49 protein-coding genes and 3 pseudogenes (1 of these 52 running past the window's edge) are annotated in these 57,671 nt (G+C 64.4%); 33 read left to right on the top strand and 19 right to left on the bottom strand.

Annotated elements, in window-relative coordinates:
- Positions 1-722 carry the 3' portion of a UTP--glucose-1-phosphate uridylyltransferase GalU gene (gene galU / locus E4487_RS18355; protein WP_175254054.1) on the top strand. 151 nt of this gene lie to the left of the window's left edge, so only the last 722 of its 873 coding nucleotides appear in the window; its start codon lies off the left edge, out of view; it ends in the stop codon at positions 720-722.
- Positions 723-780: 58 nt separating this feature from the next.
- Here galU and E4487_RS18350 read toward each other — a convergent pair whose 3' ends face one another.
- Together E4487_RS18350 and E4487_RS18345 are read right to left on the bottom strand one after the other, a co-directional pair.
- Positions 781-948, bottom strand: coding sequence for a hypothetical protein (locus E4487_RS18350; protein WP_156049331.1), 168 nt, complete (start codon positions 946-948; stop codon positions 781-783).
- 316 nt (positions 949-1,264) lie between these two features.
- Positions 1,265-2,296, bottom strand: a complete 1,032-nt coding sequence (locus E4487_RS18345; RefSeq protein ID WP_134675862.1) for a Rieske 2Fe-2S domain-containing protein — start codon at positions 2,294-2,296, stop codon at positions 1,265-1,267.
- A gap of 144 nt (positions 2,297-2,440) precedes the next feature.
- On the opposite strand from E4487_RS18345, the gene E4487_RS18340 reads away from it, so the two are divergent.
- The 6 genes from E4487_RS18340 to E4487_RS18315 all read left to right on the top strand — a co-directional run bounded on the left by E4487_RS18340 (position 2,441) and on the right by E4487_RS18315 (position 8,733).
- Entirely contained in the window at positions 2,441-3,256 is an 816-nt protein-coding gene (locus tag E4487_RS18340) for an SDR family NAD(P)-dependent oxidoreductase (protein WP_037056646.1), read from the top strand.
- 84 nt (positions 3,257-3,340) lie between these two features.
- Entirely contained in the window at positions 3,341-3,976 is a 636-nt protein-coding gene (locus E4487_RS18335; RefSeq protein ID WP_175254053.1) for a hypothetical protein, read from the top strand.
- Between the two features lie 486 nt (positions 3,977-4,462).
- Entirely contained in the window at positions 4,463-5,890 is a 1,428-nt protein-coding gene (locus E4487_RS18330; RefSeq protein WP_175254052.1) for a sensor histidine kinase, read from the top strand.
- Positions 5,887-6,513 (top strand): response regulator transcription factor, encoded by a 627-nt coding sequence (locus tag E4487_RS18325; RefSeq protein ID WP_175254051.1) that lies wholly within the window; start codon positions 5,887-5,889, stop codon positions 6,511-6,513. The genes E4487_RS18330 and E4487_RS18325 overlap by 4 nt, the downstream gene beginning before the upstream one ends.
- Positions 6,514-6,606: 93 nt before the next feature.
- A complete protein-coding gene (locus E4487_RS18320; protein WP_175254050.1) occupies positions 6,607-7,095 on the top strand; it encodes a heme-binding protein in 489 nt (162 codons plus the stop codon).
- A gap of 384 nt (positions 7,096-7,479) precedes the next feature.
- Positions 7,480-8,733 carry an OprD family porin gene (locus E4487_RS18315; RefSeq protein WP_175254049.1) on the top strand — a complete coding sequence of 418 codons (1,254 nt, stop codon included), beginning with the start codon at positions 7,480-7,482 and terminating at the stop codon, positions 8,731-8,733.
- 34 nt (positions 8,734-8,767) lie between these two features.
- Here E4487_RS18315 and E4487_RS18310 read toward each other — a convergent pair whose 3' ends face one another.
- On the bottom strand, positions 8,768-10,270 hold the full coding sequence (locus E4487_RS18310; RefSeq protein ID WP_175254048.1) for a PLP-dependent aminotransferase family protein: 1,503 nt from the start codon (positions 10,268-10,270) through the stop codon (positions 8,768-8,770).
- Positions 10,271-10,392: 122 nt separating this feature from the next.
- Between E4487_RS18310 and E4487_RS18305 the strand changes: the two genes are divergently transcribed.
- Both E4487_RS18305 and E4487_RS24585 read left to right on the top strand, forming a co-directional pair.
- Entirely contained in the window at positions 10,393-11,598 is a 1,206-nt protein-coding gene (locus E4487_RS18305; protein WP_175254047.1) for an NAD(P)/FAD-dependent oxidoreductase, read from the top strand.
- A 278-nt stretch (positions 11,599-11,876) separates the two neighbouring features.
- Positions 11,877-12,110 carry a DUF2798 domain-containing protein gene (locus tag E4487_RS24585; protein WP_175254046.1) on the top strand — a complete coding sequence of 78 codons (234 nt, stop codon included), beginning with the start codon at positions 11,877-11,879 and terminating at the stop codon, positions 12,108-12,110.
- 6 nt (positions 12,111-12,116) lie between these two features.
- On the opposite strand, the gene E4487_RS18295 is transcribed toward E4487_RS24585, so the two are convergent.
- From E4487_RS18295 to E4487_RS18285, 3 genes are all read right to left on the bottom strand, one after another.
- Positions 12,117-12,617 (bottom strand): hypothetical protein, encoded by a 501-nt coding sequence (locus E4487_RS18295; protein WP_175254045.1) that lies wholly within the window; start codon positions 12,615-12,617, stop codon positions 12,117-12,119.
- Between the two features lie 163 nt (positions 12,618-12,780).
- Positions 12,781-13,674, bottom strand: a complete 894-nt coding sequence (locus E4487_RS18290) for a chemotaxis protein CheV (protein ID WP_175254044.1) — start codon at positions 13,672-13,674, stop codon at positions 12,781-12,783.
- A gap of 60 nt (positions 13,675-13,734) precedes the next feature.
- Positions 13,735-14,757, bottom strand: coding sequence for a zinc-dependent alcohol dehydrogenase family protein (locus E4487_RS18285; RefSeq protein ID WP_037047479.1), 1,023 nt, complete (start codon positions 14,755-14,757; stop codon positions 13,735-13,737).
- Positions 14,758-14,976: 219 nt separating this feature from the next.
- Between E4487_RS18285 and E4487_RS18280 the strand changes: the two genes are divergently transcribed.
- The 4 genes from E4487_RS18280 (at position 14,977) to E4487_RS18265 (ending at position 21,899) form a co-directional block, all read left to right on the top strand.
- Positions 14,977-15,891: a LysR substrate-binding domain-containing protein gene (locus tag E4487_RS18280; RefSeq protein WP_037047481.1), complete on the top strand. Its 915-nt coding sequence runs from the start codon at positions 14,977-14,979 to the stop codon at positions 15,889-15,891.
- A gap of 175 nt (positions 15,892-16,066) precedes the next feature.
- Positions 16,067-17,305: a multidrug efflux RND transporter periplasmic adaptor subunit MexE gene (gene mexE / locus E4487_RS18275; protein ID WP_037047482.1), complete on the top strand. Its 1,239-nt coding sequence runs from the start codon at positions 16,067-16,069 to the stop codon at positions 17,303-17,305.
- Positions 17,306-17,334: 29 nt separating this feature from the next.
- The gene (locus tag E4487_RS18270) at positions 17,335-20,514 is read left to right on the top strand and encodes an efflux RND transporter permease subunit (protein WP_037047484.1); all 3,180 of its coding nucleotides are present in this window, start codon (positions 17,335-17,337) and stop codon (positions 20,512-20,514) included.
- On the top strand, positions 20,511-21,899 hold the full coding sequence (locus tag E4487_RS18265; RefSeq protein WP_175254043.1) for an efflux transporter outer membrane subunit: 1,389 nt from the start codon (positions 20,511-20,513) through the stop codon (positions 21,897-21,899). The genes E4487_RS18270 and E4487_RS18265 overlap by 4 nt, the downstream gene beginning before the upstream one ends.
- A 71-nt stretch (positions 21,900-21,970) precedes the next feature.
- Here the strand turns inward: E4487_RS18265 and E4487_RS18260 are convergent, their stop codons facing one another.
- Together E4487_RS18260 and E4487_RS18255 are read right to left on the bottom strand one after the other, a co-directional pair.
- On the bottom strand, positions 21,971-23,812 hold the full coding sequence (locus E4487_RS18260; protein ID WP_175254042.1) for a diguanylate cyclase: 1,842 nt from the start codon (positions 23,810-23,812) through the stop codon (positions 21,971-21,973).
- A 90-nt stretch (positions 23,813-23,902) separates the two neighbouring features.
- Positions 23,903-24,253, bottom strand: coding sequence for a DUF2834 domain-containing protein (locus E4487_RS18255; protein ID WP_175254041.1), 351 nt, complete (start codon positions 24,251-24,253; stop codon positions 23,903-23,905).
- Positions 24,254-24,366: 113 nt separating this feature from the next.
- Here E4487_RS18255 and E4487_RS18250 point away from each other — a divergent pair, with 113 nt between their 5' ends.
- Entirely contained in the window at positions 24,367-25,182 is an 816-nt protein-coding gene (locus tag E4487_RS18250) for a helix-turn-helix domain-containing protein (protein ID WP_175254040.1), read from the top strand.
- Between the two features lie 26 nt (positions 25,183-25,208).
- The gene (locus E4487_RS18245) at positions 25,209-25,562 is read left to right on the top strand and encodes an MmcQ/YjbR family DNA-binding protein (RefSeq protein WP_134675831.1); all 354 of its coding nucleotides are present in this window, start codon (positions 25,209-25,211) and stop codon (positions 25,560-25,562) included.
- Here the strand turns inward: E4487_RS18245 and E4487_RS18240 are convergent.
- Both E4487_RS18240 and E4487_RS18235 read right to left on the bottom strand, forming a co-directional pair.
- Complete coding sequence (locus E4487_RS18240; protein WP_175254039.1) at positions 25,548-26,255, bottom strand: DUF1294 domain-containing protein; 708 nt, start codon at positions 26,253-26,255, stop codon at positions 25,548-25,550. The genes E4487_RS18245 and E4487_RS18240 overlap by 15 nt on opposite strands.
- Positions 26,252-27,082, bottom strand: a complete 831-nt coding sequence (locus E4487_RS18235) for an undecaprenyl-diphosphate phosphatase (RefSeq protein WP_134675829.1) — start codon at positions 27,080-27,082, stop codon at positions 26,252-26,254. Before E4487_RS18235 ends, E4487_RS18240 begins: the two co-directional genes overlap by 4 nt.
- A gap of 251 nt (positions 27,083-27,333) precedes the next feature.
- Between E4487_RS18235 and E4487_RS24945 the strand changes: the two are divergent.
- The 5 genes and pseudogenes from E4487_RS24945 to E4487_RS18215 form a co-directional block, all read left to right on the top strand.
- Positions 27,334-28,065 (top strand): annotated as a pseudogene (locus tag E4487_RS24945) (cache domain-containing protein); the annotation flags it as partial.
- A 135-nt stretch (positions 28,066-28,200) separates the two neighbouring features.
- A pseudogene (locus tag E4487_RS24940) lies at positions 28,201-28,968 on the top strand (methyl-accepting chemotaxis protein); the annotation flags it as partial.
- Between the two features lie 7 nt (positions 28,969-28,975).
- On the top strand, positions 28,976-29,590 hold the full coding sequence (locus tag E4487_RS18225; RefSeq protein WP_037047499.1) for a hypothetical protein: 615 nt from the start codon (positions 28,976-28,978) through the stop codon (positions 29,588-29,590).
- Positions 29,591-29,642: 52 nt separating this feature from the next.
- On the top strand, positions 29,643-30,212 hold the full coding sequence (gene pnuC / locus E4487_RS18220; protein WP_175254038.1) for a nicotinamide riboside transporter PnuC: 570 nt from the start codon (positions 29,643-29,645) through the stop codon (positions 30,210-30,212).
- Entirely contained in the window at positions 30,209-30,760 is a 552-nt protein-coding gene (locus E4487_RS18215; RefSeq protein ID WP_175254037.1) for an AAA family ATPase, read from the top strand. The genes pnuC and E4487_RS18215 overlap by 4 nt, the downstream gene beginning before the upstream one ends.
- On the opposite strand, the gene E4487_RS18210 is transcribed toward E4487_RS18215, so the two are convergent.
- Both E4487_RS18210 and E4487_RS18205 read right to left on the bottom strand, forming a co-directional pair.
- On the bottom strand, positions 30,728-31,195 hold the full coding sequence (locus E4487_RS18210; RefSeq protein ID WP_037047509.1) for a DUF3429 domain-containing protein: 468 nt from the start codon (positions 31,193-31,195) through the stop codon (positions 30,728-30,730). The genes E4487_RS18215 and E4487_RS18210 overlap by 33 nt on opposite strands.
- Positions 31,196-31,263: 68 nt before the next feature.
- Complete coding sequence (locus tag E4487_RS18205) at positions 31,264-32,394, bottom strand: sigma-54 dependent transcriptional regulator (RefSeq protein ID WP_257229455.1); 1,131 nt, start codon at positions 32,392-32,394, stop codon at positions 31,264-31,266.
- 329 nt (positions 32,395-32,723) lie between these two features.
- Between E4487_RS18205 and E4487_RS18200 the strand changes: the two genes are divergently transcribed.
- From E4487_RS18200 to E4487_RS18185, 4 genes are all read left to right on the top strand, one after another.
- Entirely contained in the window at positions 32,724-34,598 is a 1,875-nt protein-coding gene (locus tag E4487_RS18200; RefSeq protein WP_150609684.1) for a di-heme-cytochrome C peroxidase, read from the top strand.
- 36 nt (positions 34,599-34,634) lie between these two features.
- Positions 34,635-35,840 (top strand): catalase family protein, encoded by a 1,206-nt coding sequence (locus E4487_RS18195; RefSeq protein WP_175254035.1) that lies wholly within the window; start codon positions 34,635-34,637, stop codon positions 35,838-35,840.
- Positions 35,841-36,020: 180 nt separating this feature from the next.
- Complete coding sequence (locus tag E4487_RS18190) at positions 36,021-36,287, top strand: hypothetical protein (protein WP_037047516.1); 267 nt, start codon at positions 36,021-36,023, stop codon at positions 36,285-36,287.
- Between the two features lie 109 nt (positions 36,288-36,396).
- Positions 36,397-36,624: a DUF1272 domain-containing protein gene (locus tag E4487_RS18185; protein WP_175254034.1), complete on the top strand. Its 228-nt coding sequence runs from the start codon at positions 36,397-36,399 to the stop codon at positions 36,622-36,624.
- A gap of 51 nt (positions 36,625-36,675) precedes the next feature.
- Here E4487_RS18185 and nfuA read toward each other — a convergent pair whose 3' ends face one another.
- Positions 36,676-37,260, bottom strand: a complete 585-nt coding sequence (gene nfuA / locus E4487_RS18180) for a Fe-S biogenesis protein NfuA (protein ID WP_037047521.1) — start codon at positions 37,258-37,260, stop codon at positions 36,676-36,678.
- 134 nt (positions 37,261-37,394) lie between these two features.
- Complete coding sequence (locus tag E4487_RS18175; protein ID WP_175254033.1) at positions 37,395-39,674, bottom strand: fatty acid cis/trans isomerase; 2,280 nt, start codon at positions 39,672-39,674, stop codon at positions 37,395-37,397.
- A 152-nt stretch (positions 39,675-39,826) separates the two neighbouring features.
- Between E4487_RS18175 and metH the strand changes: the two genes are divergently transcribed.
- Positions 39,827-43,537 (top strand): methionine synthase, encoded by a 3,711-nt coding sequence (gene metH / locus E4487_RS18170; protein ID WP_047591039.1) that lies wholly within the window; start codon positions 39,827-39,829, stop codon positions 43,535-43,537.
- A gap of 84 nt (positions 43,538-43,621) precedes the next feature.
- Here the strand turns inward: metH and E4487_RS18165 are convergent, their stop codons facing one another.
- Positions 43,622-43,921, bottom strand: a complete 300-nt coding sequence (locus E4487_RS18165; RefSeq protein ID WP_152488738.1) for a DUF1883 domain-containing protein — start codon at positions 43,919-43,921, stop codon at positions 43,622-43,624.
- Between the two features lie 139 nt (positions 43,922-44,060).
- On the opposite strand from E4487_RS18165, the gene E4487_RS18160 reads away from it, so the two are divergent.
- A complete protein-coding gene (locus E4487_RS18160) occupies positions 44,061-45,086 on the top strand; it encodes a DUF5924 family protein (protein WP_047591044.1) in 1,026 nt (341 codons plus the stop codon).
- 6 nt (positions 45,087-45,092) lie between these two features.
- On the opposite strand, the gene E4487_RS18155 is transcribed toward E4487_RS18160, so the two are convergent.
- Positions 45,093-46,112 carry an AraC family transcriptional regulator gene (locus E4487_RS18155; protein ID WP_175254032.1) on the bottom strand — a complete coding sequence of 340 codons (1,020 nt, stop codon included), beginning with the start codon at positions 46,110-46,112 and terminating at the stop codon, positions 45,093-45,095.
- 117 nt (positions 46,113-46,229) lie between these two features.
- Between E4487_RS18155 and E4487_RS18150 the strand changes: the two genes are divergently transcribed.
- From E4487_RS18150 to E4487_RS24930, 4 genes and pseudogenes are all read left to right on the top strand, one after another.
- Positions 46,230-47,969, top strand: coding sequence for an amidohydrolase family protein (locus tag E4487_RS18150; protein WP_175254031.1), 1,740 nt, complete (start codon positions 46,230-46,232; stop codon positions 47,967-47,969).
- Between the two features lie 45 nt (positions 47,970-48,014).
- Positions 48,015-49,055, top strand: coding sequence for an RNA methyltransferase (locus E4487_RS18145; RefSeq protein WP_175254030.1), 1,041 nt, complete (start codon positions 48,015-48,017; stop codon positions 49,053-49,055).
- A gap of 146 nt (positions 49,056-49,201) precedes the next feature.
- Positions 49,202-50,227, top strand: a pseudogene (locus E4487_RS24935) (cache domain-containing protein); the annotation flags it as partial.
- Between the two features lie 30 nt (positions 50,228-50,257).
- Positions 50,258-51,085, top strand: coding sequence for a methyl-accepting chemotaxis protein (locus E4487_RS24930; protein WP_373921543.1), 828 nt, complete (start codon positions 50,258-50,260; stop codon positions 51,083-51,085).
- A 98-nt stretch (positions 51,086-51,183) separates the two neighbouring features.
- Here E4487_RS24930 and E4487_RS18135 read toward each other — a convergent pair whose 3' ends face one another.
- The 3 genes from E4487_RS18135 to E4487_RS18125 are packed head-to-tail and all read right to left on the bottom strand — an operon-like array spanning position 51,184 to position 54,101.
- Positions 51,184-52,260 (bottom strand): polyamine ABC transporter substrate-binding protein, encoded by a 1,077-nt coding sequence (locus E4487_RS18135; RefSeq protein ID WP_175254028.1) that lies wholly within the window; start codon positions 52,258-52,260, stop codon positions 51,184-51,186.
- A gap of 51 nt (positions 52,261-52,311) precedes the next feature.
- Positions 52,312-52,653, bottom strand: coding sequence for a cupin domain-containing protein (locus E4487_RS18130; protein ID WP_152488743.1), 342 nt, complete (start codon positions 52,651-52,653; stop codon positions 52,312-52,314).
- A 41-nt stretch (positions 52,654-52,694) separates the two neighbouring features.
- On the bottom strand, positions 52,695-54,101 hold the full coding sequence (locus tag E4487_RS18125) for an FAD-binding oxidoreductase (RefSeq protein ID WP_175254027.1): 1,407 nt from the start codon (positions 54,099-54,101) through the stop codon (positions 52,695-52,697).
- Between the two features lie 238 nt (positions 54,102-54,339).
- Between E4487_RS18125 and E4487_RS18120 the strand changes: the two genes are divergently transcribed.
- The 3 genes from E4487_RS18120 to E4487_RS18110 all read left to right on the top strand — a co-directional run.
- Positions 54,340-56,439, top strand: a complete 2,100-nt coding sequence (locus tag E4487_RS18120) for a type VI secretion system tip protein VgrG (RefSeq protein WP_175254026.1) — start codon at positions 54,340-54,342, stop codon at positions 56,437-56,439.
- Positions 56,436-57,278 (top strand): DUF4123 domain-containing protein, encoded by an 843-nt coding sequence (locus E4487_RS18115; RefSeq protein WP_134677931.1) that lies wholly within the window; start codon positions 56,436-56,438, stop codon positions 57,276-57,278. The genes E4487_RS18120 and E4487_RS18115 overlap by 4 nt, the downstream gene beginning before the upstream one ends.
- A partial coding sequence (locus E4487_RS18110) for a DUF3304 domain-containing protein (RefSeq protein ID WP_175254025.1) occupies positions 57,275-57,671 on the top strand: 397 nt, incomplete at its 3' end. The genes E4487_RS18115 and E4487_RS18110, both read left to right, overlap by 4 nt.

Genomic DNA, 57,671 nt, shown 5'->3' with positions numbered 1-57,671 from the left:
TCGCCATCGTCACGGGGCGTGGCAAGCGCGCGCTGGAAGATCACTTCGACATCAGCTACGAGCTGGAACACGAAATCTCCAACACCGGCAAGGAGAAGTCCTTGAGCGGTGTTCGCCAGCTGATCGATGAATGCACCTTTTCCTACACCCGCCAGGTGGAGATGAAAGGCCTGGGGCATGCCATCCTCACTGGCCGTCCGCTGATCGGTGACGAAGCGTTCGCCGTGGTCCTGGCCGACGACCTGTGCCTGAACCTGGAAGGCGACGGCGTACTGAGCCAGATGGTCAAGCTCTACGAACAGTTCCGATGCTCGATCGTGGCCATCCAGGAAGTACCGATGGAGGAGGTGTCGCGCTACGGTGTGATCGCCGGCGAGGCGCTGCGTGACGATATCTTCCGCATCGAGCGCATGGTGGAGAAGCCTCGGCCGGAAGACGCGCCGTCGAACCTGGCGATTATTGGCCGTTACATCCTGACGCCGGACATCTTCTCGCTGATCGAGCAGACCGAGCCCGGCAAGAGCGGCGAGATCCAGATCACCGACGCCTTGATGAAGCAGGCGCAACAAGGCTGCGTGCTGGCATACAAGTTCAAGGGCCAGCGTTTCGACTGCGGTTCGGCCGAGGGCTACGTGCAGGCGACCAATTTCTGTTTCGAGAACCGCCACAGGACGCACCCGGTGAGTGCGGCGAACGCACGCCTGAAGGCGGTATCGGCCTGAGCGAGCGGTTGCGTCTCCATCGGGCGAAAGCGCGTCGTGCTGCTCGACGCGCTGCCGCTCATGGGATCAGGCGCCCGATACTCGGCGGTGGCAGGTAGCATCCGCCCTGGGGCGCAGGACAGACGAGCAGGGTCATCTGGGGCTGGGGACGCGACATGATCAATGTGCCGGCCAGGCCGACAATCACGGTAACGGCGAGCAGCGTGCAGCAGGTGGAGGTCTTCATGGCGCACCTCAGGCTGGGCGCTTCACCTGCGGGGCAGGCCAGCGCGGTTGTTGTTGTGCCTTCACCTTAGGGCGCCTCGGAAAGAGCGTCCTCGTCCGAGTGAACTAGATCGTCTCCGTGCCTGTGCGCGCAGGCACTTGCCGCTTGCAGCGCGCGAATGCAGCGGTGCGGCGCGGAACAAGGTTGCTGTTCGAGTACGAGGAGAGGGAGGGGCCAGAAGATCCCGCCGGGGGGAGTTGGCGAGACCCTGGCCGTCACGTGCAGCCGAGCAGTCGGAGCTTCCTCGAGCAATCCACCGCGCCAACGGGCGCCGTCTTCAGCCTTTCACCACATATTCATGGCGTTCGGCGTTCTCGCGCGGGACTTCGGCGGCATCGACATAGAACTGCTCGTACCACTTGCGTAGCTGGTAGACCGGGCCGTCGCCGTCACACAGCAGCGGATTGTCGACTCGGGTCTTGCTCTGCCAGATCGCCACATCTTCGTAGAAGGCGGCGCGCGCCTGCTCGACGTAGGCCATGGCCATGGCGCGGTTCTGCTCCTCGCTGAGGCCGGGGATTTTCTTCACCAGCACACCGTAGCGCAGGGTGAAACTGTGCTGGTTTATCGGCACATGGCAGTTGAGCAGGATCGAATGGATGGCCTGCCCGGCCATCGAACCGGTCATGTCAGTGATCTGGTAGGCAGGGCCATAGTAGGTGGCCACCGTGACCAGCTCGGCATCGCCGGACAGGCGCGCGCTGGTGCCGCGCATGCTCTGCTCGGCGACATGCCCCTCGAAGGTGTTGCTGAAGTAGTGCAGTGGCGCGCCATGCACGCTGCCGAAGTGCGCCATGTCTGCCACGTTGTCCACCAGCTCGCGGCAATTGGTCGCGATGGTCATTTCGGCGATGGCCCAGCTGGCCCAGGCTTCGTCGTAGCAGGCATCGATACGTGGGATGGCTTGCTCGGCACGTGGTGGATTGCCCTCCGGGTCGTGCCAGACGAACAGCAGGTGATTCTGCTCCAGAACGGGCCAGGCCTTGATCCTGGCCCGTGGTGGGATGCGCTTGGCGTACGGGATGTCGTCGCACACGCCATCGGCGCCCCAGCGCCATTCGTGGAAGGGGCAACGTAGCGAGTTACCCTCGACGCAACCTTCGCTGAGATCCGCCCCCATGTGCGGGCAATACCCGTCGAGAATATGCAGCTGGCCGTCCTCGCCCTGGAATGCGACCAGGCGGGTACCAAAGGCATCGATACGATGCGCCCGACCGTCGCGGTAGTCGTTGGCCAGGCCCAGGCAGTGCCAGCCACGGGCGTAACGCTCGGGGAGCTGTTTCACTTCGATTCGGTGCAGTGCGGGCATCTTGTGTTCTCCGTTGGCGCGCATGGGTAGGTTGCGCCCTGGATTCTGCGGCCTGAATTGCGCCAGGCATCGTCTGAATGGACGATGCCTGCGGTCGTTGCCCCGGCTCTACTGACACCACGAGAACGAGGAGTGGAGGTCCAGATGAGCGACACTGACGCTCGCGTAGCCGTCATCACCGGGGCTGCCAGCGGCATCGGCCGCGGGCTGGCCGAATACGCAGCCAGCCGAGGCCTGAGGCTGGTCCTGGGCGATATAGATGCGGCCTGTCTGGCCACCGTAGCCGAGATGCTGAGTGAGCGCGGGGCTGAAGTTGCCTGGCAACTGACAGACGTCAGCCAGCCGCAGCATCTGGAGACGCTGCGCGATCTCGCCGTACAGCGCTTCGGCGGCGTCGACCTGCTGTTCAACAATGCCGGGATCATGCAGACCGGGCTGTGCTGGGAGGTCGATGCGGCCAAGTGGCAGCGCATGCTCGACATCAATCTGAATGGTGTGCTCAACGGCATTCGCAGTTTCATGCCGCTGCTGCTGCAGCAGAAGCGCCCGGCCCATGTGATCAATACCGCGTCCCTGGCGGGCCTGATCAACAGCCCGCTGCTGGGGCCTTACAACGTCACCAAGCAGGCGGTGGTCGCGATCTCCGAGACCCTGCATTACGAGCTGGCCATGCTCGATGCGCCGATCGTCGTCTCGGTGCTCTGCCCGGGGCCGGTAGCCAGTTCGATCATGGAATCCAACAGCCGTATCGGTGATGCGGATGCACAACTCGACACGCTGCTGGGCAGCCGTATCCGCGAAGGCATGAGCCCCCTGGAACTGGCGCAACAGGTATTCGCTGCCATCGACGAGCAGCGCTTCTGGATTTTCCCGCACAAGTTCTTCAAGCCAGCCCTGCAGCGACGCCTGCAAAGCATGCTCGACGAGACCAACCCGGTCTTGCAGTTGGCACAGGAGTAGGGCCATGCCTCTCGACAGTCAGATCGCTGCCGTCCTTGCCCAGTTCAGCAGCTTGCCGCAACCCGACTTCAGTACAGCGACACCGTGCAGACCCAGGTTGCGCTCTTTGGCCTGGATGTCGGCGTCACCCTGCACGACTGGCTGCAACTACAGCAGCGCCAGGTGCAGATGAGCGACAGCAAGCAGGACAAGATCGCCGCCGAAGCTGCCCGGCTGGAGTATCGCAAGCTGCAGGAAAAGCTCAGGCAAACCCCGGCGACGGACTTCCAAACCGTTGACGCCGAACTGCAAGCCGCTCTTGCCGCCCTTGAGCGTCTGGATCACTGGAGCGATGAATGGCTGGCCGAGTTGGCGCCCAGCTTCGGTTCATTACGCCATACATTGATCGAGCTACGTGCTCAGCTCGAGGAATTCATCCCGCCAGCCGAGTCTCCTTCATCCAATCCTGAGAGCGATGCCGCCATGGACGAGCCGACTACCGAACCGACTGTCCCAGCGCCGCCTGTCGCGGGTGTACCCAGCAGTCGTGAGCAGGCCTATCGGCAACTGGCACAGATTGCCGATTATCTGGCCAAGACCGAACCGCACAGCCCGGTGCCTTATGTCATCCGCAGGGCAGTGGAGTGGGGCAACCAGCCGCTCGGTGAGCTACTGGATGAGTTGATCAGCGCCGATGCCGAGTCCCGGCGCCTATGGAAGCTGCTCGGCGTTCTCAAGTGACCTTCGAGCACAGCATGGCCAGCGCTCTGGGCGCGCAGATTGATCTGCATGTCGGGTCGGGTATGCGCGTCCTCGTCGGTGCAATGACGAGTGCAGTCTCAGCTGGCGAAAGTTTTGAGTCGTGACGTATCGAGGCGAGTTGGTCTGTAGCGTCGACTGTCCATGCGCTTATCCATCCGGTGCAAAGCAGCGCCGAAAGACTCGGATAGATTTGGAAGACGGTTGGGCGTCGACGAGCAACGATTAGGCTGGTTGGAGTTTTCCAGCTGGACGACGTGGCAAGCCGGGAAGTGGTCATCGATACACGTAATTTAACATAATATACATTATGCGAAGTATTGGTTGGGACGAAGCCACTCAGGGGCGTAGACAAAACGCTCTGCGTACGCATGCAACCAACACATGAAAACAGATACCGCTACCGGCCTGAAACCTCCGCAGCACTACGGATGGTGGACGGCCAATGCGACAGGCATGATGAGGTCCATGAAATCATCGTCCAGATTCAGCGTTCCCGTGCTCTGGCTGATCCTGTTCTGCCCCGGTGCAGCCTGGATTGGCTGGCAGGACGGCGTTGCCAACTACGAACGCTTCTTCCAGGACACCAGCATCGCCCAGCGCATGCTCAGTCAGAAGACCGTGCAGCATGAGGCCGTCCTGGCAACGCTGGCGGCGTTGGCGAATCCGCCTGCGCCCGAACGCCTGTTGCCCAGTCTGCAACCAAGCATGCCGCAGCTGCAGGGTCTCGGGCTGTTTCGCAACGGCACCTGGATGGCAACTCAGGCAGCGCCTGCTGACCTGGCGATGATGCTCGAACGAGCGCGCCAACTGCAGCGGCCTGTCACCTTGCCTCAGGAGCAGTCGCGCTACTGGCTGGTCGCGCCGTCAGGCTGGAGCCTGTTGCTGGATGCACGACAATTGCTCTCCGCCGATGAATTCCCGCCATCACTGGGCGTGTTGACCCTGGATCTGGGCAACGGACCGCTCACGCTGCTGGCCCGTCAGCCCAAGGACCTTTCCGTGGGCTGGACGTTCGACCTGCGCAAACCGCTGGGAGCCGTCAGCCAGCCCTTTGCCTTGCGCAGCTGGCGGACCCTGACGCCAGCTGACTGGCCCTGGCCGGCATGGCTGACATGGGCGTTCGCCAGCGCTCTGCTGGCCGCTGCCGGCACGGCCTGGCAGCGCACGCGCGCCGAGGCTCGGCGACAGCAGGAGCAAGCCCGCCTGGCGCAGATGGCCCGTCTGGGCTCGCTGGGTGAAATGGCCGCAGGCATCGCCCATGAGCTGAACCAGCCACTGACGGCGATTCTCGCCCAGGTGCGTGCAGCCGAGCGCCTGCTCGACGACGAGGACGAGCGCCCTGCCGTGCGCCAGGCGCTGCTTGCCAGCGCTGCCCAGGCACGCCGTGCGGCGGACATCATCAGCCGATTGCGCGATCTGGTGCAGTCCAGCTCGCCGTCGACTCGTGCAGCGGTGGATGCCGAGCAGCTGATGGCCTCGCTACTGTTTCTACGCGCCGAGGAGCTGGCCCGCCAGGGCATTCGCCTGAGCTGGTCCAATGCCAGCCCGGGCGAATGCCCGCTGGGCGATCGGGTCGCGCTCGAGCAGATAGTGCACAACCTGGTGCAGAACGCAGCTGACATGCGCGGCACCCGCAACATCCAGGTCAGTGGCGGCGTCGAGGACGATGCGTATGTGTTCAATGTCAGCGACGATGGTCCGGGCATCGCAGACGAAGCGCTACCACGCCTGTTCGAGCCGTTCTATACGTCACGCCTGCACGGCATGGGGCTGGGCCTGACACTGTGCGAAACGCTGGCCGGCGCCATGGACGGCCAGCTCAGCGCGCGTAACCTGGACGCGGGCGGCGCCTGCTTCACCCTGCGCCTGCCGCTTGCCGGAGCCGATGCATGAGCGCCCTCTCCCACTCCCCGCTGGTTTACCTGGTCGACGATGATAACGCCGTGCGTGATGGCCTGGCCCTGCTGCTGCGCAGCGTCGGCTTGCGCAGCGAGAGCCATGGCGATCCGCAGGCATTTCTCGCCACGCTGTCGGCGCAGTCGATCGGCTGCGTCGTGCTGGACATTCGCATGCCGGGCATGGGTGGGCTGGAGCTACTGGAACGGCTCGCCGAATGCTCCGATCTGCCGGTGGTGATGCTGACCGGGCATGGCAACGTCGATCTGTGTCGCCGTGCCTTCAAGGGCGGCGCCATGGAGTTCCTGCAGAAGCCCGTGGATGACGACGTGTTCCTGGATGCGGTGCAAGCCGCTGTACGTCTGCATATCGCCAGCCGGGAGCGTCAGGCCGTCACCCTGGCGGCCAGCGAGCGCCTGGCGCGCTTGTCCGGGCGCGAGCATGACGTGCTGGTGCGCATCGTCACAGGCATGAGCAACAAGGAGATCGCGCGGGAGCTGGAGCTCTCGCCGCGAACCGTGGAAACCTACCGGGCCAACGTCTTCGACAAGCTCGAAGCCGACTCGCTGGCACAGCTGATCCGCCAGTACGCCAGCCTGCTGGATGAACCATCTCCGTAGTGCTACGGAGAACGACGAGTAGTCGGGCGAATACCGCGGCGAGGGGCATGCGACCAGACTGGCGACTCCTGATCTGACTGAAAGGAAAGTCCCATGACTCGTTCATCCCTAGCTGCCCTGCTCTGCTCGTTCGCCCTCGTCAACGTCGCCAACGGCGCGGTTCTCGATGAAGGCAATCTGTCGACGGCCGACGCACAGAAGCTCGCCAGTGCGACCGTCGCGGCCTGCTCCGCCAAAGGCTACAACGTCAGCGCTTCGGTGGTGGATCGTGCCGGCCTGCTGAAGGCCTTTGCCCGCGCGGACAACGCCGGCCCGCACACGATCGAGGCCAGCAGGGCCAAGGCCTTCACCTCGGCGTCGGCCAAGGCCCCTACGCTGGCAATCATGGAGAACGCGCAGAAGAACCCCGGCGCAGCCAACCTCACCGATATTCCGGGTTTCCTGTTGCTGGGTGGTGGGGTTCCGGTCAAGGCCGGCGACACCGTCATCGGCGCCATCGGTGTCGCAGGTGCTCCGGGTGGCCACCTGGATGCACAGTGCGCCGATGAGGTTCTGGCAGTGAATGCCGCGTTGTTTCGCTAAGCGACCGTAACGCGAGTAGTCATTCGCGGCCTTGGCTACCGCCGGTTGCTGAAGCTGGCGGTGGCCTGGTTCCTGTCTCCCGGACAAAAAAAGACCGCACTGGAAGACCCAGGCGGTCACAAGTCGTCTTAACCAAAGGAGATGAAGTGGAGCCAGAGCAACGACCTTGTCACGGAGTCAACTGTCGCTGCCCAGGAATCTTCATCGGGACGAAGCCTACCGGGTGCGTCCGCAAACACCCCATCGAAGTCATCGATAGTGATCATCAATCAGCTCAAATAGTGCCGCCGGCAGCATGGTGATAACTCTAAGCGCGCCCTCTGGGCCGGGCCTTACCTCGATGTGAGGCACGTTTAGAACAGCACACAAACACCGGGAGCACTCATGTACAGAAAACACGGTCTCGCGCTGGCCTGCAGCCTCGCGCTTGGTGGCCAGTTGGCGCACGCCAGCAGCCAGTCGGAAGCCAACGGTTTCGTCGAGGATGCCAGCCTCAATCTGTTGCTGCGCAACGCCTATTTCAACCGCGACTACAAAGACCGCACCAACGATGCCAAGACCTGGGGCCAGGGTTTCATCACCACCTTCGAGTCCGGCTTCACCCAGGGCACGGTCGGCTTCGGCGTCGACGCCTTCGGCCTGCTGGGCATCAAGCTCGACAGCGGTCGTGGACGCAACTACCGCGCCTTCTTCGACACCGACGGCGACGGTCGTCCGGTCGATGAGCTTTCCCAGGCCGGCGGTGCAGTGAAGCTGCGCGTCTCCAACACCGTGATCAAGTACGGCAACCAGTTCCCTTCCCTGCCCGTTCTGGCGCATGACGACAGCCGCCTGCTGCCGCAATCCTTCACCGGTACGCTGGTGACCAGCAACGAGATCGAAGGCCTGGAGCTGAATGCCGGGCGCTTTACCGCTGACAGCCCGATGGGCGACTCGGCGCGCGACCCCAACCGCCTGAAGAGCATCGATGTGCTCGGCGGCAGCTACGCCGTCAGCGATGACCTGAGCCTGGCGGTCTACCACGCCGACCTCGAGGACATGTACAAGCGCTACTACGCCAACGTCAATTACAACCTGGCACTGGCGGCCGATCAGGCGCTGAACTTCGACTTCAACATCTACCGCACCAAGTACGACACCGGCTCCAGCGCCGCGCTGGACTTTGGTGGCGACGGCGAAGGCGACCGCAACACCATCTGGAGCCTGGCCGCCAAGTACAGCGTCGGCGCCCACGCGTTCATCCTCGCGCATCAGCGCAACAGCGGCGACGCCGGCTTCGCCTACGACTACGGTGATGGCGGCAGCAGCATCTACCTGGCCAACTCCTACTACTCGGACTTCAACCTGAAGGACGAGCGCTCCTGGCAGGCCAGTTACGAGCTGGACTTCGCCGAGTACGGCGTGCCGGGCCTGCGCTACAAGTTCGCCTACGTCCGTGGCGACAACATCGACACCGGTAACGACAACGAGGGTACCGAGCGCGAGATCTTCAACCAGGTCAGCTACACCGTCCAGAGTGGTGCGGCCAAGGATCTGCACCTGCGCCTGCGCAACTCGATCTATCGTTCGAGCACCGATGTCGGTCCGGACCTCAACGAGATTCGTGCGTTCGTCGAGTACCCGCTGAGCATCCTGTGATGTCCCCTGCCCCGACCCTGGTCGGGGCAGCCCTTCATGCCCGCAAGGCCTGTACGAGAGCCTTGGCCGAATCCTCGATCGCCGCTTCGTCGTAGGCGGCGAACCCCATCATCAGGCCGGGTGCCTGCGTATTGGCGACCCAGTAGCGCGACAGCGGTATCGAGCCGATGCCGGCCTCCTGCAAACGCTCGAACGCCAGTTGTTCATCCTCGACGTGCAAGCGGCAGGCGATGTCCATCCCCGCGCGAATCTCCGGCACATCGATCAATCCGCGCCAATGCCTGTGCGCGGCTTCGGCAAAGGCATCAGCCCGGGAAGCGTAGATCTTGCGCATGCGCCGCACATGGCGGTCGAAATGCCCTTCGTGAATGAAATCGGCCAGCACCGCCTGCGCCAGGCCGTTGGCATGCCGCGACAACAGCGCCGAAGCGCGGGTGAACGGTTCGACCAAATGCTCGGGCAGCACCAGGTAGGCGAGGCGGATCGCAGGAAACAGCAGCTTGCTGAACGTGCCGGCCATGATCACCGAGTGCTCGGCGCCCGGCATGGAGCGCAGTGCCGGGATGGGTTTGGCGATGAAGCGGTACTCGCTGTCATAGTCATCCTCGAAGATATGACTGCCCTGCTCCTGAGCCCATTGCAGCAGGGCCAGACGCCGCGCGGGCGACAGCTCGCCACCCAGAGGCGCCTGACGCGATGGCGTGACGTACGCCAGCCGCGCATCACGCGCCAGGCGCACGCCTTCGTCGACCCTGAGGCCGGCCTGATCCACCGGCACGTCCACACGCCTCACACCGGATACCTCCATCAGCTGGCGTGCGCCCGGGTATCCCGGGTCCTCCATCCACACCTGCGATTCGCCCGGCGCCAGCAGCCGCAGGCACAGGTCCAGCCCTTGCTGCACGGTGCTGAGCAGGAGAATGCGCGACGCTGACACCTGCACCCCACGGGCAATGGCCAGGTAGCCAGCGACCGCCTCGCGCAGCGCGGGCAAGCCCGCCGGATCGGAGTCCAGCAGCATGGACAGGCGCGAGCTGCGCAACTGCTGGGTATGCAGTTTGCGCCACAGGTCGATGGGAAAGGCCTTGATGTCGCCGCGATGAGGGAAGAAAGGACGTAGCCCACTGGGCAGCGTGCGTCGGGAGAAGATCGGATCGATCTCCGCCAGGCGATTCAACCAGGGCGTGTCGGGGGCGCTGCGGCTTTCCTTCACCTCGGCCACCACCTTGCGCCGGACGTATCCCGCGTTCAGCGTCGGGTCCGGCAATACCTCGCTGACGCGTGTCCCGCTACCGGTTCGAGCCTGCAGGTAGCCCTCGGAAAGCAGCTGCTGATAGGCCGCCTGCACCGTGCCACGAGCCAGCTTGTAGTACTCGGCCATGGCGCGCGTGCTGGGCAGCTTGCTGCCTGCGGGAAGACGCCCGAGGAGAATCGCAGCGCGCAGCGACTCATACAGCCAGCTCTGCAGGCTGACACCCTCTTCCGGCGTTCCCAGCGGCAGAAAGACCACCTCTGGCGGTGTTTTGTCGGCAGCCATGTGCACTCCGAAGTGGATCAGTAACTCTTGCAAAGATTGGATCAATACACTGATCCAATGCAACCGCACAATTCATCCCGTAGTCAGCCAGCACCTTTCTTCTTCGCTACGGGAACAACGACATGAAACAACGAATCCTGATCATCGGCGCCGGTTTTGCCGGCATGTGGAGCGCGCTGAGCGCCATTCGCCTGCTGGACCAGCAGCAGCGTCTGGATGTGAGCGTCACCCTCCTCGCCCCGCAAGCCGAACTCCGCGTGCGCCCGCGCTTCTACGAAACCGACCTGACTACCACCGTTGCCCCGCTCGGCCCGCTGTTCGATGCAGTCGGGGTGAATTTCGTGGAAGGCTGTGCGACGCGCATCGATGCCACCGGCAAGCGCGTCATCTACCGTGAAACGGGCGGCGCCCAGGCCGAACTGAGCTATGACCGGCTGATCCTGGCCTCGGGCAGCCAGGTCGCCCGCCCTCCTCTGGCCGGTATCGACCGTTTCGCCTTCGATGTCGACAGCTTCGAATCGGCGCAAAAGCTCGAGGCTCATCTGCAGAGCCTGCGTGACAAGCCGGCCAGCCAGGCGCGAAACACCGTGGTGGTGGTCGGAGGCGGTTTCACCGGCATCGAAACGGCAACAGAAATGCCGGCGCGCTTGCGCGCCATCCTCGGCGACGAGGCGGATGTGCGGGTGATCGTCGTCGACATGGGCAAGCAGGTGGGGAGCGCGATGGGCGAGCAGATCGCCTCGGTGATCGCCGAAGCCAGCGATACGCTGGGGGTCACCTGGAAGCTCGGCAGCCCGGTATCGATGGTCGACGAACAGGGCGTGCAACTCGACGATGGCGAGCGCATCGAGGCCAGCACCGTGGTCTGGACCGTGGGGGTGAAAGCCTCGCCGCTGACCCAGCAGATCGATGGTGAGCGCGACGCCTTCGGACGCCTGCATGTCGACCGCAACCTGAAGGTACTGGGCCAGGAAAGCATCTATGCCACCGGCGATACGGCCTATGCCGCCGTGGATGAGCTGGGCAATCATGCGCTGATGACCTGCCAGCACGCCATCGCCCTGGGGCGCTCTTCGGGGAACAACGCGGCGGCCGATCTGCTGGGTGTCGAAGCGATCCCCTACAGTCAGCCCAAGTACGTGACCTGCCTCGATCTCGGCGCCTGGGGCGCGGTCTTCACCGAAGGCTGGGAGCGCAAGGTGCTGCTGACCGGCCAGGAAGGCAAGGCCATCAAGACCGAGATCAACACCAAGTGGATCTACCCGCCGGAGGCCAAGCGCGACGTCGCGCTGGCGGCGGCCGACCCGCTGATCCCCGTCGTTGCCTGACCCGCTGCCAGCCCCGGACGCCCCGGACGCCCCGGACGCCCTGTGCGTCCGGGGCTGCGCCGTTGCGAGTTGCGCACGGCCACAGCGAAGCGTGCCGCTCGACAGCGCAACCACTGACATCACACCCCCCCAAGCGGTATATGCTCGAGGCCAGACCTGATTGCAGCCCCTGGCGACAGTCGCCTGGTCATACGGGCAAGGCCCTGCCACGCCGCCACCCTCTGGCGAATCCGGGTCGAAGTGCCTTGTCGCGGGTCTTTGACTGCAGGAGAGTTCGCGTGCCACGCATCAATCGCCAGTACCGGCCGCAGGTATTCGGACTGCTGCAATCCGCCATCACCAGCGCCATCGCGGCGTTGATCGCCAACCCCAGGGGGATGGCACTGGGGCCGTTCATGCTCAGCTGGAGCACGACCTGGTTACTGACCTGGCTGAGCATGATCCCGGTGGTACTGCTGGCTGCACCCTATGTCCGGCGACTGACCGATCTCATCGTCCAGCGCGAGGACTGACTGCCCTCAGACCAGCCCGTACGAGTGGCTATCCTCGTCCGAGGCGGCCTGCATCTCGGCGCGTTCCTGCATGCGCTGGGCAATCGTCTCCTCCACTGCCTTCTGCTGTTCAGGCGGCATGGACTCGATATCTTCCTCGGTCAGGCCCATTTCCTTGAGTATGCGGTCGCGCATCTTTTCCGCCGGCGTCATCGCCATGTAGGCCTTGAACGCCTCGAGCGCGGCCTTGCCGTCGTCTTCCTCCTTCTTCTCCACCTGTCCCGAGCCGACGCTGGTTTCGGTCTGCTCATCGGCGCTGTTCTGCAGGGCTACCCGCAGGCGGGCAAACCCCTCTTCCGTGGCTTGTCTGGCCTGGAATTCGCGCTCCGACTCGGCATTCGCCGTGCGCACGGTTTTCCCGACCTCGCGTGTAACGAGCGCTTGTTCATCCTGCTGCTCGTTCTGCTTGCCGCGGAAACCGGTCAGCGACACGCCGCTGTAGTTGCCTACGCCTCCAATGATACTCATGCCTCGCTCCTTGACTGAGTTGCAGTTGCCAGGGGCTTGGAATCAAGGCGCGTGCCAACATGAAAGAGTGACGTAAGCCTCTGAAAACACAGGGCTTGTTCGTTTTCAACGGCGGCAATGGGAGGCAAGACCTTGCCGCTGGGCGGCAAGGTGGCGGCGAGAGTCAGTGCGAGTCGCTGATCTGCCGGAAGGCGTCCAGCAGTGCCCGGGTGAGGTCGACCGAGGAGAACTTGGTCAGCATCGCGTTGGCACCGACCGAGCGGGCCTTTTCGGTATTCATGGTGCTGTCCAGTGAGGTGTGCAGCAACACGTAGGTATCGGCGATGTCGACGCTGCGGCGGATTTCCCTCACCAGGCTGTAGCCGTCCATCTCGGGCATCTCGATGTCGGACACCAGTAGCTCGAAGGGCATGCCCGCCTGGCGAAATTCATGCAGTTGCTGCAGCGCCGCCTGGGCACTGCGTACCGCCGTGCAGTCCAGGCCCAGCTGGCGCAGGACGTTGAGCGTCTGCTGCAGCGCGACCTGCGAATCGTCGACCAGCAGCACCCGTCGTCCCTGCAGGATCTGTCCGTCCTGGCCATCGAGCAATTGCCCGACCGGCGCCTCTTCCAGGGCAGGCGTGATGTCGTGCAACACCTTCTCGATATCGAGAATCTGCACGATGGCGCCGTCGATCTGGGTCACCCCGGTGATGAAGGCCCGGTTGCCTGAGCCTGCGGGTGGCGGGCGCACGTCGCGCGTGGAGCACTGCACGATGCGCTCGACGCTCTTCACGTGCAGCCCCTGGCGCGAGCGGCTCAGCTCGGTGACGATCAGACAGCCGTCGTCCTCGTCGGCGGCCCCGGCCTCGCCCGTGGCACGCGACAGGTCGATGACCGTCAGCGCGGAGCCACGCAACGTGGCGATGCCGCGCACGTTCGGTCCACGGTTGGGCAGTTTGGTCAGCGGCGGACAGGGAATGATCTCGTTGACCTTGAGCAGGTTGATTCCCAGCAGTCGGCCGCTATGCAAACGAAACAACAGCAGAGACAGCGCGTCGCCGGTGATGAGACTCATGAAACGATCCTTGAACGAACGGTAGGCCTACCGGGTATAGCGACCAGCTGGCTGCGGACTTTAATCCGCAGCCAGTTTCAAGGCGACTCGCCCGCGGTTGGGGCAGGTTTCCATGTAGCGATGCGCCTCGACGAAGTCCTCGAAGTCGAACACCTTGTCGATCACCGGCGTCAGCAGGCGGTCGGCCGTCATCTGGTTGATGTGGGTGAGCGCGCGCTGCACCGCCTCGTTGTTGGGCTCGATGCCCAGCTCCGGGCAGCCGGTGAAGTCCAGCACGCAGTGACGGAAGAACTGCAGGTGCTTCTTGAAGGCGGCGCAGGCCGGGAACGCGGTATCGTTGCCGCCGTTGATGCCGTACAGGATCAACTTGCCACGCGGCGCGGCGATGTCACCCAGCAGCTTCATCTGCGGCCCGGCGCACTGGTCGAGAATCACCTCGACGCCCTTGCCCTCGGTGTAGCGTTCGACTTCGAGCACCAGGTCCTGCTCCTCGGTCGCGATCACCTTGTCGGCACCGAGACCACGCAGGAACTCGCGATCATCCGCCGAACTGGTGGAAACGATCACCTTCGCCCCCAGCGCCTTGGCCAACTGCACGGTCTGCGGCGCCATGCAGTGGCTGGCCTCGGTGATCAGCACATGCTGCCCCGGTTTCAGGTGCGCCAGGTCGACCAGCGCCAGGTAGCCGAACAGCAGGCTGGTGTAGTGCACGCTGGCTTCCAGCGGACTGAGCACCTCGGGATAGCGGGTCAGGGCATGGCTGGGCATCAGCACCAGATCGCCCCAGGTCGGATAGCGGTTCGGCGTGCTGGCCGGGAAGCCGGCGACGGCGGTGCCGATCTCGAAATCGCTGACGCCTTCGCCCAGGGCGGCGATGGTGCCGGCCAGTTCGAAGCCGGTGCCTGCCGGAAGCTTGGCCTGCTCGGCCGCCAGGTTCTGACGCCACAATACGTCTTTCCAGCCCAGGCCGACCGCCTGAACGCGCACCAGCACCTCACCAGGGCCGGGCACAGGCGTCGGAACCTCTTCGTACTGGAGCACATCGGCATCGCCGAACTTATGAAAACGGATCATGCGGGACATCGCTTACCTCGAGCTTGATCGCGGATTAACACTTCAATGATTGTGGACTCTATCCGCTGTGCGACGGCGACACTATCAGACTCTATCGATAGTCTTCATGCCTGTCAGTGATTCAGCGACTTTCAATCCGCTGCGCACTGCCCGTACTATTTGTGCCGGCAAGGCTCTCATTTGCAACGCGGTGCTGACAAGGCCCGTGTCCCCTCGGATGGTACCTGGATGAACCGCAACGACCTGCGTCGCCTCGATCTGAACCTGCTGATCGTCTTCGAGACGCTGATGCACGAACGCAGTGTGACCCGGGCTGCTGAGAAGCTGTTTCTCGGCCAGCCAGCCATCAGCGCAGCGCTGGCACGCTTGCGCACGCTGTTCGATGACCCGCTGTTCGTGCGCACCGGGCGCAGCATGGAGCCGACGCCACGGGCACAGGAAATCTTCGCCCTGCTCTCGCCCGCGCTGGACTCCATCTCCACGGCGGTCAGCCGCGCTGCCGACTTCGATCCGGCGACCAGCAAGGCGGTGTTTCGCATCGGCCTCTCCGATGACGTCGAGTTCGCCCTGCTGCCTGCCCTGCTCCGCCGCCTGCGCGCCGAGGCACCAGGCGTGGTGCTGGTGATTCGCCGTACCAACTACCTGATGATGCCGGGGCTGCTGGCCTCCGGGGAGATCTCCGTGGGCGTGGCCTACACCGAGGAGTTGCCGGCCAACGCCAAGCGCAAGGTCCTGCGGCGCAGCAAGGCCAAGCTGTTGCGTGCAGACACCGTGCCCGGCGCGCTGAGCCTCGATGACTACTGCGCGCGCCCGCATGCCCTGGTGTCCTTCGCTGGAGACCTCACCGGCTTCATCGATGACGAGCTGGCCAAGGTCGGGCGCGAACGCCACGTGGTACTGGCCGTGCCGCAGTTCAACGGCCTGGCCACCCTGCTGGCGGAAACCGATATCGTCGCCAGCGTGCCGGACTACACCGCCGCGGCCCTGACCGCAGCCGGTGGCCTGCGCGCCGAGGACCTGCCGCTGCCGGCGCAGACATTCGAGCTGCACATGGCCTGGCGCGGCGCGCAGGACAACGACCCGGCAGAACGCTGGCTGCGTTCGCGCATCCAGATGTTCTGCGGTGACCCCGACAGCCTCTGAAAACGCACCATGCAGGTGCCGGCAGGAACTTTCGCGCACTGCCATGGTTCCAAATTGATATAACTCTGTCTTTCATCATTCCTGATGATATTCAACTTCATGGTGTTCGATTCGTAGCCCCCTCTGACTCGCCGCAGACTCCGCCCATCCACAAATCCGACTGGCGGAGTCATCTATGGAACAGCATCACAAGAACATCTGGATATTCCCCCTGGCGCTCGCCAGCGTCATCGCCCTGAGCGGCTGCGATCAGGCGCCTCAGACTCAGGCGCAGATGCCGGCCCCCAAGGTCAGCGTCGCCGAAGTCATCGAACAACCGATCAACGAGTGGGATGAGTTCACCGGTCGCCTGGAGGCACCGCAGTCGGTCGAGATTCGCCCGCGCGTTTCGGGCTACATCGATCGCGTGGCCTTCGACGAAGGTTCGCTGGTGAAGAAAGGCGATCTGTTGTTCCAGATCGACCCGCGCCCATTCCAGGCCGAAGTCAAACGCCTCGAGGCCCAGCTGCAACAGGCGCGTGCCAACCAGGCACGTGCAGCCAGCGAGGCCCGCCGTGGCGAGCGCCTGCGCCAGAGCAACGCCATCTCCGCCGAACTGGCCGATGCCCGTGCCAGCGCCGCGACCGAAGCCAAGGCCGAGGTCGCCGCCATCGCCGCCGAACTGGAGAACGCTCGCCTCAACCTCGGTTTCACCCGCATCACCTCGCCCATCGACGGTCGCGTCAGCCGCGCCGAGATCACCGAAGGCAACCTGGTCGGTGCCGGCGAAAGCCTGCTGACCTCGGTGGTGTCCACTGACAAGGTCTACGCCTACTTCGATGCGGACGAGCGCGCCTTCCTCAAGTATGTGGAGCTGGCTCGTGAATCCGGTTCCGATGCCCGTGGCGCCAGCCCGGTCTACCTCGGCCTGTCCGATGAAGCCGACCACCCGCACCTGGGCCAGCTGGACTTCCTCGACAACCAGGTCAACCCGCGCACCGGCACCATCCGTGGCCGCGCCGTCTTCGACAACGAGGATGGCCGCTTCACCCCCGGCCTGTATGCGCGTCTGAAGCTGGTCGGCAGCAAGCCCTATGCCGCGACGCTGATCAAGGACGAGGCCGTCGGCACCGACCTGGGCAAGAAGTATGTCCTGGTGCTGGGCGCCGACAATGCCGTGGCCTATCGCGCCATCGAGCTGGGGCCGAAGCTGGAAGGCCTGCGTATCGTGCGCAGCGGTCTGAGCAAGGGTGAGAAGATCGTCGTCAACGGCCTGCAACGTGCCATGCCGGGCGCCACCGTCGACCCGCAGCCGGTGTCGATGGCCGATGAAGGCACGCTCGAGCAACTGGCTCGCATGCGCCAGGCCGTCGATGGCAGCCAGGCTCCGCGTGTCGCCGCCGAAAAAATCGATGCTCACTCTCCGCGCGGCTGATCACGCCAGCGTGACTTGAGGAAAGATCCATGAATTTCTCGCAATTCTTCATTCAGCGGCCGATCTTCGCCGCTGTGCTGTCACTGCTGATCCTGATCGGCGGTGCCATCTCGCTGTTCCAGCTACCGATCAGCGAATACCCGGAAGTGGTGCCGCCCACCGTCGTGGTTCGCGCCAACTTCCCCGGTGCCAACCCCAAGGTGATCGGCGAAACCGTGGCCTCGCCACTGGAGCAGGCCATCGTCGGTGTCGAGGGCATGCTCTACATGTCGTCGCAATCGACCAACGACGGCAAGCTGACCCTCACCGTCACCTTCGCCCTGGGTACCGACCTGGACAACGCCCAGGTGCAGGTGCAGAACCGGGTCACCCGCACCATGCCGACGCTGCCCACCGAGGTACAGCGTCTCGGCGTGACCGTGGACAAGGCCTCGCCTGACCTGACCATGGTGGTGCACCTGACCTCGCCGGATCAGCGCTACGACATGCTCTACCTATCCAACTACGCCGCGCTCAACGTCAAGGACGAGCTGGCACGCCTGGACGGTGTGGGTGACGTGCAGCTGTTCGGCATGGGCAACTACTCGCTGCGTGTCTGGCTTGACCCGAACAAGGTTGCCTCGCGCGGCCTGACCGCCACCGACGTGGTCACCGCGATCCGTGAGCAGAACCGTCAGGTCGCTGCCGGTGCGCTGGGCGCGCCGCCATCGGACGCCGGCAACAGCTTCCAGCTGTCGATCAACACGCAAGGCCGCCTGGTCACCGAGGAAGAGTTCGAAGACATCATCATCCGTGTCGGAGAGAACGGTGAGATCACCCGTCTGCGTGATATCGCCCGCGTCGAACTCGGCTCCAACCAGTACGCCCTGCGCTCGCTGCTGAACAACCAGCCGGCCGTGGCCATCCCGGTGTTCCAGCGTCCGGGTTCCAACGCCATCGCCATCTCCGATGCGGTGCGTGAGCGCATGGCCGAGCTGAAGCAGAGCTTCCCGCAGGGCATGGACTACGAGATCGTCTATGACCCGACCATCTTCGTCCGTGGCTCCATCGAAGCGGTGGTGCACACCCTGCTCGAGGCCATCGTGCTGGTGGTGCTGGTGGTCATCCTGTTCCTGCAGACCTGGCGCGCCTCGATCATCCCGCTGGCCGCCGTGCCGGTCTCGCTGATCGGCACCTTCGCGGTGATGCACCTGTTCGGTTTCTCGCTCAACGCCCTGTCGCTGTTCGGCCTGGTGCTGGCCATCGGCATCGTGGTGGACGACGCCATCGTCGTGGTGGAGAACGTCGAGCGCAACATCGCCCTGGGCAAGTCGCCCGTCGAGGCCACGCGCCAGGCGATGAAGGAAGTGACCGGCCCGATCGTCGCCACGGCCCTGGTGCTCTGCGCGGTGTTCATTCCGACCGCGTTCATCTCCGGTCTCACCGGGCAGTTCTACCAGCAGTTCGCGCTGACCATCGCCATTTCCACCGTGATCTCGGCGGTCAACTCGCTGACGCTGTCGCCGGCCCTCGCCGCCATTCTGCTGAAGGATCACCACGCACCGAAAGACCGTTTCTCGCGCATCCTCGACAAGCTCTTCGGTGGCTGGCTGTTCGGCCCGTTCAACCGCCTGTTCGACCGCGCCAGCAACCGTTATGTCGGCACCGTGCGGCGCGTACTGCGTGGCAGCAGCATTGCCCTGCTGGTCTATGGCGGCCTGCTGGTGCTCGGCTACATGGGTTTCTCCAGCACCCCGACCGGCTTCGTGCCGCAGCAGGACAAGCAGTACCTGGTGGCGTTCGCCCAACTGCCTGACGCGGCCACGCTGGACCGTACCGAGGCGGTGATCAAGCGCATGTCCGAGATCGCGGCCAAGCATCCGGGCATCGAGAACACCGTGGCGTTCCCGGGGCTGTCGATCAACGGCTTCACCAACAGCCCGAACAGCGGCATCGTGTTCACCCCGCTCAAGCCATTCGACGAGCGCAAGGACCCGTCGATGAGCGCAAACGCCATCGCGGCCGAACTCAACGCCCAGTTCGCCGACATCCAGGACGCCTACATCGCGATCTTCCCGCCGCCGCCGGTACAGGGGCTCGGCACCATCGGTGGCTTCCGCCTGCAGATCCAGGATCGCGGCAACCTGGGCTACGAAGAGCTGTACCTGCAGACCCAGAACATCCTCAACAAGGCGCGCCAGTTGCCCGAGCTGAACCCCATGTCGGTGTTCACCAGCTACCAGGTCAACGTGCCGCAGGTGGATGCTGCCATCGACCGCGAGAAGGCCAAGACCCACGGCGTCGCCATCAGCGATATCTTCGACACCCTGCAGGTGTACCTGGGCTCGCTGTATGCCAACGACTTCAACCGCTTCGGTCGGACCTACCAGGTCAACGTCCAGGCCGACCAGCAGTTCCGCCTGGAGCCGGAGCAGATCGGCCAGCTCAAGGTGCGCAACAACCGTGGGGAAATGGTGCCGCTGTCGACCTTCGTCAAGGTCGACGACAGTGCCGGTCCCGACCGCGTGATGCACTACAACGGTTTCCTCACCGCTGAGATCAACGGTGCCGCGGCGCCAGGCTACAGCTCGGGCCAGGCCGAAGCGGCGATCGCCAAGCTGCTCAACGAAGAACTGCCCATCGGCATGACCTTCGAATGGACGGACCTGACCTATCAGCAGATCCTCGCGGGCAACACGGCGATCTTCATCTTCCCGCTCTGCGTGCTGCTGGCCTTCCTCGTGCTGGCTGCCCAGTACGAAAGCTGGAGCCTGCCGCTGGCGGTCATCCTGATCGTGCCGACCGTGCTGTTCGCCGCCATCACCGGGGTGATCATCGCGGGCATCGACAACAACATCTTCACCCAGATCGGCTTGATCGTACTGGTGGGCCTGGCGTGCAAGAACGCGATTCTGATCGTCGAGTTCGCCAAGGAGAAACAGGAAGAAGGCCTCGATCGCATCGCCGCCGTGCTGGAAGCCTGCCGCTTGCGTCTGCGCCCGATCCTGATGACCTCCATCGCCTTCATCATGGGTGTGGTACCGCTGGTGCTGTCGAGCGGTGCCGGTGCCGAGATGCGCCATGCCATGGGTGTGGCCGTGTTCTCCGGCATGATCGGCGTGACCTTCTTCGGTCTGCTGCTTACTCCGGTGTTCTATGTCCTGATCCGTGGGTTCGTGGAAAAGCGCGAAGCCAAGAAAGCCGTTCGCCTGCAGGAGTCGCATGCATGAAAGCCTTTGCCCCCGCCCTCCTGACCCTGGTGCTGTCGGCCTGTGCCGTAGGCCCGGACTACCGGGCACCCGCTACCGACCCGGCGCGCATCGACACGCTGGAGAGCGCCGACTACGACCGTTCGCGCTTCGAAGCGACCTGGTGGCAGCAATTCGATGACCCGACGCTGAATCAGCTGGTGCAGCGTTCGCTGCAGGACAACCGCGAGCTGCGCGTGGCCTTCAGCCGCCTGCGTGCAGCCAGGGCGATCCGCGACGATGTGGCCAATGACCGTTTCCCGACGGTCACCAGCCGCGCCAGCGGTGAGTTCGGCAAGGCGCAGCAGCCACCGACCAGTGAAGACCGTATCCGTCAGGAACGCTACGACCTGGGCCTGGACATGGCCTGGGAAGTGGACCTGTTCGGACGCATTCAGCGTCAGCTGGAAGCCAGTGAAGCGCGCATCGAGCTGGCCGAGGCCGACTACTACCAGCTGCAGGTCAGCCTGATCGCCGAACTGGTCGATGCCTACGGCACGCTGCGCGGCGCGCAACTGCGCGAGAGCATCGCCCGCAAGAACCTGAAGAACCAGCAGGACTCGCGTGCCATCACCGAGCAGCTGCGCGACGCCGGCGTCGGCAACGAACTGGACGTGCTGCGCGCCGATGCACGACTGGCCGCGACCGAGGCCAGCCTGCCGCAGTTACAGGCCCAACAGGTGCGTGCGCAGAACCGTATCGCCACCCTGCTCGGCCAGCGGCCGGAGCAGTTGGAGATCGACCTGACGGCGAAACCCTTGCCGGTGATCGCCAAGGCCCTGCCGATTGGCAACCCGGCCGATCTGCTGCGTCGCCGCCCGGACATCCGTGCGGCCGAGCGCCAGTTGGCAGCGGCTACCGCCGAGGTCGGCGTGGCCACTGCGGACCTGTTCCCACGGGTCAGCCTGTCAGGCTTCCTCGGTTTCACCGCTGGCCGTGGCTCGCAACTCGGTGCATCTGCAGCACGCGCCTGGGGCGTGGCGCCCAGCATCACCTGGGCGGCGTTCGACCTTGGCAGCGTGCGTGCCCGCCTGCGCGGCGCCGAGGCCGAAGCGGACGGCGCGCTGTCGCAGTACGAGCAACAGGTGCTGCTGGCGCTGGAAGAATCGGAGAACGCCTTCAGTGACTACGCCAAGCGTCAGCAGCGCCTGATCTCGCTGGTGCGTCAGGCGGAAGCCAGCCGTGCAGCCGCCGAGCAGGCGGCGATCCGTTACCGCGAAGGTACGGTGGACTTTCTGGTGTTGCTGGATGCCGAGCGTGAACGCCTGGCTGCCGAAGACGCCCAGGCTTCGGCCGAGGTCGAGCTGTACAGCGGCATCGTCGCGATCTACAAGGCGCTCGGTGGCGGCTGGCAACCTCAGGCCTGAACCCGCTCTCCCCCGGATCGGCTGCCCTGCCGATCCTCCTCAGTCCCAGGGATGATGCCCTGGGGCTTTTTTTATCCCTCGACGCGGTTGCGCCCTGACTGCTTGGCCCGGTAGAGCGCCGCATCCGCGCGCTGCATGAGCGCCTGCGCCTGCTGCTCGCCTGCGAGCAACGCGGCGACCCCGATGCTGAGCGTGACCTCGCCGAAGGGTGAGTCGGCATGCGCCAGCTGCAATGACCTGACGGCTTCGAGCAGGCGCTGCGCAATCGCGCAGGTGCCATCCAGATCGCTCATCGGTGCAAGCAGGACGAATTCCTCGCCACCGTAGCGGGCGATGACATCGGTGGGCCTGCCCAGGGCCGTGGCGAGCGCCTGGGCGATCTGCCGCAGGCAGGCATCGCCTGCCGGGTGGCCGTAGCGGTCGTTGTAGGGCTTGAACCAGTCCACGTCCATGATCGCCAGGCCCAGAGGCGCTGCATGGCGCGCGGCACGCTTGCACTCCAGCGCCAACAGCTCGTCGAACTGGCGGCGGTTGGCGATGCCGGTCAGGGCATCGGTCATGCTCAGGGTTTCCAGGCGCTGATTGAGTACCTGCAGCTCCTCGGTACGCTGGGCGACACGTCGCTCCAGCTCGCGCTCGGAGCGCTGCAGGCTCTCCACCAGCTGGTCCTGCGCCTGCAACAGCTGCGCCTGGGCCTGGAGCTTCTCCTGGCGCATCACGTTGATGCGATCGGCCAGGGCGAATGCCAGCAGCAACATCTCCAGCGATGAACCGAGCTGCAGGCCATCCTCGGTGAACACATTGGTCGGCAACACGCCAAGGGCACGCAGGGTCGTACTCGCACCACCGAGAATCAGCAGGCCGAAGGCGGCCAGAAAGAAATAGGCGCTGCGCTGACGCTGCAACGCACAGGCCACGCCCACGCCGATCATCACCACGGCGGCGAGCAGGAACAGCAGGATGGCATAGCGCGACACCTGGGGCAGCGCCAGGGCGAACACAACAGGACTGGCCAGAAAGAACAGGATCATGCCACGCAACAGGCGGTCGCCCCAGGGCAGCGTCACCTCGGTCTGCAACATGCGCCGCATGAACAGCATCAGCGCACTCAGGGCCAGAGACGCACTGGCGTAATAGGCGACGTTGGAGTTGAGCGGCAGGCCGAACAGCAGCCAGTCCGGCGCCATGCCGTTCTTGATGGTCACGCAGCCCACCGCACCGAGCACGAAGCAGACGTAGAGCAGGTAGATCCGCTCCCGCAACGCGATGAACAGCATGAGGTTGAACAGGATCATCGCCAGCGCGATGCCCACGTAGCCGCTGCGCGCCATGTAGTCGTTGCGCTCGTGAGCGTGGAGTGCCTCGACCGACCAGAGCTGCAACGGCACCAGCAAGCCGATGCTCGATTCGACCCGCAGATAGACCGCCTGCTGCGAATGCGCCGCCAGTTGCAGCGGGAAGACGAAGTTGCGGTTGTCATAGGCCTTGCTGGTCTGCGGACGATCGGCTCCGGTGCGCCAGACGGCATAGCCACCCTGCCCGTCCGGCACATAGGCATCCACCAGGGAAATGCGCGGATTGCTGACCACCAGCAGTCGCTGCACGGGCTCATCGCCGCTGTTGCCGATGTCGAGACGAAACCAGTAGGCCGAGCGAGTAAAACCCAGCGCGAAGGATGCACCACTGGCCAGGCCGTGCTGGAACTGCCGCGCCATTTCGGCGGTGCTGACCGCCTGCACCGTCAAGGCCCGCGAAGGGTCTTGCAGCACGCCAACCTGCGCCGTGAGCGACAGCGGCTCCTGCGCCATCTCGACGGCATCCACGACACGCGCCCCGGCCCAGGTTGGCAGCGCATGCAGCAGCAGGCTCAAGAGCAGCCAGGAAAACAGCCGAGCGTGGTGATGAATGTTCATGGGGCGGTATCGACCGGGACGCGCATACCCGCTCACGGATGAGCCGAAGGGTTCTGGAGTCTACAAGACAAGTCGGCCGCCCTGCATCCATCACAACGTAGCGCTATCGGACGCGCGTGCCTTCAGCACTTTTCTCCGTTGCCCCCGATACCCGACCGTCACGATGTACAGCAGTGGACCGATGGAGAGAAACACCATCGTCAGCGCCAGATACGGCAGCATCGATACCCACGAATACCCTCTCGCCCGTGCATCCCGGTAGATCCAGGTACCGGCCATCGCCCCCAGCAAATAGAGATCGATGACCACTTGAGCCGTGTCAGGGCGAGATAGAAGCTCCAGGCCGAAAGCGAGCAAGGACTGGTCGGCGATAGCCATCGTCCAGGCGGTGTAAGAGGAAAACAACAGCAAGGCTGCCAGAGCCAGGTGAGGTCTGTTCATGCGCGGTTCCTGATCGATGACTGACCAGGAACAACCTAGCGACCTGTTCGCACTTCACTCAATGACCTGTCAGGTCATAGACAAGGCATGACAGGCGGTGCCAGAGTCTCGCCATGAATGCCCCACAGCCACTTACATCGCCCTCTGCTTCCGCGGCTGGAGCACAGCTGCGCCAGTTGCGCCGTCAGGCCAGCCTGAGTCAACTCGACCTGGCGCTGATCACCGGTATCTCCCAGCGGCACCTGAGTTACATCGAAACCGGACGCGCCAGACCGAGCCCATCGACCTTGCACGCACTGCTGATGGCGCTGGAGGCACCGCTGGAACACTGTAACAGTGTCTTCCTCGCGGCTGGCTATGCGCCCCGCTATGGCTGCGCTCCACTCGCATCGCCGTCACTGGCAGTTGTTCGTGATGCGATCGGTCACGTACTGCATGCCAACAACCCGGCGCCTGCCATCGCCCTGGACAGTCAATGGCAGGTACTGGCGGCCAACGCCAGTACGGCGGCACTGTTCGGGCTGCTGGAATTGCCGGTGAATGCCCTCGAGGGTCTGAATCTGCTGGTCACGCTGCTGCAAACCGGCGGGCTGGGCGACCAGTTGCTCAACGCCGAGGAAATTCGCACCGTAGCCTGGCAGCGTGCGTCCCGCGAGGCACTGGCCAACCCGGATCTGGCACGCCTGCTGGCCGAGCTGCCAGCGCCAGCCTGTCCGCCGCCGATGGCGGATGAGTCTGCGCCTCTGGTGATGACACGCATCGCCTCAGCGGAGGGAGAGCTGAGCTTCCTGTCCACCTTCACCACGTTCGGCATGCCGCTCGATATCACCGTCGCGGCGCTGCGCATCGAGCACCTGATTCCTGCCGATGCACAGACCTGGCGAATCATGACTCAGGCCCATGAGCGCTCCTTGAAGCCTTGCTCGTAAACCGTCCCGCATTCACGGAAGACCCTATGACACCCGAACAGATCGCCACTTTCTGCCTGAACCTGCCCGGTGCCCGCGAGGACTTCAAGTGGGGCAGCAACCGGGTGTTCTCCGTCGCCGGCAACAAGATGTTCGCCATTCTCGACTTTCTCGGCGAAGACCTGGCGTTCAAGGTCGACAGCGACCTGTTCCTCGGTTACGTCGACCGGCCGGGCATCCGCCCTGCCCCGTACCTGGCCCGTGCTCACTGGATCAGCATGAGCGCCAGGCAGTTGCCGCTTGCCGGTCAGGAACTGACCCAGCTGCTCACGCGCTCGCATCAGCTGGTGGTGCGCCGCCTACCCAAGCGGCTGCAACCCGGTCTGTTACTGGACGAGTAACGGGACGTAGCGGGCAATATGAGTGCCGTCGAGCCAGAGCAGGTCGAGCCAGAGCACCTGATGCGCAGCGACGATCATCCAGAACACTATCTGGTAGGAGACTTTGCGCGTCTTGTGGCGCAGCAGTTGCTGGGCGATCAGCGCCCCAGGCCAGCCGCCCAGCAGCTCGACCAGATGCAGGGTCTTCTCGGCGATGCGCCGGCTGCCGTCCTGTGCGCTGCGCTTGTCCAGCCAATACTGCAGGACGCTCAGCAGGCTGGCTGACAGGTAGAGCGGCAACAGCCACCACAGGCCCTGGTCGAAGAGTTTCAGCGCGGCGATCAGGGGCAAGGCACAGAGTAGAAGGAAAACCGTGGCCTTGGCGGGAAGATGGCGGATGGAGCCCTGCCCCGTGCTTTTGCGCGCCGTACGCGGCGCTGATCCTTTCGCATCGGGGTTCTGCGGTTTGCGCCGGATCGCCTGCCGATCGAGACTCATTTCCCCAGCCAGGCGCAGATGCTCGGCGCGCAGACGCCCGCGCTCGTCTCGCCCCTCGACATACAGCACCCGGTCACCGCTTTGCGGGCGACGGTCACCGCGCATCGCCGATATATGGGCGAAGACGTCCGCCCCGCCGCTCTCGGGCTGGATGAAACCGAAGCCCTTGTCGTCGTTCCAGCTTCTCAGGCGCCCCCTGCGTTCGGTGCCACTCACGGTTGCGCCGTGCTCCAGTCGATCAGATGCAGTTGCCAGGTCGCGAGAATGAGCAGGCCAAAGGCGATCCGGTACCAGGCGAACACCGCATAGCTGTGGTTGGTGATGAACCTGAGCAGCGCACGCACGGTGATCATGGCGACGATGAAGGTACTGACGAAGCCAATGGCGAAGATCGGCAGATCACTCGTCTGCAGGATGTCGCGGTACTTGACCAGGGAGTAGACCGTGGCCGCCACCATGGTCGGCATGGCCAGGAAGAAGGAAAACTCGGTCGCGGCCTTGCGCGACAGGCCGCAGACCAGGCCACCGATGATCGTGGCCCCGGAACGGGACGTCCCCGGGATCAGCGCCAGGCACTGCGCGAATCCGACCTTGAGCGCGAGCTGCCAGGTCATGTCGTCCACCGACTCCGCCTGGATCGGGTGCTCTCGGCGCTCCGCCCAGAGCATGACGATGCCACCCAGGATGAGCGCCGTGGCCACTGTGATGGGGTTGAACAGCCAGTGTTCGATCAGGTCCGCGAAGGCCAGCCCGAAGATCACCGCCGGAATGAACGCGAGAAACAGGTTGAAGCTGAAACGCCTGGCTTTCGGATCGCTGGGCAAGCCGACGAGGACACCGACGACCTTCGCACGGAACTCCCACATCACCGCCAGAATCGCGCCCAGCTGGATGATGATCTTGAAGGCGGTGGCCTTTTCGCCGTTGAAACCCAGCAGGTCACCGACCACGATCAGGTGCCCCGTGCTGGAGATAGGCAAAAACTCGGTCAGCCCTTCGACAACGCCCAGCATCAGGGCCTGAAAAGCCATCCAGATATCCATTGAATCTCCCAAAACGCGGCAGGTGCCTTATGCGCAAGACTAAACGTGGAGCACGGCCCCGGCCCTGGGACACAAATCGATCGCGGAAGTTCCCTGACGCGGCTTGGCCCGGCCAGCACTCAGGTTTGGCGCCGGGCGGCCGAAATGCTATCAGACAACTAGAGTGAATAATGCCTTGATGTGACAGTATTGCCTTGCCCTCCATCGAGGTGGCCCTGATCCCGACAATTACAACAATCAGGAATACGTCCATGAACAGCTTACGTAGTCTTCCCATCAGCCGGCGTCTATGGCTGATCCTGGTGCTGGCCATCCTGACGCTGATCCTGCAGGGCGCCTACATGCTGCGGCAGATCCATACCGATCTGTATCTCGGCAAGTCGGAAAAGACCCAGCACGTGGTCCAGAGTGCCGCCGGCATCCTCAAGTACTTCCATGGCCTGGAGAGCGCCGGAACCCTGAGTCGCGAGGAGGCGCAGAAGCAGGCCATGGAAGTCGTGCGCGGCCTGCGCTACGACGGCCAGGAGTACTTCTGGATCAATGACCAGACCCCGGTCATGATCATGCACCCGACCAACCCCAAGCTCGAAGGCCAGAACCTCTCCGCGTTCAAGGACCCGGATGGCAAGGAACTGTTCAACGAAATGGTCGCCATCAGCCGCAGCAAGGGGGCCGGCCAGGTCGACTACCGCTGGCCCAAGCCGGGTGCCAGCGACCCGGTGCCGAAGATTTCCTACGTCGAGCTGTTCGAACCCTGGGGCTGGATCATTGGCTCCGGCGTCTACGTCGACGACGTGCAGGCCGAGTTCAGGACCCAGGCGCTGAGCGCGATGAGCATCGGCCTGCTGATTGCCGTGCTGCTGGTCGTGCTGGTAGTGCTCATCACCCGCAGCATCGTCCAGCCACTGCAGGCCGCCGTGGATGCGATGGCCAGCATTGCCAGTGGCGAAGGCGACCTGACGCGTAACCTCGACAGCCACGGACGCGACGAACTGACCGCGCTGGCCACCTATTTCAACGCCTTCACCGAGAAGCTGCGCCAGGTTATCCGGCAGATGCTCGACTCGGCCGGCTCGCTGGATCGGGCCGCCGCCTCGCTTGGCGACATTTCCAGCGAGGCGCAGCGCCACAGCCAGCAGCAGGCGCAGCAGATGGAACTGGTGGCAACCGCCGTGAACCAGGTGACCTACGGCGTGCAGGACGTGGCGAAGAACGCCGAGCACGCCTCCAGCGAGATGCAGAACGCCGAGGACCAGGCCGGCCAGGGCCAGCAGAACATCGACGCCAGCCTGCGCCAGATCGACCAGCTGTCCGGCACCATCGACAAGGCCGTCGAGGTGATCCAGTCGCTGGCCAGCGAAAGCACGCAGATCGGCAGCGTCCTGGAAGTGATCCGCTCGATTGCCGAGCAGACCAACCTGCTCGCCCTCAATGCCGCCATCGAAGCGGCCCGTGCCGGCGAACAGGGACGTGGCTTCGCCGTGGTCGCGGACGAAGTCCGTCTGCTCGCGCAGCGCACCCAGCAGTCCACCGCCGAGATCCAGGGCATGATCGAGCGCCTGCAAGGCAACTCGGAAGCCGCCGTCAAGGTGATCAACGACAGCAGCCGTGCCTCTCAGCTGACCGTGGAACAGGCCAGCCAGGCCGGTGAAAGCCTTGCCCAGATTGCGCAGTCGCTGCGCAATCTGGCCGGACTCAACGCTTCCATCGCCAGCGCCACCTTGCAACAATCGCATGTGGTTGAAGACATCAACCAGAACGTCACCCAGACGGCGGCACTGGCCCACAACACGGCCGAGGCCGCCGAACAGTCGAGTGCTGCCAGCCAGCACCTGAAACAACTGGCTGACCAGCTCAATCGCCTGCTGGGGCAGTTCCGCGTATGAGACGTTCATGAGCAACATGCAACATCAGGAGGTCGACTTCAGTCGGCCACAGAACCAGGACCTGATCTGGGACCTGGACAGCATGGCCCGGCGCGAGCTGGCCGAGCGCTTCATCAAGCTGTTCGAGAATCGCCTGTGCGTGTACTCCGAATCGGTGGGGCAGCTGTATACCAACTACAGCCTGCACTTCCCCACCGACCTCGGGCGCAAGATGGTGGTGCTGCCCAACCCCTACGCCTTTCACGACACCCTGCACGGCATCGACAGTCACGCCATCCGCAAGACCGGGCTCTGCGTGCTGCCCGGCAAGGTCCTCGGCAAGCCGGGGCTGCTGCTCAGCACGCAGATCGTCGACGGCGGCCCGACACCCAAGACCATGGCCTTCAAACCGGCGCTGGCACAGATCATCAGCAACCAGAAGAAGGTGGGCGACCTGTTCCTGCCGGTACTGATGAAGGGCGACTTGCGCGAGTTCGACCAGCAGATGCCCTACATCCACCTGCACCGTCTGCAGCTGGCGCGTCTGGAGCGCCTGTCGAGCTTCGAGCGCGACGACATCCAGCAGACCATCACCCGCAAACTGCTGACGCTCTATCGGCAGGCCGACAGCCTGGTGTGCTGAGGCCGGCCAGACCAGTACAATCGCTGCCCTTTCATCGCTCCGAGGATGCCGGATGTCCTGGCTTGAACTCATTGCTGCCGGACTCGGCATCGTCGCGGTATGGCTGACGGTCAGGCAGAACCCCTGGTGCTGGCCCATCGGCCTGCTGATGGTGCTGCTGTACGCGTGGCTGTTCTATGACTGGCGGCTGTATTCCAACCTGCTTCTGCAGCTGCTGTTCGCGGGCTCGCAGCTCTACGGCTGGTGGCAGTGGACACGTGGCGGAGAGCAGCACGACGGGCGCAAGGTCAGTCGACTGAACCTCGCCAGCCTGGCGGCGGGCCTGTCGATGGGGGCGCTCGGAGCCTGGCTGCTTGGCTATCTCATGGCCAATCACACGGATGCCAGCGCCCCCTGGCTCGACGCCGCGCTGACATCATTCAGCCTGGTCGCCCAGCTGTGGATGGCCCAGAAACGCCTGCAGTGCTGGGCCCTCTGGGTGGTCGTCGACCTCTGCTACGTGGCGTTCTTCGTCCATAGCCAGCTGTACCTCACTGCCGGGCTCTATGCTGCCTTCACCGCGCTGGCCATCAGCGGCTGGCTGAGCTGGCGGCGTGACCCCGCGCTGCGCTACGCGCCATGAAGGTCCTGGTACTGACCGGGCCGGAGTCCAGCGGCAAGAGCTGGCTGGCGGCGGAAATTCAGGCGCGCTTCGGCGGCGTGGTGGTGGGCGAGTACGTGCGTCACTTCATCGACCGGCATCAGCGCGACACCTGCTATGCCGACATCGACGATATCGCCCGTGGCCAGCTGGCCTGGGAAGATGCTGCGCGTGCCGCGCGACCTGCACTGCTGATTCTCGACACGCACCTGCTGAGCAACCTGCTCTGGAGTCGCTGCCTGTTCGCTGATTGTCCGGGCTGGCTGGAAACCGAGCTGCTGGCCCGTCACTACGACCTGCACCTGCTGCTCGACCCCGCAGGCGTGCCCTGGATCGAAGACGGGCAACGCTGCCAGCCATTGCTGGCCGAGCGTCAGGCATTCCACCGCGCCTGCCACGACTGGCTGCAGGACAGCGGGCAGCGCTACGTCGCCCTGTCCGGCGACTGGGCCGAACGCCGCGAAGCCGCAATGACCCAGGTGGCGACGCTGCTCGACTCAGCGAATCAGCACGCTGGCCCAGGCCAGTAGCAGGCTGGTGCACACCACCAGGGTCAGGGGGGTGCGCAATGCGGGATACCACTGCGGTGCGAGGCCAACGCGTACCGCATGCATGTCGGCCAGGTACAGGCCGATGAACGACAGCAGGAAGATCGGCAACGTCAGCGCGATGGGCAGGCCGCTGGCCAATGCCGCCCAGCCGAGCAGCGGCGGAACCACCGACAGGCCCAGTTGCAGCTTGGCGTTCTCGTCAGTCTCCTCGGCGCGCATCGCCAGGCCCCAGTGGATGGCGCCCATGAAGGCCAGGATCACCGCAGCAAAATCCAGCAGCGCGTCCAGTACGTAAGGCCGCCAGCCCAGGGGAATCACCCAGATCCCGGCGGCGCCGCTGACGAAGGGCAGCAGCCCGGCATAGCCCAGCAGGACGGCCAGCTGCGGCGGCTTTTCGGCGTCGAACGGATGCATGAAGATCTCCCGCGATACGTTTGCCATGCACCTTAGCAGTGTTTCCCCGGCGAAACAGTAACGCCCCTTCAGCGCAGTCGATGTTTGTGCAGCAGGCGATAGAAAGTTGGCCGGGAAACCCCGAGCGTACGGGCTGCCTGGCTCATGTTATGGGTGTAGCGCCCCAGCACGTCGTTCAACGCCTGACGCTCGGCGCGCAGGATGTAGTCCTCCAGGGTCACCGGGTCATCATCCGTTGCCTGCGGTGCCTCCAAGCCAAGGTCCGTGGCGAGTATCTGGCGCCCTTGTGACAGGACCAGGGCGCGCAGCAGGCGGTTGCGCAGTTCGCGCACGTTGCCCGGCCAGGCATGCGCCATCATGGCTTCGATCGCCTCCTCGCTGAAACGCCGGTGGTGGCGACCGATGGCCACGCCGTGACGCCTGGCGAAGTGCTCTGCGAGCATCAGCAGATCGCCGGGATGCTCGCTCAGGGCCGGCGTATGCAGTTGCCGGGCGCTCAGCAGCCGATAGAGGTCCTCGCGAAAGTGCTTCGTCTGCAGCGCCGCTTCCAGCTCATCGCCACTGATGACCAGTAAACGCAGGCCGGGGTGGCCCTGCAGGTGGTGCAGCAGGTGCTGCTGGTCAGCGCTCGAAAGGGTCGTGATGCCTTCGAGCAGAATCGTCGTGCTGGCTGCCGCAGCCAGAGTCGCTGAGTGTCCGGCCTGATCGAACAGCCCTCCAGGCAACTGCGTGACATCGACCTGCAACATCCGCCGCTGCGCAGAGGCGGTGCGCTCGTGCAGCAGTTGCGCCAGAAGGTGCTTGCCACTGCCACGCGGACCTCGAATCAGCAGCGGCCCGTCTCTCCTGCCCTGTTCATCCAGCTGCTTGCGCAGGCTACGGGCCTGGCCGCTGTTGCCCAGGAACTGCCGTGGTTTCTTGCTTTTCGAGCGCAGCAAGCGAGCGCCTGCCTGGGCCTGCTGCAGGGTCTCGAGCAAGCCTGGCACGTCCACCGGCAACGACAGCACCGCGAACAGCCATTCATGGGCCAGTTCATCCAGCTCGCTGGAAGCTGCCGGCTGGGTGGCCGCGAGCGCGACGCAGCAGAGCCCCGTTCGCCGCAAGTGTGCAAGCAAGCTGGGTAACGGCTGTTCATGCAGATCGAGCAGCAGCACATGGCTAGTCGCGGTGACGAGCGTTTCCGTTGTGCAGCGGCGCAACGACCAACCAGCATCCTGCAACAGCGGAAGCAGTGCTTCGCATGCACCGATCGGCTCAAGCACCAGTAATTGCCGGGATGTGCCGGAAACAGCCTCCAACATACTCCATCCTTGGCGCCATTATTTTGTAATCCCATAAAAAACAACGATTTGGCGCTCACAACTGTAACGCTAGCAAGAACTTTGACGCTCCATGGATCATTTCTCTATATGGGTTGTTCCCGCTGGTTATTGCAGAGTTTTCATAATTGCCACGATGGCAACTTGCCAATGGCCTGCAGTATTGGCATAACAAGCCGATCAATAAGAACGCCACAAGGAAGTCCTAGATGCGTCTGCTCCGTCATACCCTGAAGCTCATTGTGTTGCTGGCACTGATCGGGCTGGCAGTCGCGCTGTACTACGTGGCCAACCCCAACCTGCCGAGCTTCGATCCGCCGAAGGAGCTGCACTATCTGCAGCAGTGGAACGACGAGCAGCGCCAGACCTACTACTACACCCCCCAGGGCACTACGGTTAAGGGTCTGCGCTACGACTGGTTCACCGCGCTGGAGATGCCCTTCGGCAAGGAGAAGTTCGCCCGCCTCGACTACCTCGCCCGCTTCGGCTTCCTGACCGATCCGAACCAGCAGGCCAGCGACCTCAACCCCGGCAACCTGCCCGTCGGCTTCACCCGTCATCAGGACGACGAGAGCGGCGAGCGCTTCCTCGATATCAGTTGCGCCGCCTGCCATACCGGCGAGCTGCGCTACAAGGGCCAGGCAGTGCGCATCGATGGCGGCGCCGCCCTGCACTCCCTGGCGTCCACCGTACCCACGCTGCGTGGTGGCGGCTTCGGCCAGGCACTGGGCATGAGCATGGCCTTCACCTACTACAACCCGCTGAAGTTTCGCCGCTTCGCCCAGCAAGTGCTGGGCGAGCAGTATCCGCAGGGCCGGGATCAGCTGCGGGAGGATTTCAAGCAGGTGCTCGACCGCCTGCTGGCCACGGCGATGAACGACTGGCATCGCGGCCTGTATCCGACCGAAGAAGGCTTTGGACGCACCGACGCGTTCGGCCGCATCGCCAATACGGTGTTCGGCGACGTGCTGGATGAAGCCAACTATCGCGTCGCCAACGCCCCGGTGAGCTACCCGCAACTCTGGGACATCTGGAAGTTCGACTGGGTGCAATGGAACGGCTCGGCCATGCAGCCCATGGCGCGCAATGTCGGCGAGGCCCTTGGCGTCGGCGCCAGCCTGGACCTGCTCGACGAGCACGGCAAGGGCGTTGCCGAGGCCGATCGTTATGCCTCCAGCGTGCGCGTGCATGACCTCCACACCCTGGAGGAAACGCTGAAACAGCTGCAGCCGCCGAAGTGGCCGGAGGCAGTATTCGGCAAGGTGGACCTGCCGCTGGCCAGCCGTGGCAAGGCGCTGTATCTGGAAAACTGTGCCTATTGCCATGCTCCCGATCCCAAGCCACGCGACCAGCGCCTGGCGCCCTCGCGTGATCCCGAATGGCGGATGCGCATCGTCCCGACCAGCATCGTCGGCACCGACCCGACCACCGCCGACAACATCGCCGATCACCGCTTCGATATCAGCCGCCTGGGCTGGACCAAGGCCGAGCTGTCGCGCCTGGACGTCAAGCTGTTCGGCGCCAGCCTGGAGGACGTCGACTTCAAGAGCATCTCCAGCGCCAAGGGCCTGGCCTACATCACCGCCTACGTGGAGAACCGCGCCTACCAGGATGCTGGTATCGGCCCGCGCCAGCGCTACGACATGGATGGCTATGGCCTAGCCATCGGCGTGCAGGAAAAACGCGGCTACAAGGCCCGGCCACTCGACGGCATCTGGGCGACCCCGCCGTTCCTGCACAATGGCTCGGTGCCCAACCTGTTCGAGTTGCTCTCGCCGGTCTACGAGCGGCAAAGCCAGTTCTGGGTCGGCAACTTCGAATTCGACCCGGTACGCGTGGGGTATCGCAGCGAGGCCTTCAGCGGCGGCTTCCTGCTCGACACCCGGGTAACCGGCAATGGCAATGGCGGCCACGAGTTCCGCGATGGCTGCCGCCAGGAAGGTGTGATCGGCCGCGCCCTGTCGCCGGACGAGCGTCTCGCGCTGATCGAGTACCTCAAGGTGCTCGGCAACAGCGCGCTGGAAAACCAGCTCAGCGATGTCGCCGTGCGCCCCTGGACACCAGGCCCGAGCTGCGAAGGCTGATTTCAACCGATACGTTCTAGAACAAGGATTGCAACGATGTTGAAAGGTCTCTGGCTCTGGCTGGGTCGTCTGCTGGGTAAACTGTTGCTCACCGTCGCGCTGATCGGCCTCGTTGGCTGGGGCGCCGGTGAACTCTACTACGCCTGGAAGTTCTCCGGCCCGGTGTCGACGCAGGAGCAGATCCCTGCGGACGAGGCGGCGCTGACCCGCCTGATCATCGAGGATGCCGTGCGCATCGTCGAGCAGCACCGTGACAATACCCGCGTGCTGCGCGACGCCCATGCCAAGGCTCACGGTTGCGTCAGGGCGGACGTGCAGGTCCTGGCAGACCTGGACGCGTCGCTGCGCCAGGGCGTGTTCAGCGAGCCCGGGCATGTCTGGCAGGCCTGGATGCGCCTGTCCAATGGCAATGCCTACCCGCAGTTCGACCGCGCCCGCGATGCGCGCGGCATGGCGATCAAGCTGCTCGACGTGCCCGGCGAGAAACTCATGAAGAGCCCGCAACATGCCGGCGAGCAGGACTTCGTGATGTTCAACCACCCCGCTTTCTTCGTTCGCGACGTGGCCGAATACCGCAGCAACTTCGCGGCCCAGGCCGACGGCCAGAAAGTACAGGCCTTCTTCCCCAGCTGGGATCCTCGCACCTGGGAAGTGCGCCATCTGGTCATCGCCCTGAAGACGCTTTCACCGGCGCCGGAGAGCCCGGTTGATACCACCTACAACTCGATCGCGCCGTTCAAGCTTGGCGACCTGAACATCAAATACCGCGTAGTGCCCGCGCCGCAGAACTGCCCGCCCTATCAGTTGCCGGAGCAGAACACCGCACTGCCCAACTTCCTGCGCAACGCGTTGTACCAGCAACTGTCGCTGGACCGCGCGCCCGCCTGTTTCGAACTGCAGGTGCAAAAACAGGATGCGCAGTACTACATGCCCATCGAGGACCCCTCCGTCGAATGGGATGAAAAACTGTCGCCGTTTGAAAGTGTGGCCCGTATTACCGTGCCGCCTCAGGACTTCGACAGCCGCGAACAGAATCTCTTCTGCGACAATTTGTCCTTCAACCCCTGGCATGCACTTGCAGCGCACCGCCCTATTGGCGGCATCAACCGTTTGCGCAAGTCGGTATATGAAGCGGTGAGCGCCTATCGCCATCAACGCAACGCTGCGCCGGCCGCTGCAGCCCCCGAGAACAGTGCGTCTCAGGTCGATGAAGAAGAAACGGGTACGGAACTTTCGCAGTAGAAAGTTGTAATGGCGAGACGCACAAAGTTCTCGCCAGGACACGCCGCACAGGCAATAAAAACTTTTTTCAGCAACCTGTGACTTATGGGTGCACTGAGTTCATCAACAGTAACGAAAGGCCAAGTCGATAATGGACTGGCCGCAATTAACTGTTGGGATCAACTCGGAGAAACCGACCCCATGAACACACCGCTGCGTTTCAACGAAGCCCTGCTGATTGCCGATCGTGCCTTCCGCCCGTTCCAGTGCGTTGCCTGGGCTCCGCAGGATGGCACCGGCGTCGTCAGCATCAGCGTCATCGACCGCACCAGCACTCGCCTGCTTGGCCGCCAGCTTTCCAGCGCGACCTACAGCGACCCGCAGCAGCTGGAAGATGCCCTGCAGCGCTCTCGTGACGAGCTGCGCAGCCAGGGCTTCGACCTGGCGCCGTGGAGCATGCCGGAGTAAGTCGTCCGCGCTCGGGGCGCCCTGGCGCCCCTGCCTGGATTGAGCATCTTGCGCGCAGCCACCGCCGCTTGCAGACTGGACGAATCGATCCTCTGCCGAGCCCATCGCCATGCTTGAGCTGCGCCCCAACTGCGAACGCTGCGACTGCGATCTCCCTGCCGCCAGTGTCGACGCCCTGATCTGCTCCTTCGAATGCACCTTCTGCCGCACGTGCGCCGAGCAGGCGCTGGCGCTGCGTTGCCCCAACTGCGGCGGCGAGCTGGTCAAGCGGCCGATTCGCCCCGCCGAGAAGCTCGAACGCTTCCCCGCTTCCACCCAGCGCGTTCACAAGGTCTGAAACGACGAAGGGGCGACCTCTGGTCGCCCCTTCGCTACGCCTGACGCGGACTCAGTAGTACGCGTTCTCGCGATTGCTGTGGTCGGTCACGTCGCGCACGCCCTTGAGTTCGGGAATGCGTTCCAGCAAGGTTTTCTCGATGCCTTCCTTGAGGGTGTAGTCGGCCTGACCACAGCCCTGGCAACCACCACCGAACTGCAGCACCGCAATGCCTTCGTCGACCACGTCGACCAGGCTTACCTGACCGCCATGGCTGGCCAGCCCCGGGTTGATCTCGGTCTGCAGGTAGTAGTTGATGCGCTCGTTGAGCGGGCTGTCCTCATTGACCATCGGCACCTTGGCGTTCGGCGCCTTGATGGTCAGCTGGCCGCCCATGCGGTCGGTGGCATAATCCACCACCGCGTCCTCCAGGAACGGCTCACTGACGCCATCGATCCAGGCCGTGAAACTGGCCAGGCCAACGGCGTTGTCTTCCGGCTTCTGCTCACCCGGCTTGCAGTAGGCAATGCAGGTTTCCGCGTAAGGCGTACCCGGCTGGGTGATGAAGATACGAATGCCGATACCCGGAGTGTCCTGCTTGCTCAGCAGCTCGGCCAGGTAGTCATGCGCGGCATCGGTAATGGTAATAGTGCTCATGGCAACTCCTCACGGTCATGGAGCGAAGTGTACGCCAACTGACGCCCTGAATATAGTCCTACTAATTTACTCAGGATAGAGACTACCCCCTCGCCCGCCCGCATCCCAGCGAGCGGCGAGAGGTCGGCAGGGCGTCAGAGGTTCTCGTAGCGATTCATGTCGAGCACCCCCGCCTCCAGGGGCTGGGTTGCACGGATGTGCTCGCTCAGGTCATGGAAGTAGCGCCAGAACTCGGGATGACTGCGGCGTATGCCCCAGCGCTCGACGATGCGCTCGAACGATGCCTGGTCGGTCACGCCCTCCATCTGACTGACGAACTCATCGATCTCGATGGCTGGCAGCCTGAACAGGAAGTTCGGGTAGCTGCTCAGCACCTCCGGGTAGATGGTCAGGGTGTCCAGGCGCGGCTGGTAACGCAGCTCCTCGCCCAGCATGAAGGCCACGTTACTGTGCGCGCGATTGCGCAACACGCTGTAGATCTCGCGCGAGCCATCGTCGAGCTCCACGCGCAGCATCGTCGACTCGGGCAGCTGGTCGATGACCTTCAAGCCACCCGCCGGGCGACTGGTCAGGCGCGCCAGCGTCTGCTCGACGTGCTGCAGGTCTTTCGACAGGCCTTCGCGGTAGCAGCGCGCGCCCTTGCAGCGATTGATCGGGTCGGGCCGCGCATTGAGCGTGGCGTAACGCGCCAGCAGCTGTTCGGCGAACTGCTGCTTGGGATCCTGCCCGGCCAGGTTCAGCGCACTCGGGCTGCGGTGATCGACCGAGGTGTAGTCCAGCAGCATCTTCAGCTTGCCGCTGTTCTGGTACCAGTCGTCCAGGTAGCCCTCGCGTGAATCCGCCGGCAGCAGGCGCAGGAAGTTCACCTCGGCGCCATTGCGGATCAGGTCGAAGTACAGGCGTGTCTGCGCCTGGTGCGAGACGTTGCCGAACACGTCGAAATTGACCACCAGCTGGTAATAGGTGCGTTCCAGCAGCGGGTAGTCCATCCACCAGAGGGTCTGTGGAACTTCTCCGAGCAGGCCTTTGCGCACCGAAGCGCTGTCATGCTGACGGAAGATCGACAGCAGCGCATTGTCATTGCCGCTCCAGATGTGCGCCCAGTCCGCTGGCGGCGCATCGGCGTAGGCGTCCTGGCGCAGGTCTTCGTACTCGTTGCGCTTGTCGCGGTAGTTGCGCCACAGCCCGAGCAGATCGCCGATGTCGTCGAACTGGCCCGGCATCGCCAGCAGTGGCGTGGCCTCGCGCCGGTAATCGGCATCGGTGACATAGAGATCATGCTCGGGGTCCTGGAACAGCGCCCAGAAGTTGTCGCGAATCACGTCGGTGGCAATCTGCCCGCGGCACACCGGGCCACGGATGAAGGTGCGCACGAAATACTCGGCGTTATCCAGCATGAACTGATAGCGCGCCCGTGCCGGAATCGCGGCGAAGGTCTCGAAGGGATTGGCACGCCGCTGCGCGCCATAGCCGGGCACCGCGTCGAGCGTCCAGTCGTCGGCGAAGAACAGCGCCTTGACCCGCGCCAGCTTCTCCTCGCCCAGCGGATAGGTGATGTGGGTCTTGTGCACGATCACGCCCTGGATCGGCCACAGGCGGTAGTAGAACTCGGTACCGGGATCGTCATTGGGGCGCCGCGTGGCGATCGGGTCGATGGCCTGGCCGCTGGGCGTTCGCGAACGCACCATCTGGAAGAAATGCCCCGGCTCGCCGCCGTCGAAGTGCAGATGGGCCAGGAACAGGTGCTCGTACAACCAGCGCGAGACCAGGTTCTGCCGGGCGCCCGGTGCGTTCAGGAACGCCTCCCAGGTCTCGACCTGACGCAGCTCCTCGGCGCTGGGCTGCACGGCCCGCTCGGAAACCTGCGCGCCCTGCTCCAGCCACTGCTCCAGCGTCGCGTACTCGGCGTCTTCCAGCCCGGTCACCGCGAATGGCATGCCGCCGTGAGGATTCTTCTGTGCGTAGTCCGCGAACTCGCCCGGTGTCGGGCAGGTGTTGCTGCGCGTGATGGCGATATCCAGGTTGTCAGGCAGCTTGGCATTGGGCTCCAGCGGCTGGCTGCGACCGAGTTCGAGCATGCGTTTGATCAGCGCCGCCTGACCGTTCTGCGCATCGAGCACCGAGTGGAAGTCACGCTTGCGCCAGGCTTCCTCGCCCTGGGCATCCAGGTACAGCCGCGTGGTCGCCTGCGCCTTGGTACGCGTGCCGTCGTACACCAGTTGCTTGCTGGCACCGCGCAGGATGCCCTCGCCACTGCCGAGGTTGAGCTGGCAGGGGGCGTCGTAGCAGGTATGGCAGGCCACGCATTTGTGGGTGAGGATCGGCTCGACGTCATCGCTGTAGGAGATCGGCTCAGCGCGGGCCAGGCCGCCGGCTGCAAGTGACAGGAACAACAGAACAGCGGGCTTGAGCATGACAGCATCCTTGATGGCGGTGACGCGATTCTAACGACAGCTCGCCACCGGCAACATGAATGAAATTCATGGACATGGCGCCGGCGCTCCAGAACCCTGCAGCTTTGCTATCATCGCGCACCTTTGTTTCCGCTTTGCTCAGGTAGTTACCCATGTCCGATCGCAGCGCCCGCCTACAAGCCCTCCAGCAAGCACTGAAGGAGCGCATCCTGATCCTCGATGGTGGCATGGGCACCATGATCCAGAGCTACAAGCTGGAAGAAGCCGATTACCGTGGCGAGCGCTTCGCCGACTGGCCGAGCGACGTCAAGGGCAACAACGACCTGCTGCTGCTGACCCAGCCGAAGGTCATCGCCGAGATCGAGAAGGCCTACCTGGATGCCGGCGCCGACATCCTGGAAACCAACACCTTCAACGCCACCCAGGTGTCGCAGGCCGACTACGGCATGGAGTCGCTGGTCTACGAGCTGAACGTGGCCGGCGCCCGCGTGGCCCGTGAGGTCTGCGATGCCAAGACCCTGGAAACGCCGGATCGCCCGCGCTTCGTGGCCGGCGTGCTCGGCCCGACCAGCCGCACCTGCTCGATCTCCCCGGACGTCAATGACCCCGGCTACCGCAACGTCACCTTCGACGAGCTGGTGGACAACTACACCGAAGCCACGCGCGGCCTGATCGAGGGCGGCGCCGACCTGATCCTGATCGAGACCATCTTCGACACCCTGAACGCCAAGGCGGCGATCTTCGCCGTGCAGCAGGTGTTCGAGGAAGATGGCGTCGAACTGCCGATCATGATCTCCGGCACCATCACCGACGCGTCCGGCCGGACCCTGTCCGGGCAGACCACCGAAGCCTTCTGGAACTCGGTGCGCCACGCCAAGCCGATCTCCGTCGGCCTGAACTGCGCCCTCGGTGCCAAGGAGCTGCGGCCGTACCTGGCCGAACTGGCCGCCAAGGCCGACACCCAGGTTTCCGCTCACCCCAACGCCGGCCTGCCCAATGCCTTCGGTGAGTACGACGAGACCCCGGAACAGATGGCAGCGGTGGTCGAGGAGTTCGCCGCCAGCGGCCTGCTCAACATCATCGGCGGCTGCTGCGGCACCACCCCGCCGCACATCAAGGCGATCGCCGAGGCGGTGGCCAAGCATGCCCCGCGCGTCATCCCGGAAATTCCCAAGGCCTGCCGCCTGTCCGGCCTGGAGCCCTTCACCATTGATCGCAGTTCGCTGTTCGTCAACGTCGGCGAGCGTACCAACATCACCGGTTCGGCCAAGTTCGCCCGGCTGATCCGCGAGGAGAACTACACCGAAGCCCTGGAAGTCGCCCTGCAGCAGGTGGAAGCCGGCGCCCAGGTGATCGACATCAACATGGACGAAGGGATGCTCGATTCCCAGGCGGCCATGGTCCGTTTCCTCAACCTGATCGCCGGTGAGCCGGACATCTCGCGCGTACCGATCATGATCGACTCCTCCAAGTGGGAAGTGATCGAAGCGGGCCTCAAGTGCATCCAGGGCAAGGGCATCGTCAACTCCATCTCCATGAAGGAAGGTGTCGAGGCGTTCAAGCACCACGCCCGCCTGTGCAAGCGCTACGGCGCCGCCGTAGTGGTCATGGCCTTCGACGAGGTCGGCCAGGCCGATACCGCTGCGCGCAAGAAGGAAATCTGCCAGCGCAGCTACGACATCCTGGTCAATGAAGTGGGCTTCCCGCCGGAAGACATCATCTTCGACCCGAACATATTCGCCGTCGCCACCGGCATCGAGGAGCACAACAACTACGCGGTGGACTTCATCGAGGCCTGCGCCTATATCCGTGACGAGCTGCCCTACGCGCTCAGCTCCGGCGGTGTGTCCAACGTGTCGTTCTCCTTCCGCGGCAACAACCCGGTGCGCGAAGCGATCCACTCGGTGTTCCTCTACTACGCGATCCAGAACGGCCTGACCATGGGCATCGTCAACGCCGGCCAGCTGGAAATCTACGACGAGATTCCGAAAGAGCTGCGCGACGCGGTCGAGGACGTGGTGCTCAACCGCAACGACGGCGCCACCGAGGCGCTGCTGGCCATCGCCGACAAGTTCAAGGGCGACGGCGCGGCCAAGGAAGTGGAGAACGAGGAATGGCGCTCGCTGCCGGTCGGCAAGCGCCTGGAGCACGCACTGGTCAAGGGCATCACCGCCTTCATCGTCGAGGACACCGAGGAATGCCGCCAGCAGTGCGCGCGCCCCATCGAAGTCATCGAAGGTCCGCTGATGAGTGGCATGAACGTGGTCGGCGACCTGTTCGGCTCGGGCAAGATGTTCCTGCCGCAGGTGGTCAAGTCCGCCCGCGTGATGAAGCAGGCGGTGGCGCACCTGATCCCCTTCATCGAAGCGGAAAAAGGCGACAAGCCGGAAGCCAAGGGCAAGATCCTCATGGCCACGGTCAAGGGCGACGTGCACGACATCGGCAAGAACATCGTCGGCGTGGTACTCGGCTGCAACGGCTACGACATCGTCGACCTCGGCGTGATGGTGCCGGCGGAGAAGATCCTGCAGACCGCCAGGGATGAGAAGTGCGACATCATCGGCCTCTCCGGCCTGATCACCCCGTCGCTCGACGAGATGGTGCACGTGGCCAAGGAGATGCAGCGCCAGGGCTTCAACCTGCCGCTGATGATCGGCGGCGCCACCACCTCCAAGGCGCACACTGCGGTGAAGATCGACCCGCAGTACAGCAACGACGCCGTGGTCTATGTCACCGACGCCTCGCGTGCCGTGGGCGTGGCGACCCAGTTGCTGTCGAAGGAGCTGAAGAGCGACTTCGTGCAGAAGACCCGCGACGAATACGTGGTGGTGCGTGAGCGTACCTCGGCCCGCGCCTCGCGCACCGAGCGCCTGGGCTATGCCGACGCCATCGCCAACAAACCGGCCTTCGACTGGGCCAGCTACGTAGCACCGAAGCCAGGCTTCACCGGTGCCCGCGTGCTGGACGACATCGATCTGGCGACCCTGGTCGAGTACATCGACTGGACGCCGTTCTTCATCTCCTGGGACCTGGCCGGCAAGTACCCGCGCATTCTCACCGACGAGGTCGTCGGCGAAGCGGCCACCAGCCTGTTCAACGACGCCCAGGCGCTGCTGAAGAAGCTGATCGACGAGAAACTGATCAAGGCTCGCGCTGTGTTCGGTTTCTGGCCGGCCAACCAGGTCGCCCACGACGACATCGAGGTCTACGGCGACGGCGGCGAGAAACTGGCCACCCTGCATCACCTGCGCCAGCAGACCATCAAGCCGGACGGCAAGCCGAACCTGTCCCTGGCCGACTTCGTCGCGCCGAAGGAAAGCGGCAAGACCGATTATGTCGGCGGCTTCATCACCACCGCCGGCATCGGCGCCGAGGAAGTGGCAAAGGCCTACGAGGCCAAGGGCGACGACTACAACTCGATCATGGTCAAGGCGCTGGCCGACCGTCTGGCCGAAGCCTGCGCCGAGTGGCTGCACGAACGTGTGCGCAAGGAGTACTGGGGCTACGCCGCAGGCGAGCAACTGGACAACGAAGCGCTGATTCGCGAGCAGTACAACGGCATCCGCCCGGCGCCCGGCTACCCGGCGTGCCCGGACCACACCGAGAAAGCCACGCTGTTCAAGCTGCTCGACCCTGAGGCCGACTACCACAAGGCCGGCCGTAGCGGTGTGTTCCTCACCGAGCACTACGCCATGTTCCCGGCGGCGGCGGTCTCCGGCTGGTACTTCGCGCATCCCGAGGCGCAGTACTTCGCCGTCGGCAAGGTGGACAAGGACCAGATCGAGCAGTACAGCAAGCGCAAGGGGCAGGACATCGGCGTCAGCGAACGCTGGCTGATGCCCAATCTCGGCTACGACGACTGAGGCGACGGCGCGGGTTCAGCGGTACCCGAGCGGCGCAGCCGCCGGGTACCTTGCCGGTACTGCGAGCGCCCCTCGGGGCGGCAACTAGATGCCGGCGCGGCGCTGGCGCTTGATGGTGATGCTGTATTCGAGCTGTGGCTTGCGCGTCACGCTGACGGCCTTGCGGCTGACGGTGTCGATGGTGATGTTCCAGAAGCCGCTGGAAGGCACGCTGATCTTCGCCGGAAACTTGATGAAGGCGCCGCCGTGATAGCTGTGCCGACCACGGTTCTTGAAGGCGCGGAAGTTGGCGTCGTTCATCAGGCGGATGTTGCAGGGTTGCGAACACTGGATGACCACCAGATCGCCCTCTTCCAGTTGCTCGCGTTGATGGATGAATTTCATCGTGATCGGACTCGGTGGTGAAACGGGGGCGCAATAGTGCCGCAAGCCGCGCCTGATCGCCAGCAGCGCCGACGATTCGCTTGCACCCGGGGCCCGCACTACCTAGGATGCCCGCCCATCACAGTAGCGCGTCGCTCACATGAAAGCCCTGCTCGATCGCGTGCCCACGCTGATTGCCTGGATCCAGCGTTATCCCGGCCTCGTCGCCCTGTTCGGCTTCTGCTCCGGCGTGGCCAGCTTCGTGCTGGTCGACCGTCAGGCCCATCTGGCCAAGGTCCTCGGTGTCGTGCTGCTGGTCAGCTGGCTGTGGCTGATGATGGAGAGCCTGCTGCGTGAACGCATCGCCCGGCGTTTCGGCTTCGAGCTGCCCCTGCCGCTGCTGCGCTACGCGACGCAGATGATCCACCAGGAAAGCCTGTTCTTCGTCCTGCCGTTCTTCTTCATCACCACCACCTGGAACAGCGGGCAACTGCTGTTCAGCGGCCTGCTCGGCGTCGCGGCACTGGCGTCGATCACCGACCCCATCTACTACCGCTGGCTGGCGCCACGGCGCTGGCTGCTGCTGATGTTGCACAGCCTGGCGCTGTTCGCGGTCATGCTCACGGCGCTGCCGATCATCTTTCACCTCAGCACGCCGGAGAGCTACCGCATCGCCCTGCTGGTCGCCACGGTGCTGGCATTGCCCAGCCTGCCGGGACTGATCGGTTTCGCCGGCTGGCGGCGCATCGTCCTGCTGGCTGCGCTGCCGCTGGTGATGGCCGGTGCGGGCTGGATGGCGCGGGTGTGGGTGCCACCCGCCACCCTGTGGCTGACCGAAGTGGCGATCAGCGACCGTTTCGACGGTACGCAGCGCACTCCGGGCGAGAGCCTGCAACGCATCACCGCCGACCAGCTGCGCGCCAACGGCATCTATGCCTACACCTCGATCAACGCGCCTCGCGGACTGAACGAGCGCATCTATCACGTCTGGCAACACGACGGTCGCGAAGTCGAGCGCATCGCCCTGGATATCCACGGCGGCCGCAAGGAGGGTTATCGCGCCTGGACGCACAAGCTCAACTTCCCCGGCGCGCCCGAAGGTCGCTGGCAGGTGCGGGTCGTCACCGAGGCCGGGCAGATGATCGGCGTGCTGCGCTTCGAGGTGGTCGCGGCCGCGCCGCGCTGAGCGAGGCTATCTGTCCGGCAGGTTGCCATGCAGCTGTCGCCAGGTCGACGGCGACTGCCCGAACTCGTTGCGAAAGGCCTTGGAGAAGGCGGCCAGATCGGCATAGCCGAGTACGTCGGCGAGCAGGGTCAGGGGCATGTTCGATGCCTGTACGTGCCAGCTCGCGGTATCCATCTTCACCCGGTGCACCAGCTGCTTGAAGTGCAACCCCTCCGCCTGCAGCCGGCGCTGCAAAGTGCGTGGATGCAGGCATAACAGCTGCGCGATGTGGCCGAGCGAATGCTGACGCATGCCGAGGGTTTGCGTGATCAGGCTGCGCACCTGCAGCTCGAGGCTGTCCTGCAGGCCGTCGAGCAGCGTACGCAGGTAGTCGTCGAGATGCTGCTCATCGCGCCTGGCCATGGCCAGCACCGGACGCTGCAGCACGCTGGCGGCGTAGATCAGGGAGTCGTGCTCCTGATCGAACAGCACCTCGCAGCCCAGGTGCCGCCGGTAACAGGCGAGCGACGCGACGGGACTGTGGCTGAATGCGATCCGCAACGGATGCAGGTTGGCCCCGCCCATGGCACGCACCATGCGGGCACAGGCGGCGATGGCCATTTCCCGGTACTGCTGACCGCCCTCCTCGGCGAAGAAATGTTCGATACGGCGCACCTCAACCTGGTCGCCGACGGCCGACAGGCGCCAGTGCTCGGCCTTGTTGTGCAAGGCCAGGTAGCGCTGCGCAGCAGAAAAGGCGCCGTGCAGGTCGGCCTCACGCGCCAGCAGGCGACCGAGCGGCCCGAGCATCTGCAACCCCTGGTGGCCAGCCACGCGCAGGCCGAGATCAGGGCAGGCGAGCTGCCGCGCCGCTTCGCAGAGCAGGCGGATCACCTGCTCGATACGGATCAGCCGATCACCGTCGGCCAGCGCCGTGCGGTTCAGCCCAACCGTCGCCAGCAGGTCATCCAGGTTGCCGCCCAGTGCCGTCACCTCGGCCGGCAACCCGGTCAGTGCGGCGCTGCGTACCTCGTAGCGAATGCTCATGGCCACTCCGTGAAGGGCTTGCCCGACGAAGATGCGGTGTTTGTCGTGTCATGACAAGTCGCACGCTCGCTAGCGGCTTAGTCTCACCCCACAACAACAAAAAATCCGAGGTGATCCGTGGCTCAGTACGACCTGATTGTGCAAAGCGGCCGCTACTTCGACGGTAGCGCAGCCCCCTCTTCCATTCGCAGCCTGGCCATCAAAGATGGCCGCGTCGCCCTGATCAGCGCCGAGCCGCTGGACGAGCACCTGGCCGAGCGCGTCATCGATGCCCGTGGCAAGTGGATCACCCCCGGCTTCCTCGACACCCACACCCATTACGATGCCGAGCTGATCGTCGCCCCCGGCCTGTCGGAGTCGGTGCGTCACGGGGTGACCACGGTACTGGTCGGTAGCTGCTCGCTGAGCATGGTCTGCAGCCAGGCCGAGGATGCATCCGACATCTTCACCCGCGTAGAAACCGTACCGCGCGAGAAGGTGCTGCCGATCCTGCAGACACGCAAGACCTGGAGCGGCCCGCGGCAGTGGCGCGAGTTCATCGACCAGCACCCCCTGGGGCCGAACCTGATCAGTTTCCTTGGCCACAGCGACCTGCGCGTGGCGGTGATGGGCCTGCACCGCGCCACCGATCGTCAGGTCGTACCCAGCGCAGCGGAACAGCAGCGCATGGAAGCCGTACTCGAAGAGGCGCTGGATTGCGGCTTTCTCGGGCTGTCCACCATGTGTCTGAAATGGGACAAGATCGACGGCGACCGCGAATGGTCGAAAAGCCTGCCCAGCACCTATGCACGCTGGCGCGAGATACGCCGCCTGAACCGCCTGCTGCGCCAGCGCGGCCGGGTGCACCAGGGCGCGCCCAACGCCGCCAATCCGTTGCAGATCACCCAGTACCTCGGCGAGGCCATCGGCCTGTTGCGCAAGCCGCTGAAGACCACGCTGATTTCCCTGCTCGACCTCAAGGGCAATCGCAGCCTGGCGCTGCTTGCCCGTGTTTCCGCCTGGCTGACCAATCGCCTGGGCGGCGACTTCCGCTGGCAACTGCTGCCCACGCCCTTCGCCATCTACGCCGACGGCATGGATATCGTGCTGTTCGAGGAATTCGGCGCGGGCGAGATGGCCCTGGACGTCAAGGACCAGCTGGAGCGCAACAAGCTGCTGCAGGACGAGCAGTACCGCCGCACCTTCCGCAAGTACTACGCCGACAAGCTGTCGCCACGGGTCTGGCAGCGCGACTTCGGCGACGCGGTGATCCTCGGCTGCCCGGACACCTCGCTGGTGGGCAGGAACTTCGCCGACGTGGCCCGCGAACGCGGCCTGCATGTCGTCGACCTGTTTCTCGACATGGTGGTGCAGTACGGCCGCCAGCTGCGCTGGTTCACCGTGATCGGCAATCACCGCCGCGACAAGCTGCGCGAGATGGTGCGCAGCCCCAACACCCTGATCACCTTCTCCGACGCCGGGGCGCACATCCGCAACATGGCCTTCTACAACCTGCCGCTGCGTTTTCTCAAGCTGGTCAAGGACAGCCATGACGAGGGCCAGCCGGTGATGAGCCTGGAACAGGCGGTCCATCGCCTGACCGGCGAACAGGCCGACTGGCTCGGTATCGACGCCGGCTACATCCGCCTGGGTGACCGCGCCGACCTGGTACTGCTCGACCCCGAGGGCCTGCGGCAGAACCTGGAGCAGGAGAACTGGGACGAGATGCAGGGCTTCGGCATCCCGCGCATGGTCTGCCGCAATCCCGGCTGCGTCAGCCATGTGCTGATCAATGGCCGCCTGGCCGTGGACGATGAACGCATCGCCACCGAGCTGGGCCACGCACGGGGCTACGGCCAGTTCCTCGCGGCGCGCTGAAACGCCCTACGCACGGGCGCGCGGCGGTGGTAGCATGCGCGCCCCATGCAGCTCACCGAACTTTCTCGCCGTCTCGCCGACCTTGGCGCCAAACCCCAGCATATCGGGCGCATCACCCGTGCCTGGCTGCAGGGCAAGCCGCTGGATGCCGGGACCAAGCATCAGAAGACCGAGAACTTCCTGCCGCTGACGGTACGCGAAGGCTTGCCGGCAATCGCCGCCAGCCTCGAGCAACTGGCCAGGGTCAGTACCGAGCACCCCGGGGCCGACGGTTCGTCACGCCTGCTGGTGGAGCTGGCCGACCGGCAGATGGTCGAGAGCGTGCTGCTGCCGCGTGACGGCCTGTGCATCTCCAGCCAGGTGGGCTGCGCCGTGGGTTGCACCTTCTGCATGACCGGCAAGAGCGGCCTGCTGCGTCAGCTCAGCAGTGCCGAAATGGTCGCCCAGGTGGTGCTGGGCCGGCGCCGCCGCGCCGTGAAGAAAGTCGTGTTCATGGGCATGGGCGAGCCCGCGCACAACCTCGACAACGTGCTAGAAGCCATCGATCTGCTTGGCACCGAAGGAGGAATCGGCCACCGCAACCTGGTGTTCTCCACCGTCGGTGACCCGCGTGTGTTCGAGCGCCTGCCGCAGCAACGCGTGCGCCCCGCCCTGGCGCTGTCACTGCACACCACCGATGCCGAGCTGCGCCAGCGCCTGCTGCCGAGAGCGCCACGCATCGACCCCGAGCGGCTGATGGAGCTGGGCGAGGCCTACGCCCGCGCCATCGATTATCCGATCCAGTACCAGTGGACGCTGCTCAGGGGCATCAATGACAGCCAGGCGGAGCTGGACAACATCCTGCGTCTGTTCAAGGGCAAGTTCGCGGTGCTCAACCTGATCCCGTACAACAGCCTGGAAGCCGACGAGTACCAGCGCCCCGATGGCGAGCGTATCGTCGAGATCGTCCGCTACCTGCACAGCCGGGGCGTGCTGACCAAGGTGCGCAACTCGGCCGGCCAGGATGTCGACGGCGGCTGTGGCCAGCTGCGTGCCCGCGCCGTGGACGTGGTCAACACCAGTCGCCTGCACAGAAGTCGCGCCTGACGCTCAAGAATGGCATCCGCCAGCCGATAGCCCCTCTACAGAGAGACCACACGTCCTGTCGGTGAAATACCGGCACTGTAATAGGTTTGCCACAAGCCGCATTGCATGGATGCAGCCCCGTCGTTTTGGCGCTCAGGAGCCCATTCATGAAGATTGCCCACAAGGTCGGTATCGCTGCCGCTACCGTGCTGTTCCTTACTACCAGCCTGCTGTCGCTGTCCCAGGTCAGCCAGGTGCGCGACACCCTGCGCAGTCAGGTCGAATCCAGTATCAGCGAGTCGAGCAACGCGCTCGCCAGGCAGATCGAGAACTGGCTCAACGCCAAGTTGCGCCTGATCGACCTGATGGCACAGACCATCGACAGCAGCTACAGCCCGGAAGAAAACCAGCGGGTATTCGATGCCCCGCTGCTGAAGAACGAGTTCATTCTGGTGTTCGGCGCACTGGAAGCGGACGGCAAGCCGATCAAGAACAGTGAAGAGTGGAAGCCCAGCGCCGACTGGGATGGCCGCAAACGCCCGTGGTACGCCACCGGCAAGGCCGGCAGCCAGGCCGTGCTGACCGAACCCTACGTGGACTCCACCACCAACGAGATTCTCATCTCCGCCGTCGCCCGGATCAGCGACGCGGGCAAGTTCCTCGGCGTATTCGGTGGCGACATCCGCCTGCAGTCGGTCGCCGACGCGGTCAACACCCTGGACTTCAACGGCGCCGGCTACGCCTTCCTGCTCAGCCGCTCGGGCAACATCATTTCCCACCCGGACGCCAGCTACAACGGCAAGGCCTACAGTGAGCTGTTCGATGGCCAGAGCCCGGCCCTGGGCAAGGAACTGCACGAGGTCGATGCCGACGGCAAGAGCCTGCTGGTGTCCTTCACCCCCCTGCCCAATCTGCGCGGCATGGACTGGTACATCGGCGTGGTGCTCGACGAGAGCGTGGTGATGGCCGAGGCCGATCGCCTGACCTGGCTGGCCGTGGGCGGCACCGTGGTAGGCGTGGCCATCAGCCTGGTGGTGCTCGGCCTGCTGATGAACAGCCTGCTCAAGCCGCTCGGCCTGCTCAGCACCTCGCTGCGCGAGATCAACAGCGGCGAAGGCGACCTGACCCGGCGCCTGGCGATCACCAGCAATGACGAGATCGGCGAGCTGTCGCTGGAGTTCAACCGTTTCCTGCAAACCCTGCAGACGCTGATCGGCGACGTGATGGGCAGCTCGCACCAGGTGCGCGAAAGCACCGCGCTGACATCGCAGGAGTCGGAACAGGCGGCCCGCCGCCTGCAGGAGCAGCTGCAGGAACTCGACCAGCTGGCCACCGCCATGCAGGAGATGGCCTCCACCGCCGAGGAAGTGGCACGCAACGCCCAGGCAGCAGCCCAGGCGGCCGTCGCGGCCAACGAGGAGACCGAAAGCGGCGTGCGCGTGGTCTCGCAGTCGAGTTCGGCGATTCGCCACCTGGCCGACGAGATGGACCAGACCAGCCACGCGATCAACGAACTGGCCAAGCTCAGCCACAACATCGAGTCGATCCTGCAGGTGATCACCAGCATCGCCGAGCAGACCAACCTGCTGGCCCTCAACGCCGCCATCGAGGCCGCGCGTGCCGGCGAGTCCGGACGCGGCTTCGCCGTGGTCGCCGACGAGGTTCGCTCGCTGGCTTCGCGCACGCAGCAGGCGACCCAGGAAATCCGCCAGATGATCGACCAGCTGCAGGGCGGCGTACGCCAGGCGGAGAGCCGCATGCAGCAGAGCCGTGATACGGCCAGCAAGACCGCCGAAGAAGCCGGCGCGGCCAACGACATGCTCGGCCGCATCCGCGAGGCGATCACCCGCATCAACGACATGAACCTGCAGATTGCCACGGCGGCCGAGGAACAGAGCGCAACCACCGAGGAAATCAACCGCAACACCACCAACATCCGCGACATCAGTCATGAGCTGGCTGGCGGCGCCGAGCAACAGGTGCGCCAGTGCGCCTCGATGGTGGAACAGGTTGGCCAGCAGGACAGCCTGCTGGGGCGCTTCAAGGTCTGACGTCTGGGCAGGCAGCGCCCGGCTGCCAGCGAAGCACAGGAAAACGCCGCGAGCCTGCAGAGGCTCGCGGCGTTTGTGCTATCCAGGGCGGGTGGTGATCAGACGCCGCTCTTGACCTTGCTCCAGATGCGCGTGCGCACCCGGTCGATCTTCAGCGGCATGGCCTCCAGCGTGTACAGCTTGTCCATCACCGACTCTGGTGGGTACACGGTCGGGTCGACCTTCAGGGCGGGCTCGACCAGCGCATCGGCCTTGGCGTTGCCATTGGCATACTTCACGTGGTTGCTGATGGCCGCCATCACTTCCGGCTGCAGCAGGTAGTTCATGAAGGCGTAGGCGCCCTCCTCGTTGCTGGCGTCGACTGGCATCGCCACCATGTCGAACCAGATCGGCGCGCCCTCCTTGGGGATCTCATAGCGGATCTTCACCCCGTTGCCTGCCTCGGCGGCTCGCGCGCCGGCCTGCATGATGTCGCCGGAGAAACCCACGGCCATGCAGATCTCGCCATTGGCCAGGTCGCCGACGTACTTGGACGAGTGGAAATAACGCACGTTCTTGCGCATCTCCATCAGCAGTGCCTCGGCACGCTTGTAGTCGTCAGGGTTCTTGCTGTGATGGGGCAAGCCCAGGTGATGCAGGGCGATGGGCAGCATCTCCGGACCGTTGTCCAGAATCGCCACGCCACACTGGCTGAGCCTGGCCAGCTTGCTCGGGTCGAACAACACGTCCCAGCTGTCCATCGCCGCATCGTCGCCCAGCACCTCACGCACCTTGTCGACGTTGTAGCCGATGCCGGTGCTGCCCCACAGATAGGGGAAGCCATGCGCGTTGCCGGGGTCGTTCACCTCCAGCGCCTTCATCAGCACCGGGTTGAGGTTGCTCCAGTTGGGCAGCTTGCTGCGGTCCAGCTTCTTCAGCGCACCACCCTGAATCTGTCGGGCCATGAAGTGGTTGGAGGGAAACACCACGTCATAGCCTGAACGCCCGGCCATCAGCTTGGCGTCCAGCGTCTCGTTGCTGTCGTAGACATCGTAGTGCGTCGCCAGGCCGCTGCTCTGCTCGAACTGCTTGAGCGTGTCCGGGGCGATGTAGTCGGTCCAGTTGTAGATGCGCACGCTGTCGGCGGCGTGGGCGGTACCGGCCAGCAACAGGCACGGTAGAAGTTTCTTCAGCATGGGTTACCTCGTGAGTTGTTGTTCTAGGCAGTCACTGAAAAAAGCGCCGGATCAGAAGATCAGCACATAGGTCTTGCGCAGCGTTTCTTGTATGTCCCAGATGCCCAGGGTGTTGGCCGGCAACATCAGTGCGTCACCTGCTGCGATCTCGATCGGTTCGCCGCCATCCGGGGTGAAGGTGCAGCGCCCGGCGATGAAGTGGCAGAACTCCTGCTGCACGATCTGCCGGCGCCAACGCCCCGGTGTGCACTCCCAGACGCCGGTCTCGACGCCATCGCTGCGTTCGACGCTGGTGGTCGAGGCCACCGCCACCGGCTCGCTCAGCGGCACGGCCACCGGGTTGGACTCATCCAGGACGATGTCCGGGGTATTGCGGAAATGGGTGATGTTCATGTGAGCTCCAGGTTGAAGGTCGGTGAGAGCCAGGCACTCGCTCAGCTCATCAGGCTTTCCATGCGCCCCGCCACGGCTTGCGCCAGGCGTCGTCGCCAGGCCGGACTGCGCGGGTTGGCGAGCACCTCGTCCTCGTGGACGAAGCTGCGGATGATCGCGTTGTAGCCGAGCCAGCGGCATGGCTCGGGCTCCCAGCGGCGCAGACGGGAAACCGGGCTGTCAGCCAGCACCCAGGGCTGTCGCAGCAGTTCGCTGTCATGTCCGAGAATCAGGTCGGCCAGGGTTCGCCCGGCCAGGTTGGTGGCCCCCACGCCCTCGCCACCGTAACCGCCGGCCAGGGCAATCCGGTTGCGCGCATCGCGCAACATGTGCGGCTGGAAGCGCCTCGCCATGCCGAGGTTGCCGCCCCATGAGTGGGTGAAGCGCACGTTGCGCAGCTGCGGGAAGATCTCCCCCATCAGGTAGCGACGCAGGTCCAGTTCGTCCCGGGTCAGGCTGAAGTCGCTGCGCAGGCGCCCGCCGAAGCGATAGCCGCCACGCGCGCCGAAGATCAGCCGATCATCCAGGCTGCGCTGGCCGTAGGTGACCTGCCGGCTGAACTCGCTGAACGCCTGGCCACGTTCCAGGCCGATCCCCGCCCATACATCCGCAGGCAGGGGCTCGGTGGCGACGATCAGGCTCTGCACCGGCAACTGGTGATTGCCCAGCGGCGGCAGGGTCGCGGCATAGCCCTCGATGGCCGGCACCACCCAGTCGGCCGTGACACGCCCCTGGGCAGTGCGCACCACACCGGGCTGCCAGTCGATCACCGGGCTGCGTTCATACAACTCGACGCCCATGCCCTCGACGCAGCGGGCCAGCCCGCGCACCAGCCTGGCGGGCTGAATGGTCGCGCAGTGGGGGCTGTACAGCGCACCGTAGGCATTGGCCATACGCAACTGCTCGCCCAGCTCGCTCGGTGCCAGCCAGCGATAGTCCTCCTCGCCCAGGCCCAGGGCGCGCAGCTCGGCGAGATACTCGCGCAAGCGCACCTCCTGCTCCGGGTAACGCGCGGCGCAATAGAGCACCCCGCCCTTGCGCAGGTCGCAGTCGATGCCCTCGCGCCCGACCACCGCCGCCACCTCATCGGGAATGCCGTGCAGCAGGTCGAACGAGGCCTTGCGTTCGGCCGCGGGCAAGGCGGCCAACATGCGATCCTCGCCGAGCAGATTGCCCATCAGCCAGCCACCGTTGCGCCCGGAGGCACCGAATCCTGCGGTCTCGGCCTCCAGGATCACCACGCGCAGTTGCGGCGCCTGGCGCTTGAGGTAGTAGGCCGTCCACAGCCCGGTATAGCCCGCGCCGATGATCGCCACGTCCGCCTGCAGGTCCGCCTGCAAGGCGGCTCGCGCCTGCTGGGGCTCGTCGAGCTGATCCATCCACAGGCTGATGTTGCGCCAGGAATTCATCCTCGCCTCCGTCATCAATCGATGGCCCAAGGCTAGAGGCGTCGAACGGTCGCTGTCTTGCGTGCGTGCCCGCGAGGAAAATTGCCGACCTGCCCGATCCGGCCGGCTCGCCCGTGCAGTCCGCACAAGGGCGTATCGCCTAGCGTGACCCAGGTCATGCTATCGCCCGGCCAGTATTGATCCTGCCACCTGAGCTGGGCACCCTATGCCCAGCCCGGATCTAAGGAAGGAAACCGCCATGCTGGATGCCAACCAGGCGCATATCACCCTCACCATTCCCGCCGTCGAAAGCGACCTGCAAGTGCTCTCGTTCACTGGCCGGGAAATGCTTAACAAGCCCTACCGCTTCGATATCGAGCTGGTCAGCCCGCGTGCCGACCTCGACCTCAACGAGCTGATCAACCAGACCGCCTACCTGGCCTTCGGCCCGAGCGACAAGGGTGTCCACGGCATCATTCATGGCATCACCCAGGGCGACTCCGGCAAGCGCCTGACGCGCTACCACATCGACCTGCGCCCCAGCCTGGCCTACCTGGGCCACAGCTTCGACCAGCGCATCTTCCAGCACCTGACCGCCCCGCAGATCATCGCCGCCGTACTCGAAGAACACGGCTTGCTGGACGGCACCGACTACCGCATGCAGTTCGGCCCCTACGTCTACCCCGAGCGCATCTACTGCACCCAGTACGACGAGAGCGACCTGCATTTCATCCAGCGCCTGTGCGAGGAAGAAGGGATCAGCTTCCACTTCCAGCACAGCGAGGACGGCCATGTGCTGGTGTTTGGCGATGACGCCAGCGTCTTCCCCAAGCTCGATCCGCTGAACTACCAGCAGGACAGCGGCCTCTCCGCCGACAACGAAGTGGTCAGCGTCTTCGGCGTGCGCATGGAAACCCGCAGCACTCAGGCCACCTGGCGCGACTACGACTTCGAGCAGCCCAAACTGCAGATGGAGGCGGACTACAGCAGCGAGTTCACCCCGGCGCTGGAGGTCTACGACTATCCCGGACGCTTCACCGATCGCACCCGCGGCAAGCACCTGGCCAAGCGCAGCCTGGAGCGCCTGCGCAGCGACTACGAACTCGCCGAGGGCAAGAGCGACGCCTACCTGGCCAGCGGCCACTTCCTGGCGCTGGCCGGCCACCCGCGCGAACAGTGGAACGACCTCTGGCTGCTGTGCGAAGTCATCCACGAAGGCAAGCAACCGCAGGTGCTGGAAGAGTCGGTCACCAGCCACACCCAGCCGGGTGACGGCTTCCAGCAAGGCTACCGCAACCGCTTCGTCGCCACGCCCTGGGACATTCCCTATCGCCCGCTGCTCGAACATCCCAAGCCCAAGGTCCTGGGCAGCCAGACCGCCGTCGTCACCGGCCCAGCCGGCGAAGAGATCCACTGCGACCAGTACGGGCGGGTGAAAGTGCAGTTCCACTGGGACCGCGACGGCATCGGCAATGACACCACCAGCTGCTGGCTGCGTGTGGCCTCCAACTGGGCCGGCGATGCCTACGGCGGCGTGGCCATCCCGCGGGTAGGCATGGAAGTGCTGGTGACCTTCCTGGAGGGCGACCCCGACCAACCCCTGGTCACCGGTTGCCTCTACCACGCCGAGCATGTGGTGCCCTACGAGCTGCCCGCGAACAAGACCCGCAGCCTGTTCAAGACCCTGAGCAGCCCGGGTGGCGGCGGCTACAACGAATTCCGCATCGAAGACCGCAAGGGCGCCGAGCAGATCTACATCCACGCCGAACGCGACTGGGACGAGAACGTCGAGCACGACCAGAAGATCCGCATCGGCAACGAACGCCACGACACCGTCGAAGCCAACAGCTACGCGGAAATACAGGCCGAGGAACACCGCACCACCGACCTCGACCGCAAGATCGAAGTGCGCGCCAACGACCACCTCACCGTCGCCACCACCCAGCACAACAAGGTCGGCACCGGCCAGTTCATCGAAGCGGGCAGCGAGATTCACTACAACGCTGGCAGCAAGGTGGTGATCGACGCCGGCATGGAACTCACCGCCGCCGGCGGCGGCAGCTTCGTCAAACTCGACCCCAGCGGCGTGACCATCAGCGGCGCGACGATCAAGATGAACTCCGGGGGTGGGCCGGGTAGCGGGTCGGGGTTGAAGATTCTGGCGCCGGTGATTCCGTGGGCGGCGGATAGTGATCGAGCGGGCAACTTGCTTGATCGTGCTATAGCTGGGGAGAAAGTCATGCCTCCCGAACACACGCTAGCCAGGGGGAAATTGACGCCCCCTAAGGGTATCTGCCTCGAATGCCTGCGCAAAGCCATGCGCGAAGGTAACGCGACGCTGGCAGGAGCCTCGGCATGAATGCACTGGACGTCTCGCGAAACGACTGGGAGCAGGCGCTGGCCGCTGGCCATAGCCTGGCCCTGGTAGTGGAGCTTGGCCTGCTATCCTCCGATGCCCGCCAGGCTATTCTGGCCGAGCACAGGCTCTGGCCATTGCTGCATCAGGCCGATATGGAGCATCTACGTTATGAAGGCCCGGCAATGGTCGAGCTAAGCGGCCAACCGTTCAGTGCCTTGCAAGAGCAATACGAACGGCTCGCACCCACTGCACGGCATGGCTGGCTGAGCAGCCGCCTGGACATGCTGCAGTTGCAGCAACATCTGGGCGACGCCCTCGCCTGCCGCGACATCGATGGCGACACGCTGCTGATACGCAGCTATGCGCACAATGTACTGCCCGTCCTTCATGCGCGCCAGGAACAACCCTGGCACGCCTGGCTGTTCGGGCCTATCGAACACTGGTGGCTACCGAGCGCCCAGGGCTGGCAGCGTTTCGAGGGTCTGGCGCAAGGTCGCGTGCCTGCCTATCAGCCCATCGAACTCGACCAGGCGCTGGTCGAGGCGCTGGGCGTCGATCTGCATGCTCAGGCGCTGGTGACCGAGTTGCAACAGCATGCCCCGCAGGTATTTCTCAGCGATTGTCATGGCGAGCGCCTTAACCAGGTCAGCCAGGCACTGTCGCATGCGCGCGAGGCGGGCTTGAGCCAGCAGTCGGATCAATCCTTCCACGCGCTCTACAGCCTGATGAGTGGCCAATCGTTAAGCCAGCGCCCCGATTGGCCATTGATGCTGCAGCGCGTGGAGCATGAGGGGCTGGCCCTCGCCAACGCGCTCGCCGAGCGGAACGAACAGGGATGAAGTGGGCGCCATCATCGCCACACAAAAGCTTGATCGGTTTTTTGCTAGTGGGGGCGTTACTGCTGGTTTATATGGCCTGGGCTTACCAGCAAATGCCTGGAGCCATTCTGTATGGACACAACCATACGGATCGCCCTGTCTTCAGCTATTTCGTTAACGAGGCCTGGGGTGGCAATGGTGGGGCCGTATGCTGCACGCGTATCGAAGGCGATGTGCTGACAGTGCAGTGGATCAAGGGACGCACCGGGGAACAGGTTCGCCAGGGCGTTGAAAAGGAGACCATCACCCGGCAAGTGCCCAACCCACCGCGCACCCGGCAAGACAAGTACCTGCATGTGCATTTCTTTCCGGGGGATCAGGTTCGTCTGTTCTGGAGCCCCAATCTGGACAGTC

It is taken from the genome of Pseudomonas sp. BMW13 (genome assembly GCF_013357275.1).
GTDB classification, from domain to species: Bacteria; Pseudomonadota; Gammaproteobacteria; order Pseudomonadales; family Pseudomonadaceae; genus Aquipseudomonas; species Aquipseudomonas khazarica.
The sequence above is the reverse complement of the archived record's forward strand: the minus strand, read 5'-3'. Positions and strand labels throughout refer to the sequence as shown.

Bases quoted from the DNA above. Each gene is read 5' to 3' on its own strand.
- E4487_RS18265 (WP_175254043.1), top strand. From the start codon at position 20,511: ATGAAAGCCTTTGCCCCCGCCCTCCTGACCCTGGTGCTGTCGGCCTGT.
- E4487_RS18245 (WP_134675831.1), top strand. From the start codon at position 25,209: ATGACACCCGAACAGATCGCCACTTTCTGCCTGAACCTGCCCGGTGCC.
- E4487_RS18115 (WP_134677931.1), top strand. From the start codon at position 56,436: ATGAATGCACTGGACGTCTCGCGAAACGACTGGGAGCAGGCGCTGGCC.
- E4487_RS18215 (WP_175254037.1), top strand. From the start codon at position 30,209: ATGAAGGTCCTGGTACTGACCGGGCCGGAGTCCAGCGGCAAGAGCTGG.
- E4487_RS18195 (WP_175254035.1), top strand. From the start codon at position 34,635: ATGTTGAAAGGTCTCTGGCTCTGGCTGGGTCGTCTGCTGGGTAAACTG.
- E4487_RS18295 (WP_175254045.1), bottom strand. From the start codon at position 12,617: ATGAGTATCATTGGAGGCGTAGGCAACTACAGCGGCGTGTCGCTGACC.
- E4487_RS18305 (WP_175254047.1), top strand. From the start codon at position 10,393: ATGAAACAACGAATCCTGATCATCGGCGCCGGTTTTGCCGGCATGTGG.
- E4487_RS18155 (WP_175254032.1), bottom strand. From the start codon at position 46,112: ATGAGCATTCGCTACGAGGTACGCAGCGCCGCACTGACCGGGTTGCCG.
- E4487_RS18235 (WP_134675829.1), bottom strand. From the start codon at position 27,082: ATGGATATCTGGATGGCTTTTCAGGCCCTGATGCTGGGCGTTGTCGAA.
- E4487_RS18330 (WP_175254052.1), top strand. From the start codon at position 4,463: ATGAAATCATCGTCCAGATTCAGCGTTCCCGTGCTCTGGCTGATCCTG.
- E4487_RS18185 (WP_175254034.1), top strand. From the start codon at position 36,397: ATGCTTGAGCTGCGCCCCAACTGCGAACGCTGCGACTGCGATCTCCCT.
- E4487_RS18165 (WP_152488738.1), bottom strand. From the start codon at position 43,921: ATGAAATTCATCCATCAACGCGAGCAACTGGAAGAGGGCGATCTGGTG.
- E4487_RS18125 (WP_175254027.1), bottom strand. From the start codon at position 54,101: ATGAATTCCTGGCGCAACATCAGCCTGTGGATGGATCAGCTCGACGAG.
- E4487_RS18285 (WP_037047479.1), bottom strand. From the start codon at position 14,757: ATGTCCCGCATGATCCGTTTTCATAAGTTCGGCGATGCCGATGTGCTC.
- E4487_RS18145 (WP_175254030.1), top strand. From the start codon at position 48,015: ATGCAGCTCACCGAACTTTCTCGCCGTCTCGCCGACCTTGGCGCCAAA.
- E4487_RS18325 (WP_175254051.1), top strand. From the start codon at position 5,887: ATGAGCGCCCTCTCCCACTCCCCGCTGGTTTACCTGGTCGACGATGAT.
- E4487_RS18255 (WP_175254041.1), bottom strand. From the start codon at position 24,253: ATGAACAGACCTCACCTGGCTCTGGCAGCCTTGCTGTTGTTTTCCTCT.
- E4487_RS18350 (WP_156049331.1), bottom strand. From the start codon at position 948: ATGAAGACCTCCACCTGCTGCACGCTGCTCGCCGTTACCGTGATTGTC.
- E4487_RS18190 (WP_037047516.1), top strand. From the start codon at position 36,021: ATGAACACACCGCTGCGTTTCAACGAAGCCCTGCTGATTGCCGATCGT.
- E4487_RS18160 (WP_047591044.1), top strand. From the start codon at position 44,061: ATGAAAGCCCTGCTCGATCGCGTGCCCACGCTGATTGCCTGGATCCAG.
- E4487_RS18210 (WP_037047509.1), bottom strand. From the start codon at position 31,195: ATGCATCCGTTCGACGCCGAAAAGCCGCCGCAGCTGGCCGTCCTGCTG.
- E4487_RS24930 (WP_373921543.1), top strand. From the start codon at position 50,258: ATGGGCAGCTCGCACCAGGTGCGCGAAAGCACCGCGCTGACATCGCAG.
- E4487_RS18340 (WP_037056646.1), top strand. From the start codon at position 2,441: ATGAGCGACACTGACGCTCGCGTAGCCGTCATCACCGGGGCTGCCAGC.
- E4487_RS18260 (WP_175254042.1), bottom strand. From the start codon at position 23,812: ATGAACATTCATCACCACGCTCGGCTGTTTTCCTGGCTGCTCTTGAGC.
- E4487_RS18315 (WP_175254049.1), top strand. From the start codon at position 7,480: ATGTACAGAAAACACGGTCTCGCGCTGGCCTGCAGCCTCGCGCTTGGT.
- E4487_RS18290 (WP_175254044.1), bottom strand. From the start codon at position 13,674: ATGAGTCTCATCACCGGCGACGCGCTGTCTCTGCTGTTGTTTCGTTTG.
- E4487_RS18225 (WP_037047499.1), top strand. From the start codon at position 28,976: ATGAGCAACATGCAACATCAGGAGGTCGACTTCAGTCGGCCACAGAAC.
- E4487_RS18320 (WP_175254050.1), top strand. From the start codon at position 6,607: ATGACTCGTTCATCCCTAGCTGCCCTGCTCTGCTCGTTCGCCCTCGTC.
- nfuA (WP_037047521.1), bottom strand. From the start codon at position 37,260: ATGAGCACTATTACCATTACCGATGCCGCGCATGACTACCTGGCCGAG.
- E4487_RS18130 (WP_152488743.1), bottom strand. From the start codon at position 52,653: ATGAACATCACCCATTTCCGCAATACCCCGGACATCGTCCTGGATGAG.
- E4487_RS18310 (WP_175254048.1), bottom strand. From the start codon at position 10,270: ATGGCTGCCGACAAAACACCGCCAGAGGTGGTCTTTCTGCCGCTGGGA.
- E4487_RS18200 (WP_150609684.1), top strand. From the start codon at position 32,724: ATGCGTCTGCTCCGTCATACCCTGAAGCTCATTGTGTTGCTGGCACTG.
- E4487_RS18270 (WP_037047484.1), top strand. From the start codon at position 17,335: ATGAATTTCTCGCAATTCTTCATTCAGCGGCCGATCTTCGCCGCTGTG.
- pnuC (WP_175254038.1), top strand. From the start codon at position 29,643: ATGTCCTGGCTTGAACTCATTGCTGCCGGACTCGGCATCGTCGCGGTA.
- E4487_RS18280 (WP_037047481.1), top strand. From the start codon at position 14,977: ATGAACCGCAACGACCTGCGTCGCCTCGATCTGAACCTGCTGATCGTC.
- E4487_RS18345 (WP_134675862.1), bottom strand. From the start codon at position 2,296: ATGCCCGCACTGCACCGAATCGAAGTGAAACAGCTCCCCGAGCGTTAC.
- E4487_RS18250 (WP_175254040.1), top strand. From the start codon at position 24,367: ATGAATGCCCCACAGCCACTTACATCGCCCTCTGCTTCCGCGGCTGGA.
- mexE (WP_037047482.1), top strand. From the start codon at position 16,067: ATGGAACAGCATCACAAGAACATCTGGATATTCCCCCTGGCGCTCGCC.
- E4487_RS18175 (WP_175254033.1), bottom strand. From the start codon at position 39,674: ATGCTCAAGCCCGCTGTTCTGTTGTTCCTGTCACTTGCAGCCGGCGGC.
- E4487_RS18135 (WP_175254028.1), bottom strand. From the start codon at position 52,260: ATGCTGAAGAAACTTCTACCGTGCCTGTTGCTGGCCGGTACCGCCCAC.
- E4487_RS18120 (WP_175254026.1), top strand. From the start codon at position 54,340: ATGCTGGATGCCAACCAGGCGCATATCACCCTCACCATTCCCGCCGTC.
- metH (WP_047591039.1), top strand. From the start codon at position 39,827: ATGTCCGATCGCAGCGCCCGCCTACAAGCCCTCCAGCAAGCACTGAAG.